The sequence below is a fragment of the Janthinobacterium sp. GMG2 genome, assembly GCF_033949445.1.
Lineage (GTDB): Bacteria > Pseudomonadota > Gammaproteobacteria > Burkholderiales > Burkholderiaceae_D > Janthinobacterium > Janthinobacterium aestuarii.
Genome location: NZ_JAXAWA010000001.1, coordinates 574,235 through 629,902, shown reverse-complemented (window position 1 = coordinate 629,902; position 55,668 = coordinate 574,235). Strand labels below are relative to the sequence as shown.

Annotated in this window: 54 protein-coding genes and 2 tRNA genes (2 of these 56 only partly in view); 26 read left to right on the top strand and 30 right to left on the bottom strand. The window is 64.4% G+C overall.

Annotated features, from left to right (window positions below; translation table 11 throughout):
- The 4 genes from SKZ59_RS02840 to SKZ59_RS02825 all read left to right on the top strand — a co-directional run.
- On the top strand, positions 1-917 hold the 3' portion of the coding sequence (locus tag SKZ59_RS02840; protein ID WP_319990766.1) for an efflux RND transporter periplasmic adaptor subunit. 322 nt of this gene lie to the left of the window's left edge; 917 of the gene's 1,239 nt are visible here — the last part of the coding sequence; the start codon falls outside the window, past its left edge; the stop codon is at positions 915-917.
- 3 nt (positions 918-920) lie between these two features.
- Positions 921-4,037, top strand: a complete 3,117-nt coding sequence (locus SKZ59_RS02835; protein ID WP_319990765.1) for an efflux RND transporter permease subunit — start codon at positions 921-923, stop codon at positions 4,035-4,037.
- Between the two features lie 357 nt (positions 4,038-4,394).
- Positions 4,395-5,117, top strand: coding sequence for an MgtC/SapB family protein (locus SKZ59_RS02830; RefSeq protein ID WP_034779974.1), 723 nt, complete (start codon positions 4,395-4,397; stop codon positions 5,115-5,117).
- The gene (locus SKZ59_RS02825; protein WP_319990764.1) at positions 5,117-5,425 is read left to right on the top strand and encodes a hypothetical protein; all 309 of its coding nucleotides are present in this window, start codon (positions 5,117-5,119) and stop codon (positions 5,423-5,425) included. The genes SKZ59_RS02830 and SKZ59_RS02825 overlap by 1 nt, the downstream gene beginning before the upstream one ends.
- Here SKZ59_RS02825 and SKZ59_RS02820 read toward each other — a convergent pair.
- The gene (locus tag SKZ59_RS02820) at positions 5,417-6,814 is read right to left on the bottom strand and encodes a sensor histidine kinase (protein WP_319990763.1); all 1,398 of its coding nucleotides are present in this window, start codon (positions 6,812-6,814) and stop codon (positions 5,417-5,419) included. The genes SKZ59_RS02825 and SKZ59_RS02820 overlap by 9 nt on opposite strands.
- Positions 6,807-7,487: a response regulator transcription factor gene (locus SKZ59_RS02815; protein WP_035821962.1), complete on the bottom strand. Its 681-nt coding sequence runs from the start codon at positions 7,485-7,487 to the stop codon at positions 6,807-6,809. Before SKZ59_RS02815 ends, SKZ59_RS02820 begins: the two co-directional genes overlap by 8 nt.
- A gap of 234 nt (positions 7,488-7,721) precedes the next feature.
- Here SKZ59_RS02815 and SKZ59_RS02810 point away from each other — a divergent pair, with 234 nt between their 5' ends.
- From SKZ59_RS02810 to SKZ59_RS02800, 3 genes are read left to right on the top strand one after another with little or no spacing between them, the layout of a single operon-like run.
- Positions 7,722-8,846: an efflux RND transporter periplasmic adaptor subunit gene (locus SKZ59_RS02810; RefSeq protein ID WP_319990762.1), complete on the top strand. Its 1,125-nt coding sequence runs from the start codon at positions 7,722-7,724 to the stop codon at positions 8,844-8,846.
- Positions 8,839-11,943, top strand: a complete 3,105-nt coding sequence (locus SKZ59_RS02805) for a CusA/CzcA family heavy metal efflux RND transporter (protein ID WP_319990761.1) — start codon at positions 8,839-8,841, stop codon at positions 11,941-11,943. The genes SKZ59_RS02810 and SKZ59_RS02805 overlap by 8 nt, the downstream gene beginning before the upstream one ends.
- Complete coding sequence (locus SKZ59_RS02800; protein WP_319990760.1) at positions 11,930-13,207, top strand: TolC family protein; 1,278 nt, start codon at positions 11,930-11,932, stop codon at positions 13,205-13,207. The genes SKZ59_RS02805 and SKZ59_RS02800 overlap by 14 nt, the downstream gene beginning before the upstream one ends.
- A 69-nt stretch (positions 13,208-13,276) precedes the next feature.
- On the opposite strand, the gene SKZ59_RS02795 is transcribed toward SKZ59_RS02800, so the two are convergent.
- From SKZ59_RS02795 to SKZ59_RS02770, 6 genes are all read right to left on the bottom strand, one after another.
- Positions 13,277-13,474, bottom strand: coding sequence for a hypothetical protein (locus SKZ59_RS02795; RefSeq protein WP_034746874.1), 198 nt, complete (start codon positions 13,472-13,474; stop codon positions 13,277-13,279).
- 80 nt (positions 13,475-13,554) lie between these two features.
- Positions 13,555-14,472 carry a site-specific tyrosine recombinase XerD gene (gene xerD / locus SKZ59_RS02790; protein ID WP_225242529.1) on the bottom strand — a complete coding sequence of 306 codons (918 nt, stop codon included), beginning with the start codon at positions 14,470-14,472 and terminating at the stop codon, positions 13,555-13,557.
- Positions 14,469-14,981, bottom strand: coding sequence for a methylated-DNA--[protein]-cysteine S-methyltransferase (locus SKZ59_RS02785; RefSeq protein ID WP_319990759.1), 513 nt, complete (start codon positions 14,979-14,981; stop codon positions 14,469-14,471). Before SKZ59_RS02785 ends, xerD begins: the two co-directional genes overlap by 4 nt.
- Before the next feature lie 425 nt (positions 14,982-15,406).
- Positions 15,407-16,687, bottom strand: coding sequence for a TRAP transporter large permease (locus SKZ59_RS02780; protein ID WP_034746868.1), 1,281 nt, complete (start codon positions 16,685-16,687; stop codon positions 15,407-15,409).
- The gene (locus SKZ59_RS02775) at positions 16,684-17,256 is read right to left on the bottom strand and encodes a TRAP transporter small permease (protein ID WP_034746865.1); all 573 of its coding nucleotides are present in this window, start codon (positions 17,254-17,256) and stop codon (positions 16,684-16,686) included. The genes SKZ59_RS02780 and SKZ59_RS02775 overlap by 4 nt, the downstream gene beginning before the upstream one ends.
- Positions 17,257-17,372: 116 nt before the next feature.
- Positions 17,373-18,365, bottom strand: coding sequence for a TRAP transporter substrate-binding protein (locus SKZ59_RS02770; RefSeq protein WP_413774532.1), 993 nt, complete (start codon positions 18,363-18,365; stop codon positions 17,373-17,375).
- Between the two features lie 135 nt (positions 18,366-18,500).
- Between SKZ59_RS02770 and SKZ59_RS02765 the strand changes: the two genes are divergently transcribed.
- On the top strand, positions 18,501-20,513 hold the full coding sequence (locus SKZ59_RS02765) for a PAS domain S-box protein (RefSeq protein ID WP_072455110.1): 2,013 nt from the start codon (positions 18,501-18,503) through the stop codon (positions 20,511-20,513).
- Between the two features lie 39 nt (positions 20,514-20,552).
- Entirely contained in the window at positions 20,553-21,137 is a 585-nt protein-coding gene (locus SKZ59_RS02760; protein ID WP_070301256.1) for a response regulator transcription factor, read from the top strand.
- A gap of 167 nt (positions 21,138-21,304) precedes the next feature.
- Here the strand turns inward: SKZ59_RS02760 and SKZ59_RS02755 are convergent, their stop codons facing one another.
- The 3 genes from SKZ59_RS02755 to SKZ59_RS02745 form a co-directional block, all read right to left on the bottom strand.
- Positions 21,305-21,811: a carboxypeptidase-like regulatory domain-containing protein gene (locus tag SKZ59_RS02755; RefSeq protein WP_319990757.1), complete on the bottom strand. Its 507-nt coding sequence runs from the start codon at positions 21,809-21,811 to the stop codon at positions 21,305-21,307.
- 157 nt (positions 21,812-21,968) lie between these two features.
- Positions 21,969-22,796: a siderophore-interacting protein gene (locus SKZ59_RS02750; protein ID WP_051990799.1), complete on the bottom strand. Its 828-nt coding sequence runs from the start codon at positions 22,794-22,796 to the stop codon at positions 21,969-21,971.
- A gap of 22 nt (positions 22,797-22,818) precedes the next feature.
- A complete protein-coding gene (locus tag SKZ59_RS02745; protein ID WP_034746852.1) occupies positions 22,819-23,367 on the bottom strand; it encodes a PadR family transcriptional regulator in 549 nt (182 codons plus the stop codon).
- Positions 23,368-23,585: 218 nt separating this feature from the next.
- On the opposite strand from SKZ59_RS02745, the gene SKZ59_RS02740 reads away from it, so the two are divergent.
- Positions 23,586-23,963, top strand: a complete 378-nt coding sequence (locus tag SKZ59_RS02740; RefSeq protein WP_319990756.1) for a DUF3052 family protein — start codon at positions 23,586-23,588, stop codon at positions 23,961-23,963.
- A 7-nt stretch (positions 23,964-23,970) separates the two neighbouring features.
- Here SKZ59_RS02740 and queG read toward each other — a convergent pair whose 3' ends face one another.
- Positions 23,971-25,062 (bottom strand): tRNA epoxyqueuosine(34) reductase QueG, encoded by a 1,092-nt coding sequence (gene queG, locus SKZ59_RS02735; protein ID WP_070301251.1) that lies wholly within the window; start codon positions 25,060-25,062, stop codon positions 23,971-23,973.
- 78 nt (positions 25,063-25,140) lie between these two features.
- Between queG and tsaE the strand changes: the two genes are divergently transcribed.
- From tsaE to SKZ59_RS02720, 3 genes are read left to right on the top strand one after another with little or no spacing between them, the layout of a single operon-like run.
- On the top strand, positions 25,141-25,629 hold the full coding sequence (tsaE, locus tag SKZ59_RS02730) for a tRNA (adenosine(37)-N6)-threonylcarbamoyltransferase complex ATPase subunit type 1 TsaE (protein WP_034746843.1): 489 nt from the start codon (positions 25,141-25,143) through the stop codon (positions 25,627-25,629).
- Positions 25,593-26,990 carry an N-acetylmuramoyl-L-alanine amidase gene (locus tag SKZ59_RS02725; protein WP_034746839.1) on the top strand — a complete coding sequence of 466 codons (1,398 nt, stop codon included), beginning with the start codon at positions 25,593-25,595 and terminating at the stop codon, positions 26,988-26,990. The genes tsaE and SKZ59_RS02725 overlap by 37 nt, the downstream gene beginning before the upstream one ends.
- 14 nt (positions 26,991-27,004) lie before the next feature.
- Entirely contained in the window at positions 27,005-27,841 is an 837-nt protein-coding gene (locus SKZ59_RS02720) for a D-hexose-6-phosphate mutarotase (RefSeq protein WP_319990755.1), read from the top strand.
- On the opposite strand, the gene SKZ59_RS02715 is transcribed toward SKZ59_RS02720, so the two are convergent.
- Complete coding sequence (locus tag SKZ59_RS02715; protein WP_319990754.1) at positions 27,838-28,869, bottom strand: carbonic anhydrase family protein; 1,032 nt, start codon at positions 28,867-28,869, stop codon at positions 27,838-27,840. The two genes, SKZ59_RS02720 and SKZ59_RS02715, sit on opposite strands and share 4 nt — an antisense overlap.
- A 157-nt stretch (positions 28,870-29,026) precedes the next feature.
- A complete protein-coding gene (locus SKZ59_RS02710) occupies positions 29,027-29,677 on the bottom strand; it encodes a VTT domain-containing protein (protein WP_139091208.1) in 651 nt (216 codons plus the stop codon).
- A gap of 248 nt (positions 29,678-29,925) precedes the next feature.
- On the opposite strand from SKZ59_RS02710, the gene SKZ59_RS02705 reads away from it, so the two are divergent.
- From SKZ59_RS02705 to SKZ59_RS02665, 9 genes are all read left to right on the top strand, one after another.
- The gene (locus tag SKZ59_RS02705; protein WP_319990753.1) at positions 29,926-30,864 is read left to right on the top strand and encodes a peptidylprolyl isomerase; all 939 of its coding nucleotides are present in this window, start codon (positions 29,926-29,928) and stop codon (positions 30,862-30,864) included.
- A 69-nt stretch (positions 30,865-30,933) separates the two neighbouring features.
- A complete protein-coding gene (gene mutL, locus SKZ59_RS02700) occupies positions 30,934-32,841 on the top strand; it encodes a DNA mismatch repair endonuclease MutL (RefSeq protein ID WP_319990752.1) in 1,908 nt (635 codons plus the stop codon).
- A gap of 98 nt (positions 32,842-32,939) precedes the next feature.
- Positions 32,940-33,887, top strand: a complete 948-nt coding sequence (miaA, locus tag SKZ59_RS02695; protein ID WP_319990751.1) for a tRNA (adenosine(37)-N6)-dimethylallyltransferase MiaA — start codon at positions 32,940-32,942, stop codon at positions 33,885-33,887.
- Between the two features lie 228 nt (positions 33,888-34,115).
- Positions 34,116-34,192, top strand: a tRNA-Met gene (locus SKZ59_RS02690).
- A 59-nt stretch (positions 34,193-34,251) separates the two neighbouring features.
- Positions 34,252-34,328 (top strand) — tRNA-Met (locus SKZ59_RS02685).
- A gap of 182 nt (positions 34,329-34,510) precedes the next feature.
- Complete coding sequence (locus SKZ59_RS02680; protein ID WP_319990750.1) at positions 34,511-35,038, top strand: sigma-70 family RNA polymerase sigma factor; 528 nt, start codon at positions 34,511-34,513, stop codon at positions 35,036-35,038.
- Positions 35,035-36,021, top strand: a complete 987-nt coding sequence (locus SKZ59_RS02675) for a FecR family protein (protein ID WP_319990749.1) — start codon at positions 35,035-35,037, stop codon at positions 36,019-36,021. The genes SKZ59_RS02680 and SKZ59_RS02675 overlap by 4 nt, the downstream gene beginning before the upstream one ends.
- Before the next feature lie 79 nt (positions 36,022-36,100).
- Positions 36,101-38,581, top strand: a complete 2,481-nt coding sequence (locus SKZ59_RS02670; protein WP_319990748.1) for a TonB-dependent siderophore receptor — start codon at positions 36,101-36,103, stop codon at positions 38,579-38,581.
- 119 nt (positions 38,582-38,700) lie between these two features.
- Complete coding sequence (locus SKZ59_RS02665; RefSeq protein WP_319990747.1) at positions 38,701-40,269, top strand: histidine-type phosphatase; 1,569 nt, start codon at positions 38,701-38,703, stop codon at positions 40,267-40,269.
- 60 nt (positions 40,270-40,329) lie between these two features.
- Here the strand turns inward: SKZ59_RS02665 and SKZ59_RS02660 are convergent, their stop codons facing one another.
- The 7 genes from SKZ59_RS02660 to SKZ59_RS02630 all read right to left on the bottom strand — a co-directional run bounded on the left by SKZ59_RS02660 (position 40,330) and on the right by SKZ59_RS02630 (position 47,309).
- Positions 40,330-41,616, bottom strand: a complete 1,287-nt coding sequence (locus tag SKZ59_RS02660; protein WP_070301241.1) for an MFS transporter — start codon at positions 41,614-41,616, stop codon at positions 40,330-40,332.
- Between the two features lie 550 nt (positions 41,617-42,166).
- Positions 42,167-42,490, bottom strand: a complete 324-nt coding sequence (locus tag SKZ59_RS02655; protein WP_319990746.1) for a thioredoxin family protein — start codon at positions 42,488-42,490, stop codon at positions 42,167-42,169.
- An 18-nt stretch (positions 42,491-42,508) separates the two neighbouring features.
- Positions 42,509-43,204 carry a fumarylacetoacetate hydrolase family protein gene (locus SKZ59_RS02650; RefSeq protein WP_072455094.1) on the bottom strand — a complete coding sequence of 232 codons (696 nt, stop codon included), beginning with the start codon at positions 43,202-43,204 and terminating at the stop codon, positions 42,509-42,511.
- A gap of 76 nt (positions 43,205-43,280) precedes the next feature.
- A complete protein-coding gene (locus SKZ59_RS02645; RefSeq protein WP_034747838.1) occupies positions 43,281-44,576 on the bottom strand; it encodes an MFS family transporter in 1,296 nt (431 codons plus the stop codon).
- Between the two features lie 153 nt (positions 44,577-44,729).
- Positions 44,730-45,932, bottom strand: a complete 1,203-nt coding sequence (pcaF, locus tag SKZ59_RS02640; RefSeq protein ID WP_319990745.1) for a 3-oxoadipyl-CoA thiolase — start codon at positions 45,930-45,932, stop codon at positions 44,730-44,732.
- 26 nt (positions 45,933-45,958) lie between these two features.
- Positions 45,959-46,600 (bottom strand): 3-oxoacid CoA-transferase subunit B, encoded by a 642-nt coding sequence (locus SKZ59_RS02635; protein ID WP_319990744.1) that lies wholly within the window; start codon positions 46,598-46,600, stop codon positions 45,959-45,961.
- A gap of 10 nt (positions 46,601-46,610) precedes the next feature.
- Positions 46,611-47,309, bottom strand: coding sequence for a 3-oxoacid CoA-transferase subunit A (locus SKZ59_RS02630; protein ID WP_034746807.1), 699 nt, complete (start codon positions 47,307-47,309; stop codon positions 46,611-46,613).
- A 165-nt stretch (positions 47,310-47,474) separates the two neighbouring features.
- Between SKZ59_RS02630 and SKZ59_RS02625 the strand changes: the two genes are divergently transcribed.
- Positions 47,475-48,302: an IclR family transcriptional regulator C-terminal domain-containing protein gene (locus SKZ59_RS02625; protein WP_080698413.1), complete on the top strand. Its 828-nt coding sequence runs from the start codon at positions 47,475-47,477 to the stop codon at positions 48,300-48,302.
- A gap of 3 nt (positions 48,303-48,305) precedes the next feature.
- Here SKZ59_RS02625 and SKZ59_RS02620 read toward each other — a convergent pair whose 3' ends face one another.
- From SKZ59_RS02620 to SKZ59_RS02605, 4 genes are read right to left on the bottom strand one after another with little or no spacing between them, the layout of a single operon-like run.
- Complete coding sequence (locus SKZ59_RS02620) at positions 48,306-49,163, bottom strand: ChaN family lipoprotein (protein ID WP_319990743.1); 858 nt, start codon at positions 49,161-49,163, stop codon at positions 48,306-48,308.
- A 42-nt stretch (positions 49,164-49,205) separates the two neighbouring features.
- Positions 49,206-49,637 carry a YeeE/YedE family protein gene (locus tag SKZ59_RS02615; protein WP_319990742.1) on the bottom strand — a complete coding sequence of 144 codons (432 nt, stop codon included), beginning with the start codon at positions 49,635-49,637 and terminating at the stop codon, positions 49,206-49,208.
- Positions 49,634-50,059 carry a YeeE/YedE family protein gene (locus tag SKZ59_RS02610; protein ID WP_319990741.1) on the bottom strand — a complete coding sequence of 142 codons (426 nt, stop codon included), beginning with the start codon at positions 50,057-50,059 and terminating at the stop codon, positions 49,634-49,636. Before SKZ59_RS02610 ends, SKZ59_RS02615 begins: the two co-directional genes overlap by 4 nt.
- A gap of 7 nt (positions 50,060-50,066) precedes the next feature.
- Entirely contained in the window at positions 50,067-50,420 is a 354-nt protein-coding gene (locus tag SKZ59_RS02605) for an ArsR/SmtB family transcription factor (protein WP_034746789.1), read from the bottom strand.
- Positions 50,421-50,754: 334 nt separating this feature from the next.
- On the opposite strand from SKZ59_RS02605, the gene SKZ59_RS02600 reads away from it, so the two are divergent.
- Positions 50,755-51,162 carry a PEP-CTERM sorting domain-containing protein gene (locus SKZ59_RS02600; protein WP_319990740.1) on the top strand — a complete coding sequence of 136 codons (408 nt, stop codon included), beginning with the start codon at positions 50,755-50,757 and terminating at the stop codon, positions 51,160-51,162.
- A 70-nt stretch (positions 51,163-51,232) separates the two neighbouring features.
- Here SKZ59_RS02600 and SKZ59_RS02595 read toward each other — a convergent pair whose 3' ends face one another.
- Genes SKZ59_RS02595 through SKZ59_RS02580 form a run of 4 tightly spaced genes read right to left on the bottom strand, consistent with a single transcriptional unit; the run spans position 51,233 to position 53,976 of the window.
- Positions 51,233-51,412: a hypothetical protein gene (locus SKZ59_RS02595; RefSeq protein ID WP_034746783.1), complete on the bottom strand. Its 180-nt coding sequence runs from the start codon at positions 51,410-51,412 to the stop codon at positions 51,233-51,235.
- Positions 51,409-51,810: a DUF3224 domain-containing protein gene (locus tag SKZ59_RS02590; protein WP_219327893.1), complete on the bottom strand. Its 402-nt coding sequence runs from the start codon at positions 51,808-51,810 to the stop codon at positions 51,409-51,411. The genes SKZ59_RS02595 and SKZ59_RS02590 overlap by 4 nt, the downstream gene beginning before the upstream one ends.
- Entirely contained in the window at positions 51,810-52,397 is a 588-nt protein-coding gene (locus SKZ59_RS02585) for a DUF1697 domain-containing protein (protein WP_319990738.1), read from the bottom strand. The genes SKZ59_RS02590 and SKZ59_RS02585 overlap by 1 nt, the downstream gene beginning before the upstream one ends.
- A 13-nt stretch (positions 52,398-52,410) precedes the next feature.
- Positions 52,411-53,976, bottom strand: coding sequence for a HAMP domain-containing sensor histidine kinase (locus tag SKZ59_RS02580; RefSeq protein ID WP_319990737.1), 1,566 nt, complete (start codon positions 53,974-53,976; stop codon positions 52,411-52,413).
- A gap of 207 nt (positions 53,977-54,183) precedes the next feature.
- On the opposite strand from SKZ59_RS02580, the gene SKZ59_RS02575 reads away from it, so the two are divergent.
- Complete coding sequence (locus SKZ59_RS02575; RefSeq protein WP_257620210.1) at positions 54,184-54,522, top strand: hypothetical protein; 339 nt, start codon at positions 54,184-54,186, stop codon at positions 54,520-54,522.
- Positions 54,519-55,364, top strand: coding sequence for an HDOD domain-containing protein (locus tag SKZ59_RS02570; protein WP_070301229.1), 846 nt, complete (start codon positions 54,519-54,521; stop codon positions 55,362-55,364). The genes SKZ59_RS02575 and SKZ59_RS02570 overlap by 4 nt, the downstream gene beginning before the upstream one ends.
- Positions 55,365-55,516: 152 nt before the next feature.
- On the opposite strand, the gene SKZ59_RS02565 is transcribed toward SKZ59_RS02570, so the two are convergent.
- On the bottom strand, positions 55,517-55,668 hold the final stretch of the coding sequence (locus SKZ59_RS02565) for a hypothetical protein (protein WP_034746769.1). Its footprint extends 175 nt past the window's final position; only the last 152 of its 327 coding nucleotides appear in the window; the start codon falls outside the window, past its right edge — the gene reads right to left on this strand; its stop codon occupies positions 55,517-55,519.

Sequence of the window (55,668 nt, the reverse complement as noted above, 5' to 3'; positions counted from 1 at the left end):
AGGCAACGACCTTGCAGGAAGGCCAGCAAGTAGCCAATGGGCAAATCCTCGTGCGCCTGGACGCGGCCGACCAGCGCGCCCGCCTGACGCAGCAGCAAGCCATGCTCGACGAAGCGCAGGCGCGCCTGTCGATGGCGAGCAAGAATGAAGCGAACAGCCAGGCGCTGCTCAAGCAAAAATACATTTCGCAGACGGCTTACGACACGACGCAAAACTCCGTCGACCTGGCGCGCGCCAACGTCAAGTCCGCCGCCGCCATGGTCGACATCGCCCGCATCGCGCTGGCCGACACGGTAATCCGCGCACCGATGGCCGGCATCGTCAGCAAGCGCCACCTGCAGGCCGGCGAAAAAGTCTCGCCCGACATGCCCGTCTACACCATCGTCAACCTGGCGCAGCTGACCCTGGAAGCGCCCGTGCCCAGCGCGGAAATCCCCCGCATCAAGCTGGGCCAGGATGTGCACTTCAAGGTCGACGGCTTCGGCGCGCGCGACTTCGCCGGCAAGGTCACGCGCATCAATCCCACCACCGAGAGCGGCTCGCGCGCCATGCTCGTCTACATCGCCGTCGACAATGGCGATGGCGCGCTGCGCGGCGGCATGTTCGCCAAGGGCAGCATCGTCACCGAGCGCTCGCCCGTGGCGCCGCTGGTGCCCCTGACGGCCGTGCGCAATGAAAAACAGGGCCCCGTCGTGTATGCGCTGGTCAACAACAAGGTCGTCGCCCAGCCCGTCACCCTGGGCTTGCGCAACGAGGATGAAGGCTATGCGGAAGTGACGTCCGGCCTAGTGCCGGGCGCGAAAGTCATCGTCGCCAAGCTCGATGGCGTGAAACCTGGCCACGGCGTGACCTTCGCCGCGCCCGCCGCCGCTCCCGCTCCCGCCGCGCCGGCAGCCGTGCTGGCACGGAAGGACTGAGCCATGTGGATGACCAAAGTCAGTATTCAAAATCCCGTCTTCGCCACCATGGTCATGGTGGCGCTGGTAGTACTGGGCATCTTCTCCTACCGTGGCCTGGGCGTGGAGAGCATGCCCAGCGTGCAGTTCCCGTTCGCCGCCATTGAAGTGAACTACCCGGGCGCCTCGCCCGAAGCCGTGGAAAACGACATCACGCGCCCCATCGAGGACGCCGTGAACACCGTCAGCGGCATCAAGACCATCCGTGCCAACTCGTGGGAAGGACGCGCCGGCGTCTACCTGGAATTCGAGCTGTCGACGAATATGGACAAGGCCATGCAGGATTTGCGCGACAAGGTGGCCCTGGTGCGCCCGCGCTTCCCGAAAGAAGCCAAGGACCCGTTCATCGCCCGCGCCGAAGGCGACAACGAGCGCCCCATCGCCACCATCGTGCTGACCTCCACCGGACATGACCTGCGCGCGCTGTCGACCATGACGGAGCAGATCATCAGCAAGCGCTTCCAGGGCGTGGCCGGCGTGGGGCAAGTCAAGCTGCGCGGCTTGCGCGCGCGCCAGATCCTCATCAGCATGAAGCCGATCGAGCTCAATGCCCAGGGCATCGGCGTCGATGAAGTGATCCGCGCCATCCAGGCCACGAATACCAATTTGCCGGCCGGCTCCATCAGCCATGGCGCGGCCGAGCAATTGGTGCGCGTGGAAGGCAAGATCAAGGATGCGCGCGAATTCGGCAAGATCATCGTCGCGCGCCGCGCCGTCGGCCCCGTCTACCTGGACCAGGTAGCCACCGTCGTCGATGGCGAACAGGAAGAACTGTCGATCTCGCGCATGAACGGCCAGCAGGCCGTGACGATGGAAATCACCAAGGTGCAGGATGCCAACGTGGTGGAAGTGGGCACCGGCATCCTGAAAGTGGCGGCCGACCTGCAAAAGACCCTGCCGCCCGATATCACTCTGCGGGTGCTCGACGACGAATCGGAACGCGTGCAAAGCCAGCTCAATAACGTCAAGCGCACCATCATCGAAGGCGCCGTGCTGACCATGGTGATCGTCTTCCTGTTCCTGCATTCGTGGCGCTCGACCATCATCACGGGCTTGACCCTGCCGATCTCCGTGCTGGCCAGCTTCATCGCCATGAAAGCGTTTGGTTTTACCCTGAACTTTTTGACCCTGATGGCGCTGTCCCTGTGCATCGGCCTGTTGATCGATGACGCCATCGTCGTGCGCGAAAACATCGTGCGCCACCTGGGCATGGGCAAGAACCACTACAAGGCGGCCAACGACGGCACCAATGAAATCGGCCTGGCCGTGATGGCCACCACATTCGCCATCGTCGCCGTATTCGTGCCCGTCGCCTTCATGGACGGCATCATCGGCCGCTTCTTCCTGCAGTTCGGCATCACCGTGGCCGTCGCCGTGCTCGTGTCGCTGTTCGTCAGCTTCACGCTCGACCCCATGCTGTCGTCCGTCTGGCGCGACCCCGTCAAGGACCGCTTCAAATACGTGCCGTGGCTGGGCCGCTTCATGGCCTGGATCGAGACGGGCATCGACCGTCTGCACGTCTGGTATGGCAAGGTGCTGGCCCTGGCCCTGCGCTGGCGCAAGACGACACTGGCCACGGCCGTGGCCCTGTTCACGGGCAGCCTGATGCTCGTGCCCATGATCGGCGGCGAGATGTTCCCCGAGACGGACCAGGGCTGGGTCAACCTGCGCTTCAAGACGCCCGTCGGCTCCAGCCTCGAATATACGGATAGCAAAGTGCGCCAGATCGAAACGGCCCTGAAGGAATTCCCCGAGATCGACAGCCTGGTGGCCAATATCGGCACGCCCGATGGACGCAATGCGGCCGAGGTGAACCTGAAGCTGACGGACATCAAGACGCACAAGCGCCGCTCGCAGCAGGAACTGGAAAAACTGATCCGCGAGCGCCTGGCGCCGATTGCCGGCATCACCCTGTCCGTCGGCCAGCGTCCCATCTTCATCGCCATCCTCGGCACGGACGAAGGCAAGCTCGATGCGGTGGCGCACACCTTGATGGACAAGATGCGCAACATCAAGGGCCTGGCCGACATGGAATACAGCCAGGAAGGCGCCAATCCGTCGACCACCGTGAAGATCAATAACGAACTGGCCAGCGACCTGGGATTGTCGGTGCAGCAGATCGGCAATGCCCTGCGCCCGTTTGTCGCCGGCGACACGGTCAGCCACTGGCTGGCGTCCGACGGGCAGAACTACGACGTCAACGTGCAGCTGCCCAAGTCGGGCCGGCAAAAGGTGGCCGACCTGGCCGACCTGTCGCTGGCGTCCAGCAAGCTTGACGCGAACGGCAAGCCCGTCATGATTCCGCTGCGCCAGGTGGTCGACTTCGTGCCGTCATCGAGCCCGCAAGTGCTCAAACGCCAGGCCTTGCAGCGCCGCGTCGCCATCTATGCGGGCACGCAGGGCCGTCCCGCCGGCGACGTCGACGCCGACGTGCAAAAGGCGATGCAATCGATCGACCTGCCGCCCGGTGTGCGCTTCGACGTGGCCGGCAATGCGCAGCAGATGGCCGAAACCATGGGCGGCGCGATGATGGCGCTGGGGATTGCCGTGATCTTCATCTACCTGGTGCTGGCCTCGCAGTTCGGCAGCTTCCTGCAGCCGATCGCCATCATGGTGTCCCTGCCGCTCTCCTTGATCGGCGTGCTGGCTGCATTGCTCATTACGGGCAGCACCTTGAACATCTTCTCCGTGATCGGCTTCATCATGCTCATGGGCCTCGTCACCAAGAATGCGATTCTGCTGGTCGACTTCACCAACCAGCGCCAGCGCGAAGGCCTGGGGCAGTTCGAGGCGCTGATGGAAGCGGGGCAAGTGCGGCTGCGCCCCATCCTGATGACGACCCTGGCGATGGTCTTCGGCATGCTGCCGATGGCCATCGGCATGGGTGACGGCGGCGAATCGCAGGCGCCGATGGGCCGCGCCGTCATCGGCGGCGTGATCACCTCGACCTTGCTGACCCTGGTGGTGGTGCCCGTCGCCTACACCTACCTCGATAGCCTGGGCAAGCGCGCCGCGCGCTTCTTTGGCGGCGGCGAGCATGCCCACGCCGATGCCGACGACGCCAAGGCACACGCCCACTGATCCACCGGTCGCCTTCACCGTCCCCGCATTGGCGGGGACGACGCGGCGGCTTCCTGAAGAGAGCTTCAGTTGACCAAAGCGGCCCCACTGGCTAGACTGTCCCCGTTATCAATGATATGGAGTGACTCGTGGGTGCTTGTTCCAGTGACAGTAGTCGATTGACCATCGGCGATCGGCCTTAGGCAAGACGCGCGCATTCCGCCCGCCTTGCCTAAGGCAAGGTGCGGTTTTACCAGCGGCAGTATTCTCTCGCCGCCACTTCCCCCTCTTCGTTCCACCGTTGTCGTCTGCTGCCCCAATCCGGGCGGATAGTCTTCGCCTTTGCACTCGCCTGTTCCTCCCCAGCCGGGAGAAATAATGGTGGTATTTGACTTTGCGCTGCGCGTTGCCGCAGCATTGACCCTGGGCGCCATGATCGGCGCCGAACGCCAGCTGCGCCAGCGCATGGCGGGCCTGCGCACGAACGCGCTGGTGTCCGTCGGCGCCTCGCTGTTCGTGATGGTTTCCGTGCTCGAAGGCGATGCCTCTGGCCACATGCGCATCGCCGCGCAGGTGGTGTCGGGCATCGGCTTTCTGGGCGCCGGCGTCATCATGCGCGAAGGCATGACGGTGCGGGGATTGAACACGGCCGCCACCCTGTGGTGCTCGGCCGCCATCGGCATCCTGTGCGGCCTGGGGTTTGCGCTGGAAGCGGCGATCGGCACGGGCTTCGTGCTGATCGCCAACCTCGTGCTGCGCCACCTGGCGCAGCGCATCAACGCGCACGGCAGCGAAGCGGGCATCGAGACGGAAAGCATCTACCGCGTGACGGCCGTATGCGAGGCGGAGCAGGAAGTCCAGGTGCGCAAGCTGATGCTGCGCTTGATCAGCGGCATGCCGGCCCTGATGCTGCAATCCTTGCACAGCGAGGATGCCGCGCACGCGGGACGCATCGAAGTGCGGGCCGACTTGCTCACGCCCTTGTCCAGCCTGGGATTGCTGGAGCAGATCGTCAGCCAGGTGAGCCTGGAAGGCAGCGTCTCGGCCGTGCGCTGGGCGCTCGTGAACAACGCGGAATTTGTCGCTGAGCGAGGTGTGTGATGAAAAAGTTCTTCCTTTGGTTTGCCAAACGTGGGCCGGCTGTCGCCACCTACCGCCTGACCGTCACCTGCCCCGCGGCGCAAGCCGACCATGTCGTGCGCCTGCTGCTGGCCGAACTGAAAGGCGCGGGCCTGGCGCCGTCGCAAATGCTGCGCAGCTGGGACGAAGCCAGGCAGGTGGTGCAGCTGATCGCCACGGTGCTGTGCCAGGCCGTGCAGCGCGCCGTGCTGGTGCGCTTCGTCAACCGCGCCGGCGCCTGGCCGCAAGTGCGGCAAGTGCGCTGGGAAGGTGTCGCGTCCTCAATCTGACGCCGGCAGGCGCATGAGGAACAGCGCGCCGCCTTGCGGGCGGTTCTGCGCCTCGATGCTGCCGCCGTACGCGTGCACGATGGCTTGCGACAGGGCCAGGCCCAGGCCGAAACCGGGCGCCTCGCCCGCGCGCGCCTGGGCGCCACGGTAAAAACGCTCGAACAGATGCGGCAAGTCTTCCACGCCGATGCCCGGTCCCGCGTCCGCCACGCCGACGACTGCATGCGCGCCATCGCGCGCCACGTGCACGGCGATGACGCTGTCGGGCGGCGAAAACTTCACGGCGTTATCGAGCAGGTTGGCCAGCACCAAGTCCACGGGACCGGCCGCCACCCGCGCCTGCACGGCCACACTGTCATCGAAGACGATGCGGATGCCGCGCTGCGCCGCCGCCTTTTCCAGGCGCTGCGCGGCCGCCCGCACGAGGGGATTGAGCGCGATGGTTTCCACGGCATTGCGTTCCTGGCCCACGTCCAGGCGCGTGAGCATCAACAACTCTTCCACGAGGGTCGTCAGGCGTTGCACCTCATCGAGGCAGGACGCCAGCGCATCGACATACTCGGGCGCTTCGCGCGGGCGGCGCAGGGTGATTTCGATTTCCGTGCGCAGGCGCGACAGGGGTGAACGCAATTCGTGCGAGGCGTCGGCCGTGAAACGGCGCTGCGCATCGTAGCCGTCCTCCAGGCGGTCCAGCATCGCGTTCAGGGTGTCGACCAGGCGGCCGATCTCGTCCTGCGTGCCGGGATGGGGCAGGCGCTGGTGCAGGCTGGCTTCGCCGATCGAATGCGCCTGGTCCACCACGTCATCGATGGCGCCCAGCACGCGGCGCGTGAGCATTTCGCCAGCCAGCCCCACGGCCGCCAGCAAGGCCAGCGCCATGGCGCCAAACAGCACGGTGGCCGCGGCCAGCACGTGGTTGGTGTCGTCGAGCGAGCCAGCCACCTGCACAGCCAGGCCCGCGCCGGACGAGGGCACGGGGATCGACACCATGCGCAGCGGCTCTTCGCCGAACTTGGGCAGGGTCTCGAAGACGGTCTCGCCGGCCGCCAGGCGCGTGAGCAGGGCGGACGTCGCCGGCAGCTGCGCCGCCTCCAGGTTGCGGCTGCGCGCCAGCACGCGGCCTTCGCCATCGATGATCTGCACCAGGCGATCGAGCCGTGTCAACGACGGCGGCGCCAGTCCCGGCGCCACCTCGTGCACCTGCACGGGCTGGCGCGGCGCGGCCGGCAGCATGGCCATTTCCGTTTCGCCCAGCGCCAGCAGGGCTGCATCGAGCTGGCCGTGCACGGCGCGCGACAGGCCCCAGTAACCGGCCAGCGCCGTGCAGGCGACGATGGCGAGGATCACGGCCAGGTGCACCAGCAGCAATCGTTTGCGAAAGCTAGCCACCGTTGTTTTCCGCCAGACGGAAACCGCGCCCGCGCACCGTGTGGATCAAAGGCGGCAAACCCGGCGCATCGACTTTTCCCCGCAGGTTGCGCACGTGGACGTCGATCAGGTTATCGATGCCGATCAGGTCCGCCTGCCATATCTGCTCGGCCAGGCGCGCGCGGCTGACCACCTCGCCCGCCTGGCGCAGCAGGATCAATAGAATCGCGTATTCCTTGGGAGTGAGCACCAGAGGCGCGCCGGCCCGCGTCGCCTGGTGGCTGACGGGATCAAGTGTCAAATCGGCCAGCGCCAGCACCAGCGGGCGGCTGATGTCGGAGCGGCGCAGCAAGGCGCGGATGCGCGCCAGCAGCTCCTCGAATTCGAACGGCTTGGTCAGGTAATCGTCGGCGCCCGTGTTCAGGCCCGCCACCCGGTCGGCCGTGGCGTCGCGCGCCGTGAGCATCAGCACGGGCGTCTGGATGCCGCGCGCGCGCAAGTCGCGGCAAAAATCGATGCCCTGCTTGCCCGGCAACATCCAGTCCAGCACGATCGCATCGTAGTCGACGGCGTAGCTTTCATCCTCGCCCTCTTCCGCGCTGTGCGCCACATCGACGACAAAACCTTCTTCCTGCAAGCCGCGGGCCAGCAGACGCGCCGCCTTGCGGTCGTCTTCCACCAGGAGGATTCTCATGCCTGCCTTTCGCGTCGCACCTTGTTTTCCATGCTGGCATTTTACCGCGCCGCAGCGTGCGCACACGGAACCTGAAGAATGATTCAGGCGTTCTTGGGCGCTTCTTCAGGAGCACATTGCTATGCTTTCCCGGCGCTGTAGTGACGCTGCCTGCGCCACCTGCGCCCCTCTCTTGCCCGCCTGGGCACGGCATCCACGCATGCCCCATCACCATCAATAACAAGGAAACACGGGATGAACACGACCACCCGCAACGCCCTGGGCGCCAGCTGCGCCCTCGCTCTCGCCTGTTCGGCCCTGGCCGGCTGCGCCAAGCCGACAGCGGCAGCCACGCCGCCCGCCCAATCGATACACCTGGACGACGGCAGCATCGCCGTCGACAAGATGTCGCCGCTGCGCCAGCGCCTGCAGATCGCCGCCGTGCAGGAACAGGACATCGCCACGCAGACGCAGGCGCCGGGCAGCATCGAAGCGATGCCGGAAAAACTGGTGAAAATCACGTCGCCGCTGGCCGGGCGCATCACGCGCTTGCAGCGTTCACTGGGCGACAGCGTGAAGGCGGGCGACCCGCTATTCACGCTCGACTCGGCGGAACTGAGCACCGCCTACGCGGACGACAGCAAGGCCAAGTCCATCCTGCTGCAGGCGCGCCAGGAACTCGAGCGCCAGAAGACCCTGTTCGAGGCGGAAATCGCCGCGCGCAAGGAGTACGAAGCGGCCCAGGCAGCCTACGACCAGGCCGGCAGCGACGCCCGGGCCAGCGCCGACAAGCTGGCCCAGTACGGCGCCGGCGCGCGCGGCACCCGCCGCGACTATGTGCTGCGTTCACCGATCGCCGGCACCGTGATCGCCATGGAAGGCGCCCAGGGCGGCTACTGGAACGATATCAACGCCCCCGTCATGACGGTGGCAGACCTGTCCACCGTGTGGCTGTCGGCCAATGTGGCCGAGCGGGACCTGGCGCAGGTGGCCGTGGGACAAACGGCCAGCATCACCGTCGATGCCTGGCAAGGCAAGGCTTTCGAGGGCAAGGTCGCCTATGTCGGCGCCGTGCTCGATCCCGAGACGCGCACGGTGAAGGTGCGCGTGGCCATCGACAACCGCGCCGGCGCCTTCAAGCCGGGCATGTTCGCCCACGCGGGATTTGCCGGCGCTTCCCGCCGCGCCCTCCTCGTGCCGGCCGCCGCCGTGCTGCAAAGCGGACCATCAACGCGCGTGATGGTCGAGCGCAGCCCGCTGCGCTTCGAACCGCGCACGGTGCAGGTGGGCGCCAGCCATGGCGAGCAAGTGGAAATCGTCTCGGGCCTGAAGGCCGGGGAACGCATCGTCGTCAAGGAAGGAGTGCTGCTCAATGATTGACCGTTTCATCGCCACCTGCTGCCAGCGGCGCGGCATCGTCTGGCTCGTGCTGCTGTTCGTCGCCGCCTACGGCGTCTATTGCTGGAAGCAGCTGCCCATCGAAGCGTATCCAGATATCGCCGACGTCACCTCGCAAATCGTCACGCAGGTGCCGGGGCTGGGCGCCGAGGAAATCGAGCAGCAGATCACAATTCCCCTCGAACGCGCGCTGCTGGGCACACCGGGCATGCACGTGCTGCGCACGCGCAGCCTGTTCGCGCTGTCCTTGATCACCGTGGTGTTCGAAGATGGCAGCGACGGCTACTTCACGCGCGAGCGGCTGCAGGAGCGCCTGGCCAGCGTGAACCTGCCCTACGATGCCAAGCCGGGGCTCGATCCCTATACCTCGCCCACGGGCGAGATCTACCGCTATACGCTGGAGTCGACAACACGCTCGCTGCGCGAACTGTCCGAGCTGCAGTTCTGGACCGTGATCCCGCGCCTGCAGCAGGTGCGCGGCGTGGCGGACGTCAGCAATTTCGGCGGCCTGACAACGCAGTTCATGCTGGAACTCGATCCCGCAAAACTCGACAGCTACGGCTTCTCGCTGGCGCAGGTCAAGGACGCCATCAACGCCAACAACATCAGCGGCGGCGGCAGCGTGATCGACCGCGGCCAGCAATCGTACGTGGTGCGCGGCGTGGGCTTGCTGCATACGCTAGACGATATGGGCAACGTCGTCGTCAGCAGCAAGGATGGCGTGCCCGTGCTGGTGAAGGACCTGGGCAAGCTCGCTTACGGCAACGTGGAGCGGCGCGGCATCCTCGGCAAGGACGACAACCCCGACACCATCGAAGGCATCACCCTGCTGCTCAAGGATTTCAATCCATCCGAAGCGCTGGCCGGCATCCATGCGGCCGTGGACGACTTGAACGCCAACGTGCTGCCGAAGGACGTCAAGATCGTGCCCTACCTGGACCGCAGCTCGCTGATCGACGCCACCCTGCACACTGTGGGATTTACCTTGGGCGAAGGCATGCTGCTCGTCGCCCTCGTGCTGCTGCTGTACCTGGGCAGCCCGCGCGCGGCCGCCATCGTCGCGCTGACGATCCCGCTGGCCCTGCTGATCGCCTTTATCTTCATGCACCATTTTAAGATTCCCGCCAATTTGCTGTCCTTAGGGGCGATCGACTTCGGCATCCTCGTCGACGGTTCCGTAGTGGTGCTGGAAAACATGCTGCGCCGCCGCGAACGGGATCAGGAGCGGCCCCTGACCCTGCAGGACGCCATCGACGCGACCCTGCAAGTGGCGCGCCCCATCATGTTCGGCATGGCCGTCATCATCGCCGCCTATCTGCCCCTGTTCGCTTTCCAGCGCATCGAGTACAAGCTGTTTTCGCCGATGGCGTATGCGGTCGGCGCCGCGCTCGTGGGCGCGCTCGTGGTGGCGCTGGTGCTGATCCCGGGCCTGGCCTGGCTGGCCTTGCGCAAGCCGCGCCGCACCTTCCACAACCGCGCGCTGGACACGCTGGCGGGCGCGTATGGCCGCTTCCTCGAACGCATGGTGGGCAGCAAGCGCTGGGTGGCGATGGTGTGCGCAGGATCGCTCGCAGTGCTTGCCATCCTGGGCGGCAGCATCGGGCGCGACTTTTTACCGTACCTCGATGAGGGTTCCTTGTGGCTGCAGGTACAGATGCCACCCGGGATTACCCTGGACAAGGCGTCCGAGATGGCCAGCGAACTGCGGCGCGCCGCGCTGGAATTCCCCGAAGTGTCGACCATCGTCACACAGACGGGGCGCAACGACGACGGCACCGATTACTGGACGCCGTCGCACATCGAGGCGAGCGTGGGGCTGCATCCGTACAAAAGCTGGAAGTCCGGCATGAGCAAGCAGCAGCTGATCGCGAAAATGAATGCACGCTTCGCCCGCATGCCGGGCATCACCGTGGCCTTCATGCAGCCGATGATCGATGGCGTGCAGGATAAATTGTCGGGCGCGCACAGCGATCTGACGGTGAAAATGTTCGGTAACGATCTCGATGAAGTGCGCGCCATCGCCGGCAAGGTGGCCAATGTCCTCAAAACCGTCCACGGCGCCTCTGACGTGGCCGTGGACGTCGAGCCGCCCTTGCCCAACCTGAAGGTGGAGCTGGACCGCGCCAAGGCGGCGCGCTACGGCATCAACGCGGCCGACGTGGCCGACCTGATTGCCACCGGCATCGGCGGCGCGCCCATCGGCCAGGTCTACGTGGGAGAGAAAAGCTATGACATCGCCGTGCGCTTCCCGCCCGCCACGCGTTCCAGCCCGGACGCCATCGCCAGCCTGAAGCTCACGGCCGCCAACGGCGCGAAGATCCCGCTGGCGCAGGTGGCCACCATCAGCACCACCTCGGGCGAGAGCGTGATCGTGCGCGAAATGGGGCGGCGCCACATCATCGTGCGCCTCAACGCCCGCGGGCGCGACCTGGCCGGCTTCCTGGCCGAGGCGCGCCCGCTGGTGGCGCAAGCCGTGGCAGGCGAGCACCAGCGCATCAGCGTGGAATGGGGCGGGCAGTTCGAAAACCTGCAGCGCGCGCAAAGCCGTTTGACGCTGATCCTGCCGATGACCCTGGGCGCCATGTTCCTGCTGCTGTTTGGCCAGTTCCGCAACCTGCGCCAGCCCGCGCTGGTCTTGCTGGCCGTGCCGCTGGCCATGCTGGGCGGCCTGGCCGCGCTGCATTTGCGCGGCATGACCTTGAATGTATCGAGCGCCGTCGGCTTCATCGCCCTGTTCGGCGTGGCCGTCCTGAATGCCGTGCTGATGCTGGCGCAGATCAACCGCTTGCGCAGTGAGGAGGGCAAGAGCTTGCGCGACGCCGTGCTCGAAGGCGCGCGCGACCGCATGCGCCCCGTGCTGATGACGGCCACCGTGGCCGCCCTGGGCCTGACGCCGGCCATGCTGGCGACGGGCCTGGGCAGCGATGTGCAGCGCCCGCTGGCCACCGTCGTCGTGGGCGGCCTGGTGACGGCCACCGCCCTCACCCTGCTGCTGTTGCCGGCCCTGTATTACCTGATCGAGGCGCACCTGCAAAAACGCCAGACGCATACCGAAGGAGAGACCCATGACACGTTTTAATGTACTGGTGGCGGCCTGGCTGATCGCGCCCGGCGCCTTTGCCACGCCCTTGAGCTTTGACACTTACCTGTCCGCCGTGGAAAACCACAGCCTGGAACTGCGGGCGCAGCAGGAAGGCATCGTCTCGGCCAAGGCCGGCATCGGCATCGCCGGCCTGCGTCCCGATCCCGAGTTCACTCTGGGTGCCACGCGCGAAACCGTGCGCAGCGCCGAACACCGTCCCGTCACGTGGAACCCGGCCATCAGCATGGCCATCGAGACGGGCGGCAAGCGCGCCGCGCGGTTAAAAGCGGCGCACAGCAGTGTCGCGCTGGCCGAGGAAACGGTGGCCGGCTTCAAGAGCGAGCTGTATCACACGGCCGCCACCGCGTTCACGGAAGCGTGCCGCACGCGCGACGTCGCAGCGCGCAAGGAGCAGACCATGGCGGCCTTGTCGAAAGTGGTCGAGGCGAACGCCGTGCGGCGCAAGGCGGGCGACGTGGGCGGCATCGAGCTGCTGCAGTCGCGCGTGGAACGCGACCAGTTCCAGGCCGAGCTGGCGCAGGCGCGCAGCGAGGCGGACAGCGCCATGCTGAATTTGTCGCCGCCCTTGGGCCGCCAGTTCGATGCGCTGTTTCCGGACGCGCAGCTGGCCTGCGACTTCGCCGCGCATGCCGACAAGGATGCAAAGGTGCTGGTGCCGCAGGCGCTCGAGGCCCGCAGCGACGTGCGCATCGCCCGCGCCACCGTCGACAATCTGCGCGACGGCGCGGCCCTCGTGCGCGCCAACCGCGCCGTCGATCCGACCGTCACCGTGGGCCTTGCCGCCGCGCGCGGCTACCATGACGGCATCGATGGCAGCGGCAATCCCGTCGAAGGCGCGGCCCGCTCGCGCGCCCTGTCCATCTCGCTGGCCATTCCCATCCCCCTGTCGCGGCGCGACACGGGCGACATCGTGCAGGCGGAAGCAAGTGTCACGCAGGCGATGCTGGCTTTGCGCCAGGCCGAACTGACGGTGGAAACGCAGGTGCGCACGGCGCAGCGGCAATTGCGTTCGGCGCAGGACAGGCTGGCGCGCTACCGCGACGGCGTGCTGGTCGATGCGCAAAAGGTGGTCGATGGCATGCGCCTGTCTTACGTCAAAGGCAATGCGTCGCTGCTGGAATGGCTGGCGGCGCAGCGTTCGGCCGATGAAGCCTACCAGGGCTATGTGCAGGCGCGCGCCGATGCGGCCATCGCCAGCACGCAGCTGCAACTGGCGATCGGCCAGCGGCCGAGCTTGTAGCGGGGAGAAAGTAGAACGAGGAGTTACCGGCGCGGCGATGGTGCCGCACCGGTCGTCAAGCATGGGGAATTACTGGGGCTGGGCAGGCGCGTCGGTAGCGTCGTCCGCATCGTCCGCTTCGGGCTCTTCACCCTCGGCACCCTCTTCACCGTCGGCCGGCTTCGGATTGTTCTTCGCTTCCAGCTTGCGCCTGGCTTTTTCCTCGGCTTTCTTCTTCTTTTCCAGCTCTTTTTGCCGTTTTTCGTATTGGAAATTTGTCTTGGCCATTTACTACCTCTTTAGTTTTTAGATGTTACAGATAAGCATATAAGGCACATTATGACGTAGTTGGAGCAAACACCAAATGTTTAGCCGCGCGGATGATGCTGCGCATGCAGCAGTTTCAGCCGTTCGCGGGCCACATGCGTGTAAATCTGCGTGGTGGAAATATCGGAGTGTCCCAGTAACAATTGCACAACACGCAAGTCCGCCCCATGGTTGAGCAAATGCGTGGCGAACGCGTGACGCAAGGTGTGCGGCGACAGCGGCGCCGTGATGCCGGCGCTCAGCGCATGTTTCTTGATGATGACCCAGAACATTTGCCGCGTCATGGCGCCCCCGCGCCGCGTGACGAACAGCGCGTCGTCCATTTGCCCGTCGAGGATGATGCCGCGCGCCTCCTTCAGGTAGCGCTCGATCCACAGCCGCGCCTGTTCACCGAACGGCACCAGCCGCGTCTTGCTGCCCTTGCCCGTGATACGCAGCACGCCATCGTTGAGGCTCAGTTCCACGGATTTCAAGTCCACCAGTTCCGACACGCGCAAGCCGCTCGCATACATGAGTTCGAGCATGGTGCGTTCGCGCAGGCCCAGCGGCGTGCTCACGTCGGGCGCCGCCAGCAGCGCTTCCACCTGCGCTTCGCTCAGAGTATGCACGAAGCGCGCGGGCTGCTTGGCCGAGACCATCTTCAGGCACGGGTCCGCGGCGATATGCTTGTGCCGCAGGGCCAGCTGGTAAAACCGCTTGAGCACGGACAGGCGCCGGTTCGACGACGTCGCCTTGCTCTCGTCGTGGCGGGCAGCGAAATACGCTTCGATGTCGGCCGTGGAGACTTCGTACAGGCCTTCGCGCCCGGGCCGCGCCACTTCCAGCCAGCGCGCAAACAGCCGCATGTCGCGCCGGTAGGCGTCGAGCGAGTTTTTCGACAGGCCGTCTTCCAGCCACAGGCTGTCGCAGAATTCATCGATCAGGGTAGCGTTGTCGGGCGCCAGCAGGCTGTTCATCATCGTGTTGACCACCCCATGCCCGCCACGCCTTCATGCGCCAGCAGCCAGCGCTTGACGCCCAGGTGGAAACCCGTCGCATCGTCGTGATGGGCAAAGCCGCCCAGGCCGCCAGCGGCCGTGACCCGGTGGCAAGGGATCACCACGGGAAACCAGTTGGCGCCGCAAGCCTGGCCCACGGCGCGCGGCGCCGAGCCGATCAGGCGCGCCACGTCGCCATACGTGCGCACCTGGCCGCGCGCAATGCCGCTGATCGCCGCCCACACCCGTTGCTGATAGGCGCTGCCCGAAGCGGCCAGCGGCAGGTCGAAGACGTAATCGGGATCGCGGAAATAGCGCGCCAGTTGCTGGCAGGCCCGCTCGGAGACGGCATCCTGCGCGTCTTTCTCGTCAAAGTGCGGCGGCAGATAGACCAGTTCGCATACTTGGCCATCCTGCGCGCGCACGCCCATGGCGCCGAATGGCGCGGCCACGATGGCGCTGAACAGTTCACTACCCTGTTGTTTTTTCATCTGCTGATCATTATTCAAGTGTGGCATATATGCAACCTGCCGGCGCGGGAAACGGCGCCACGGGAATTATGCACCGACTTTGGGCGTGCCGGCGGACGTTTCCTGCGCACGAAAAAAAAGCGCACCAGTCGGTGCGCTTCAAATATTGCTTCACGTTCCCGGTCGTTTGGGTCCGCCGGTGCCGGCTTGTGGCCGCAGACAGCTATGACTCAACAACTTCTGTGAAACGTGTGTCTCCTCAATATATCCCCGGTATCAATACCGTTTTTATAGACCACTCCCCCACTAACCTTGTTGCCAATTCTGTATTTCAGCCTTGCTACCGGGGCGCATATGCATATACGTGTTTCCCCTTAAGGCTGCCCATCATAGCGCATTTATTCGGCCGGATCGACTTTTTTTGCACCATGACGGGGACAACTGTTTTAGTTGTAAATTAAATTTGGCAGCCACAGCGAGATTTGTGGTACGTAGGTGATCAGGCCCAGGAAGGCCAGCATCGTCAGCAGCCATGGCATCACGGCCACGGTCAGCTCCGAAATGCCCATCTTCGTGATGCCTGACGCCACATAGAGGTTCAAGCCCACGGGCGGATGGCACATGCCCACTTCCATGTTGACCACGATCAGGATGCCGAAATGCACGGGATCGATGCCCAGCTTCATGGCGACAGGGAACAGAATCGGCGCCATGATCAGCACGATGGACGACGGTTCCATGACGTTACCAGCCAACAACAGCAGCACGTTGACCACCAGCAGGAAGCTGATCACGCCCAGGCCCTTGCCCGTGATCCATTCGGCCATCGCTTGCGGGATGTTTTCACTGGTCATCAGGAACGAGAACAGCACGGCATTTGTGATGATGTACAACAGCATCGCCGACATGGCGGCCGAATCGAGCAAGACCTTGCCCACTTGCTTGATCTTCAAGTCCTTGTAGACGAAGACGGCGATGATGAAGGCGTACACGGCAGCCATGGCGGCCGCTTCCGTCGGCGTGAAGGCGCCCGAATAGATGCCGCCCATGACGATGACGATCAGCAGCAGGCCCCAGGCGCTCTTCTTGAACGTGACGAAGCGCTCGCCCCAGCTGGCCTTTTTCATGCGCGGATAGTTGTGCTTGCGCGCCAAAAACCACGTCGTCAGGCCCAGCAGCATGGCCAGCATCATGCCGGGAATCACGCCGGCCATGAACAGCTTGCCCACCGAGGTATTCGTGCTGACGGAATACATCACCATCACGATCGACGGTGGAATCAAAATGCCCAGCGCGCCCGAGGTGGTGATGACGCCGGCGCCGAAACCGCGCGGATAGCCCTGCTTGACCATGGCCGGCAGGATGATGGAGCCGATCGCCACCACGGTGGCGGGGCTGGAACCGGACACGGCCGCAAACAGCGCGCACGCCATCACGCCGGCCAGCGCCAGGCCGCCATGCCAGTGGCCGACCATGGAGCTGGCGAAGTTGATCATGCGCCGCGCCACCCCGCCATGCGTGAGGAAGTTACCGGCCAAAATGAAGAACGGGATGGCCATGATCTCGAATTTCTCGATGCCCGTGAAAATCTTCAGGGCCACCGATTCGATGGGCACGCTGGTCATGGTAAACAGGAACGTCAGTACCGTCAGGCCCAGCGAAATGGAAATCGGCATGCCGGTCAGCATCAGCGCCAGCAGCAACACAAAAATGATCAGCGCGTTCATGCCTTGGCTCCTTTTTCTTCAGCCGTCAGTTCGTCTTCCAGGCCCTCGACGTGCGAGTGGTCGTGTTTCGGCAAGGCGCCCGTCTTGATGAAATGCACCATCACTTGCAGGAAGCGGAAGCACATCAGGTAGGAACCGAGCGGCACGGCCAGGTACACCAGCCACATGGGGATTTCCATGTCGGCCGACGTCTGGTCCGTGTGGCCGATCGACCACACGAAGCTGGCACCCAGGGTCCCCACGATGCCCGTAAACAGGGCGCCGGCACCGAGGCCGAAGACGATGAAGCGGTCGCGCCAGCGCGGGTTCATGCGGTTGATCAGCACATCGACGCCCACGTGGATGCCCGTGCGCACGCCATATGCGGCGCCGAACTTGGCCATCCAGACGAACATGTAGATACACAGTTCCTGGGCCCAGCTGGTATTGATTTGAATCAGGAAGTCTTGCAGGCCCGGTATCGGCAGGCCCGCCAGGTAGCGGTGCACGACCGCAACGAAGATGATGAAGGTGGCCGCGCCCATCAGGGTCGCGATCAGCCACTCTTCCAGGTGATCCAGAAATTTCATGGTGGACTTTCAAAGAATGCGGGTACGCCGGCACCCGCGCAGGACGCGCAGGTGCCGTTGCTGCAGAAAGACAGGAATATCCCTGACAGCCGCGCCGGGTGGCGCGGCCAGCGCGCTTACTTCGCGCTTTCCTTGTTGATGGCCGAGATCAGATCCTTGCCGATGCGCGCTTCCATGGCCTTTTGCACGGGCGCCAGCGCCTTGCGCCACTCGGCCTGTTCCTGCACCGTCAGCGTATAGATCTGCGTCTTGCCCGCTTTCTTGATGGCGTCGAGGGCCTGGTCGTTGTCGCGCTGGGCGATGGCTTTTTCAAACGTGGTCGCCTCGCGCATGGCTTTTTCCAGCTGGCCGCGTATATCGGGCGGCAAGCCATCCCAGAATTTCTTGTTGACGATGACGGCATAGCCCAGGTAGCCGTGGTTCGACACGGTCACGTGCTTTTGCACTTCATGCATCTTTTGCGTGTACATATTCGATGGCGGATTTTCCGTGCCGTCGACCACCCCCGTCTGCAGCGCCTGATACACTTCCGAGAAGGCCAGCACTTGCGGATTGGCGCCCAGCGCGCGCATTTGCGCGTCGAGTACCTTCGACGACTGGATGCGCATTTTCAGGCCCTTGAAGTCGGCCGGCATGTGCAGCGGCTTGTTGGCCGACATCACCTTGAAGCCGTTGTCCCAGTAGGCCAGGCCCGTGATACCCTTGGGTTCCAGTTTTTTCAGCAGGCTCTTGCCGATTTCGCCTTCGGTGACGTTGTACAGCGCCGTCTTGGTGGGGAAGATATAGGGCAGGTCGAATGCTTCGAATTCCTTCACGCCCAGCGGGCCGAACTTGGCCAGCGACGGCGCCAGCATCTGCACGGCGCCCAGCTGCAACGCTTCGAGTTCTTCCTTGTCCTTGTACAGCTGGCTGTTCGGGTACAGTTCGATCTTGACCTTGCCGTTCGTGGCTTTTTCGGCCAGCTGCTTGAAGCGCTCGGCGGCCTGGCCTTTCGGCGTGTCGGTGGCCACGACGTGGCTGAACTTGATGACGATGGGGGCTTGCGCGTAAGCGTGGACGCCGACGGTGGCGCCGATGGCCGCGCACAGCGCGACGAACATGGTTTTCATCTGCATTTTTGTCTCCTGAGTGGTTTTTGAAAAACTTTATTATTTGTCTACTTGAATATTGTGCCAAAGAAACTGCTTCGGCTATTGTGGTTAACCACAATAGCCGGTTCCCGATAAGCCGCTACCCTGCCAGCCATGCCGACTCCCCCCACCCTTGCGCGCCGCTTCAAGCTATCGAGCCCGATGCGCTGGCTGCTGCCCGTCATCCTGCTGCTGCTGTTCCTGTCCATCCTGTTCTGGCTGCCCTGGCAGGCGCGCCAGATGGAGAGCAACGAACGCCAGGAGCAGCTGATCGCCGACACGCTGTGGGTGGAGCAGACCATCCGCTTCCAGCTGGCGCGCAACGAGGAAAGCCTGTTCAATCTTGGCGTGGACATCGCCAGCGGCTCGCTGGGCGCGGAAAAAGTGCACGAACGGCTGCAGCAGATGTTGCGCAATGGCCGCGAATTGCAGCGCGTGCTGTGGCTCGACACCAGCGGCAAGGTGCTGGCCACCAGCGACAACAGCCTGCCGCACGCGCTGTCGTTTTCGCCGGCCTCGCTGACGGCTGCCGACAATGCGCGCCGTTTGCACCGGGGCCAGTATGCCCAACCTTCGCAGCAGACGGGCTTTCCCGACGCGCCGCCGGGCGCCATGCTGATGGATTACCACCAGCCCCTGTTCGATGGCCAGCGCTATGTGGGCAGCCTGGTGGCCACCTACCAGATCAGCAGCCTGCTCGATGAAATGGTGCCGTGGTGGTTTGCGCAGGATAACCAGATTTCGCTGATCGACCGCGACGACAAGGTGCTGGCGCGGCGCGCCGCCGCCGGCCCCGGTCACGGCGTGTACACGCACAAGCGCGCGCTCGACGTGCCCGGCGCCAGCATCACCCTGTTTACCGACAGCGTGAAAAGCCAGCCCAAGCTGCTGCCCAATCTGCTGGTCGGCTCCGTCATCGCCCTGTCGCTGGGTTTGCTGTGGAGCTTGCTTGCCCTGTGGCGGCATATTTCGCGCCGCCTGGTGGCCGAAGGCGCGCTGCGCCAGCAGATGCTGTTTCGCACGGCGATGGAAAACTCGCTGGTGACGGGCATGCGCGCGCGCGACCTGGAAGGCAGGGTCACGTATGTGAATCCCGCGTTTTGCCAGATCGTCGGCTATCCGCCCGAGGAAATCCTCGGACGCCTGCCGCCCATGCCCTACTGGGTGCCCGAAGCGCTGGAGGAATACCAGCAGCGCTTCGTCAAGGCCCTGGCCGGCAATCCCACGCCGCAGTTCGAAACCTATTTCCAGCGCCCGGACGGCACGCGCGTGCCCGTGCTGATCTTCGAGGCGCCCTTGGTGGACAAGAACGGCCAGCAGACGGGCTGGATGGGGTCCGTGCTCGATATCTCGGACCGCAAGCGGGTCGAGGAACTCAATCGCCAGCAGCAGGAAAAGCTGCAAACGAGTTCGCGCCTGGCCACCATGGGCGAGCTGGCGTCGATGCTGGCGCACGAATTGAACCAGCCGCTGGCGGCCATTTCCAGCTACACGACGGGCGCCTTGAATTTGATCCGCCGCGCCATCGACCATGACGCCCCCGTCGATCCGGGTACATTGAAGCCGGCACTGGAACAGGCCAGCGCGCAGGCGCAGCGGGCCGGCCAGATCATCCGCAGCGTGCACGATTTCGTGCGCAAGAGCGAGCCGCAGCGCCAGGATATCGCCATCCGCACCCTGATCGACGGCATCCGCGCGCTGATCGACCTGCAGGCGCGCAAATACTATGTCACCATCCAGGAAGAGCTGCCGCCGGACCTGCCGCTGCTGCGCGCCGATCCCGTGATGATCGAACAAGTGCTGCTGAACCTGACGCGCAACGCCATCGAGGCCATGCAGGATGCGGCGCCGGGACGGCGTATCATGCGCCTGCGGGCCAGCCACGACGCGCAGCAGGGCATGGTGACGGTGGACGTGATCGACCATGGCCATGGCATTCCCCAGGACGTGGCCGAACGGCTGTTTTCGCCGTTTTTCTCGACCAAGTCCGAAGGCATGGGCATGGGCCTGAATATCTGCCGCACCGCCATCGAATTTCACGGCGGCGCGCTGACCTTCGGCGCCAACCCCGCTGGCGGAACGATCTTTACCTTCAGCGTGCCGGCCGCGCCAAGCGCGCCGCACTAACGAATAACTAATAACGCATAACGACAAGCCGGAGACCCCATGCTACACATCATCGACGACGAAGAGGTCGTACGCGACTCCCTGTCCTGGCTGGCCGCCTCGCGCAGCATCGAGGCGCGCAGCTACGCCAGTGCCCAGCAATTTCTCGATAGCCTGGACGGCAACTTCGACGCCGCCGGCGACTGCGTGCTGCTCGACGTGCGCATGCCCGACATGAACGGCATCGCCATGTTCGACCAGCTGGTCAAGCGCGACCTGACGGCGCGCCTGCCCGTGATCTTCCTCACCGGCCACGGCGACGTGCCGATGGCCGTCGACAGCCTGAAACGGGGCGCCTTCGATTTCTTTGAAAAGCCGTTCAACGACAACGACCTGATGGACCGCGTACAGCAAGGCCTGGCCAACTCGCGCCAGGCCGGCGAACTGGCCGCCGTGCACGCGCGCCTGGCCACGCTGTCGACGCGCGAACGCGAAGTGCTGGACCTGATTTTGGCGGGCAAGATGAACAAGGTGGTGGCCGACAAGCTGGGCATCAGCATGCGCACCGTGGAAGTCCACCGCGCGCATATCTTCGACAAGATGCAGGTCAAGACGGCGGTGGAGCTGGCTGGGTTGTTGAAGTAATAGACGCTGATGTTGGATTACGCGGCGCTGGCGCGCCGCTAATCCAACCTACACCACTTGCAAAGCAGGCCGGCGTAGGTCCGCTTAGCGCTCCGCGCGTAAGCCGACACCACCACTCAAGACGAAGGTAAAGCTGGCGCGGTTGTTGACGACAACGGAAACGGGGCTTACCGCGTCAGCATGACCGTCGAGACCTTGCCATCCGCCACCGTCACTTCGGAGGTCAGCGTGCCGCCCTGCTTGCTTTCGACGGGCGTGAAGGCGCCCGGATAGAACACCGACCACGTCACGTTGGTGGTGACGTAATAGGTGCCATCGGGGACTTCCGTGAATTCGAACCGGCCGTCGCTGTCGGCCATGGTCGTGCGGTCATAGTCGCGGATCTTCGGGCTGACGGTGCCGACCACCTGACGCTTGTACAGCGAGGCAGGCAGCATGGCCAGCTTGCGGGCATACTCCGTCTTCGGTCGCAAAGTGACCTTCTCGCCACCGGCCTTCTTGAATTCGCCGCCCTTGGTCTTCATGAAGGCCTGGCCCTTGACACCGCCAGTACCGTTTTTTTGCAAGGCGTCATATTCCGCCTGCTGGAATTCCGGCATGACAACGGGTGGACGCGGCGTCGAGCATCCCATCAGCACTGCGGCCAGCACGCTCAAAGACAGTAATTTCAACATTTTCCCCTTGAATATTATTTCTATAAAAAAATATTATATGCAATTGGAAAGTTAAAAACCAGGCAATCGTCTCATGCGCGAAGCGGGCCTCCGGCTGGCGCGGCACATCAGGCGTAGGTCGGCTTAGCGCTCCGCGCGTAAGCCGACACCACCACCATCACTCATCGTGATGTTCATGATGCTCGGCCGCCCCATGCTTCCAGTAACTGGCCACATGCAGATGCTGCTTCGGCACCCCGCCTTCAATAAAGTGCCCGCGCAAGCCCTGCACCTGCGCATGCTCGCACGCCACCCACACATAGCCGTCGCCTTCTGACGGCAGCGTGACCTGACGCAGCGCGTCCAGCAGCAGCGGCCCCTTGCGGCCATTGCGCGCGACCCAGCGCACCTCCAGCTGCGCCGCGCAATCGAGCGCGATCTGCTCGCCGTCTTCGACGATCTCGATCACGGCAATGGCCCGTGCCGTGGCCGGCAGCTGCTCCAGGCGGCGGGCGATGGCCGGCAAGGCCGTCTGGTCGCCCACCAGCACATACCAGTCGAAGTCGAGTGGCACCAGCATCGAGCCGCGCGGGCCGCCCACGCCCAGGGTCTGGCCCGGTGCGGCTTGCGCCGCCCAGCTGGCCGCTGGGCCATCGCCATGCAGCACGAAGTCGATTTCCAGCTCGCGCCGCGCGGCATCGTAGCGGCGTGGCGTGTAGTTGCGGGCGATGGGACGCGCGCCTTCCGCGTACTGGATGGGATTCGGGCCATTGCCCAGCACGGGGAACACGGGAGTAGTCTGCCCCGGGGCGGGGAAGAACAGTTTCACGTGGTCGTCGTGCGCCGGCGAGACAAAGCCATCGAGGTCGTCGCCCGCCAGCGTGATGCGGCGCATGTGCGGCGTGATCTGTTCGGTGCGCACGACGGTGAGCACGCGCAGTTTCAAGTCATGCCGCACGCGTTCGATGGCGTGCGGGCGTGGCGTTGCAGTTGATACAGTAGTCATTGGGTATCCTTGTAAAGTGGGCTCAGTGGCCGTCAACGATGGCGTTGGCCGCCTGTTCCAGCACGGCGGAGACGCGCTCGGCTTCCGCGTCGCTCCAATTGGTCTTGTTCAGCAGTAGCGCATGCTTCAAGGTGTGCATGGCCTGGTGCACGCGCTCGGGCAAGGCCTTGCGCGCCTGGACGCGGGCAAACATGTCGAGGCGGGCCAGGATGCCGTCGACCTGGGCGCGGTTCTCGTCGAGATATGCGCGGCCCAGGTCCGTGATCGTGTAGAGCTTCTTGCCGCTGGCGCTTTCGGACGACGTCACGTGGTCCTGCTCTTCCAGCAGGGTCAAGGTGGGATAGACGGCGCCCGGGCTGGGGGCGTACGCGCCGCCGCAACGCTCTTCGATGGCCTTGATGATTTCATAGCCGTGGCGGGGGCTGATTTCGATCAGCGCCAGCACGATCAGCGGCAAGTCGCCGCGGCCGAAGACGCGCTCGGCCCGCTCGCCGCGTCCACCGCGCCCGCCAGGACCACCGCCCATGCCGTCACCGCGCTCGTCGAAGCCGCGCGGGCCGCGGCCATGCATGGAGTATTCGTGGCGATGCTCGCCATGATGGTGGTGATGCTGGCCACAATGGCCGTGATGATGATGACCGCCGTGGCCGTGTTCTGTATGGTGTGAGTTTCTCATGTTTTCTCTTTAAAGATATATCGTTAGTAGGTATCGCTATTTTATAACGATATATCGATAAGTCAAGGAGAAATTTGTTATGCTCGTCTTTCCCCACTCCACACGCCGATGCCATGTCCGAAAAAACCTTTGCTGAAAAAATGTATGTGAAAAATGCCACGGCCCTGGCCGTGCTCAATGACGGCGGCGAGCATGAGGCATTGCTGGCGCAGTTGCCGGCCGAGCGGGTGGTACGGGAAGGTGAAAATGCGGACTGGATACTGCTGTTCGCGCGCAGCCGCGCGGAACTGGAGCAATTCCTGCCAGCGGCGCAGGCGCGCCTGGCGCCCGGTGGCGCACTGTGGGTGGCGTACCGCAAGGGTGGAATCAAAGCGGGCAGCGATATCCACCGCGACGATATCCGCGACTTTGCGCAAACCGTGGGGCTCGACAGCGTGGCGATGGTCGCCATCGACGCGGACTGGTCGGCGCTGCGCCTGAAGCAGGTGTAAGGACGGTCTAGGCGATGCCGTGCAGCGCCAGCGCCCATTCCACATGTTCGCGCACGATGGCCGACGGGTGCTCGCGGCGCGACAGCAGGGCCGCGACGATGTCGGCCTGGCCCTTGGCCTTGGCGGCCGCGTTGCCCATGCCGACGGCCAGGTTGCGCAGCCAGCGTTCGTGGCCGATGCGGCGGATCGCGCTGCCTTCCATGCGGCGGTTGAATTCCTCTTCCGTCCAGGCGAACAGCTCCACCATGCCGGCGCTGCCCAGGCTGTGGCGCTCGTCGAAGTCCGGCACGACGGCGCGCTGGGCGAACTTGTTCCACGGGCAAACGGTCTGGCAATCGTCGCAGCCGTACACCTTGTTGCCGATCAAGGGGCGCATTTCGACGGGAATGGCGCCTTTCAATTCGATGGTCAAGTAGGAGATGCAGCGGCGCGCGTCGAGCTGGTACGGCCCCAGGATGGCTTGTGTCGGGCACACCGTGATGCATGCCGAGCACTGGCCGCAGCGCGGCGTTTCCGGCGGGTCGACGGGCAGCGGCACGTCGATGAGGATCTCGCCGAGAAAAAAGAAGGAGCCGCCCTGGCGGTTGATGAGCAAGGTGTGCTTGCCGCGCCAGCCCAATCCCCCTTTTTGCGCCAGCTCGACTTCCATCACGGGCGCCGAATCGCTGAAGACGCGGTAGCCGAAGTCGCCGATCTCGCCCTTGATGCGGTCGGCCAGCTGCTGCAGGCGCGAACGCATCACCTTGTGATAATCGCGGCCGCGCGCGTACACGGAGATCACGGCCGCTTCAGGGTCGGCGTCGCGCGCCGCCTCGCGTTCGCGCCAGTCCGGTCCCAGCGCCGGCGGCAGATAATTCATGCGGGCGCTGATGGCGCGCACCGTGCCCGGCACCAGTTCGGCCGGGCGCGCGCGCTTCATGCCGTGGCTGGCCATGTAATCCATTTCGCCGTGATACCCTGCATCGAGCCAGGCTTGCAAGGGCGCTTCCATGTGCGACAGGTCGACGTCGGCGATGCGCACCTCGGCAAAACCCAGCTCGCGCCCCCATTCCTTGATGGTGCGCGCCAGGACGGCGAGATCGGTGACGGTGGCGGACATAAGGGACTTTACGGAAAACGGCAGGCGCGCGGGCGGTTACAATGACAGCAGCCTCCATTTTATGCGATACCGAAGATAATGACCGAACACTTCAAAGCCCACCTCCACGACGAAGCCGGCACCGCCGCGCTGGGCGCCGCGCTGGCGCGCGCGCTGGCGCCGGGCCTGGCGATCTACCTGCACGGCGACCTCGGTGCCGGCAAGACGGCCCTCACGCGCGCCCTGCTGCACGCGGCCGGCCATGCGGGCCACGTGAAAAGCCCCACCTACACCTTGTCCGAACCGTACACGGTGCAGCTCGATGGCCAGCGCGTCAACGTCATCCACTTCGACCTGTACCGCATGGGCAGCGCCGAGGAATTCCTCGATGCAGGCTTTCGCGAAGACTTCGACGGCCGCAATATCTGCATCGTCGAATGGCCGGAGAAAGCCGAACCGGTACTGCCGCCGGCCGACCTGAATATTTATTTGAACGTTGCGGGTACAGGACGTGATGTAGAATTGCAAGCGTCTTCTGAATTGGGTCTGTCATGCCTTCACCGTCTCAAATTCGCCCCGAACCTTTGATCTCCTCGCCCATCACCCGGCGCACGGTCCTCAAGGCCGGCGGCACCCTGCTGTTGTCCGTGTTCGCGCCCATGTCGGCGATGGCGGCGCAAATTCTCGCCGTGCGCGTCTGGCCGGCCGAGGACTACACGCGTGTCACCCTGGAAAACGACAGCATCCTCAAGGCGACCCACTTCATCGTCAAGGATCCGGAACGGCTGGTGGTCGACATCGAGGGGCTGGAACTCAATCCCACCTTGAAGGGCCTGGTGGCGAAGATCCAGTCGAACGACCCGTACATCAAGCAGGTGCGCGTGGGCCAGAACCGGCCCAACGTCGTGCGCCTGGTGTTCGACCTGAAAGAGGAAGTCACGCCGCAGCTGTTTACCCTGCCGCCGGCCGGCTCCTATAACCACCGCTTGATCTTCGACCTGTATCCCGTGCGCGAACCGGACCTGATCGCGCAGATGATCGAAAAGGGCGACTGGTCGAGCGACCCGGCCAAGCCACCGATGGCCGACACGCACACACCGCCGCCCGCGCTGCCTCTGCCCGAGAGCGGCAAGCCGCCCGTGGCCGCCGTCACACCGGCAACACCGATCGTGCCGCCCGTGCCCGACGTACGTCCGGAACAGCGCCCCGAAGCGCGCCCCCAGCCTGGCCAGAAAGTGATGCGCATGATTACCATCGCGCTCGATCCCGGCCACGGCGGCGAAGACCCGGGCGCCATGGGCAGCCGGGGCAGCCGCGAAAAAGACGTGGTGCTGGCCATCGCCAAGCGCCTCAAGACCAAGCTGGAACTGCAGCCGAACATGCGCGTCATGCTCACACGCGACGCCGACTTCTTCGTCCCGCTGGGCATGCGCGTGGAAAAAGCGCGCAAGGTGCAGGCCGACCTGTTCGTCTCCATCCACGCCGACGCCTTCATCCAGCCGACGGCGCGCGGCTCGTCCGTGTTCGTGCTGTCCGAAAAGGGCGCCACCTCGACGGCCGCGCGCTGGCTGGCCAACAAGGAAAACCAGGCCGACCTGATCGGCGGCGTGAACGTGAAGAACCACGACAAGCAGCTGGCCAGCGTGCTGCTCGACCTGTCGACGACGGCGCAGATCAATGACAGCATGAAGCTGGGCAAGGCCGTGCTGCGCGAAATCGGCGGCATCAACCGCCTGCACAAGGGCTCCGTCGAGCAGGCCGGCTTCGCCGTGCTGAAAGCGCCCGACATCCCTTCCATCCTGATCGAGACGGCTTTTATTTCGAATCCGGAAGAAGAAGCCAAGCTGACCGACAACGGCTACCAGGACCAGATGGCCGACGCCATCGTCACGGGCATCAAGAATTATTTTGCGAAGAATCCGCCGCTGGCGAAAAGCCGCCTGACCTGACATGAAAGCCTAGCATGAGCGAGAGTATCTTTGGCGAGCTGCCGGCCGTGACCATCCGCGCGGCCGATGGTGCGCAGGCGACCGTCACCCTGTACGGCGGCCACCTGGTCTCGTGGCAGACCAGCGATGGCCAGGAGCGCCTGTTCTGCAGCCGCGATTCGGCCCTCGACGGCAGCCGCGCCATCCGCGGTGGCGTACCCGTGATCTTTCCCCAGTTCGGCGCGCGCGGTACGGGCATGCGCCACGGCTTTGCGCGCGTGGCAACGTGGCAGCTGGAATCGAGCGGCGACAGCGATGGCGCCGCATGGGCGCAGTTTATCCTGACCCAGGCCGACTTGCCCGAAGCGATCGCCGCCAGCTGGCCCTGCGCCTTCACCTTGTGCCTGCGCGTGGCCGTCAAGGCGCAGGCGCTGGAACTGGACCTGTCCGTGCACAACACGGGCGAGCAGGCGTTTCCGTTTTCGGCCGCCCTGCATACGTATTTTTCGATTGATGATTTGAGCGAAGCGCGCATCAAAGGCTTGCAGCGCGTGCGCTATTCGGACGAGACGCCGCAAGATGCCCTGCAGGCGGAAGAAGTGCTGCAATTTTCGGACAAGCTGGACCGCATCTACTACCAGCTGCCGGGCGCCTTGAGCCTGCAGTCTGGCCGCCACACCCTGCGCCTGGAGCAGCAGGGCTTTACGGACGCCGTCGTGTGGAACCCGGGCGCGCAAGACGCGGCCGCCCTGCCCGACCTGGCCGACGACGAGCAGCCGCGCTTCATCTGCATCGAACCAGCGCTGATCCAGCCCGATACGCTCGCTGCCGGCGCCGAATGGACCGGGCGCCAGCGCCTCGCATTCGTTTAATTCGATTCCTTGATGATGCGGCCATTGGTCGGCTGAACCGGGCGCGCATTCAAGGGATACAGGCGGCTGAACAGCGCCATCTGCGCCGGCGACGCCTGCACCGGTTGCTTCATTACCATCCACAGCACGCCTTCGCTGCAAGGCGGCTCCGTCATCGATCCCATGTACGTGTAGTAGTCGCGCCGCGCCGGCAGCATTTCGGCCGGGTCGAGCAGGATGGTCGGCTGCATGGTCTCGAATTTTTCCAGCGGCAGGTTGTTCCACACGGTCTGGATGGTCGCTTGCGGCGCACCGCGTTCGAGCAGCAGCGCCAGCACGGCTTGCCGGCCTTCCGCGTCTCGGTGCACCAGGTGTACCACCATCTCGAAGGCCTTGCCATTGATACGCTCTTCGGACGGGCGGTGGAAATGGAATTGCTGCAGCTCGAACATGCGGTTCTGCACCGTGATGTAATTGCCGCCGCTCACGCCCACCTGCACCGTGTGGCCATTGTCGATCACGTTGAACGACGACGGGCGGTAGTCAAAGCTGATCTGCTCGAGCTCCACCTTCATGCCGTCGCGGATATCGATCGGCGACTGGCGGCTGCCATTGCCGCACTTGCCCCAGTCGACATTGATCTTGCTCCAGTTGGCCGGACCGCTGTCGCCCTCGTACGACCAGTGCGTGCCGCGCGGCACGGGTGGCGGTGGCGGCGGCGCGGCCTTCACCACGGCGGCGCGCTTGGCGCGGGCGGCGGCGCGGGCAGCTTGGGTGGCGCGCATTTCCGCCAGGCGCGCAGCGATGCGTTCGGACAGGTCGACTTCGGCCGCTTCCTCCTTTTCGCGCGCCGTGGGCGCGACGACGACAGGCGCCTTGGCCTCCTTGCCCTTCACCGATTCGGTCAGGGTTTTCATGGCGGCCGCGCGCGCCGACGCCGACATGGGCGCGGATGCGGTGGCGCTCGCCGGGGCGGGGGCATCTTTGGCGCTTGCCATGGCCGTCATCACGGCAAGGCTGCAAGCTAACAGGGCGCTCAAATGTCGCATGGAAATCCAGAAAGTGAGAATACCTTCTGGTTTACGGCTGTGAAGCAACAAAACTTGAATCAGGGCAGGAGCAAAACAGAAGTACCGAAGAGAAAACGGGATCCAGGGCCAGCTGCGGACGGCGCCGCAGCATGCTTGCCCTGGATCTTTGCAGCAATTACGCCGACTTGCCGACCATGCGCTTGTAGAGTTTCCACATGCCGCCCAGTACCACCGGCACGACGGCGGCGCCGACACCGATCAGCACGATCAAGGTCAGATGGTCGCGGATCCACGGGATATTGCCGAAGAAGTAACCCGCCGTGACCAGACCGACCACCCACAACAGGGCGCCCGTGATGTTGTACATCTGGAAGCGCGCATGCGTCATATCGGAAATGCCGGCCACGAACGGGGCGAAGGTACGCACCACCGGCACGAAACGGGCCAGGATGATGGTCTTGCCACCGTGCTTTTCAAAGAATTCATGCGTGCGGCGCATGGCGTCCTTGTTGATCCAGCGGTAATCGTGGGTAAACACCCTCTGCCCGATGGCCTCGCCTATCCAGTAATTGAGCGTATTGCCCGTGATGGCCGCCGTGACGAGCAGGAAGATCAGCAAGCCCAGGTGCATCTGTCCCGTCGCGCAAAACGCGCCGGCGATAAACAGCAAGGTATCTCCAGGGAAGAAAAACAGCACCACGAGGCCTGTCTCGCAAAAAATAATGGCGAACAGCACCGCATACACGAGGGTGCCGTACTGCTCGATCAAGATACCCAACGTCTTGTCGACATGCACGATCATGTCGAGGAATTGCACAAAATCCATATATTTTTCCCTAAAGGTAGCGGCGGAATCATACACCACCCGGCCCGCGCAACGGCAGTCCCCGGGCCGATATTTCTGGATTAATTATGCGGCGCCCTTGCGCGTGTGGCAATTTAAGTAAAGGTTAAGGAAACACCATATCGGCAGGCAACTCTCAGGATTACGGTATGCAATGTTTTTACGACGAAATATTGCCATTCCGGTATACACTTTCTGCACGGCGCAACCCGCGCCGACCAGGAGAAAACATGTATCGACACCCACTGAGCGGCCTGACCATGGCCACCGTACTGGGCCTTGCACAGCTGGCCGCCCACGCGGCGCCCGTCCAGATCAAGGCGTCCGCCGAACTGCCCGCCAAGGCGACCTTGGCCGACGTGATCAAGGCCTCGAAGCCGTCCGACTGGCGTCCGCTGGACCCGGACAACACCCTGTACCTGGACATTCCCGCCGGCCGCGTGGTGATCGAATTGGCGCCCGACTTCGCGCCGAAACACGTGGCCAACATCAAGGCCCTGGTGGCGGAACAGTATTACGACGGCCTGGCCATCACGCGCGCTCAGGACAACTGGGTGGCGCAGTGGGGCGATCCGAACGAGAAGAATCCCAAGCCGATACAGCATGCGCAGCGCACCCTGCCCGGCGAATTCACGGTACCGCTGAAAAATATCAAGAGCTTCACGCGCCTGCCGGACGCCGATGGCTATGCGCCGCAAGTGGGCCATTCAAACGGTTTCCCATCGGCGCGCGATCCGAAAACCGGCACAGCCTGGCTCACGCATTGCTATGCCACCGTCGGCGTGGGCCGCGACAGCGCCAGCGACAGCGGCGGCGGCACGGAGCTGTACACCGTCATCGGCCAGTCGCCGCGCCACCTGGACCGCGACATCACCGTCGTCGGCAGGGTCGTCTCCGGCATGCCATTGCTGTCCACCCTGCCGCGCGGCACGGGGCCCATGGGCTTTTATGACAGCCCCGAGAAAAACGTGCCGATCAAGGCCATCCGCCTGGCCGCCAGCGTGCCGCCCGAGCAGCGCAGCAAGCTGGAAGTGATGCGCACCGACAGCGCCGCCTACCAGGCCGTGCTGGAAGCCCAGCGCCACCGCGGCGGCCCGTGGAGCAAGGTCACGGCCGGCCACGTCGACGTGTGCAATGCGCCGATACCGGTGCGCGAGGTGGGGAAGTAGGCCAACTTTTAGCCCAAGAGCAAGGGCTGGGGTCAGACCCGACGGGTCTGACCCCGGTATAATTGACGCATGAACGCTCCCATTACGCCCCACCGCCCGATCCAGGCCTTGCCTGACCAGTTGATTTCGCAAATCGCCGCCGGCGAGGTGGTCGAGCGGCCATCGGCCGTCGTCAAGGAACTGCTGGAAAACGCGCTCGACTCGGGCGCCACGCAGATCACGGTGCGGCTGGAAGAAGGGGGCGTGAAACGCATCGCCATTACCGATAACGGCCGCGGCATCGACAAGGATCAGCTACCGCTGGCCCTGGCGCGCCACGCCACGTCGAAGATCGCCTCGCTGCACGACCTGGAAAACGTGGGCACCCTGGGCTTTCGCGGCGAGGCGTTGGCCTCGATCGCCTCGGTGGCCGCCGTCACCGTGACCTCGCGCACGATGGATGCGGCCCATGCGTGGGAAATCGTCGGCTCGCACAATGGCAGCGTCTCGCCATCATCGGGCGCGCACGGCACCACGGTCGACGTGCAGGACCTGTATTTCAACACGCCCGCGCGGCGCAAATTCCTCAAATCCGAGCAGACGGAATACGGCCACTGCGCCGAAGTCGTGCGCCGCATCGCGCTGGCGCGGCCGGACGTATCGTTCTCGCTGTCGCACAACGGGCGCACCATCGACCAGTGGAATATCAGCGAACTGGCCAAGCGCAGCGCGCACATCCTTGGCAACGACTTCGCCGAAGCGCGCCTGGCACTGGACGAGTCGGCCGGCAGCCTGCGCATACACGGTTTTGCCGGCTTGCCGACGGCATCGAAGGCGCGCGCCGATGGACAGTTCTTTTATGTCAACGGGCGCTTCGTGCGCGACAAGCTGCTGGTGCACGCCGTGCGCATGGCCTACCAGGACGTGCTGCATGGCGACCGTTTTCCATCGTACGTGCTGGCGCTCGACCTCGACCCGGCCCTGGTCGACGTCAACGTGCACCCGTCGAAGATCGAAGTGCGCTTCCGCGACAGCCGTTCCGTGCACCAGTTCGTCTTCCACGCCGTGCAGCGCGCGCTGGCGCAGACGTCGGCCACGGCCTTTGGCAGCGTACCGGCGCCCCTGCCGGCCGCTTCCAGCCTGGGCGGCGATACCGCCAGCGCGGGTTTGGGTGGCCCCGGCATCTGGCGCCGCGAGCAGACGCAAACGTCGTTCGGCGCGCAATTTACGAATACCTTCGCGCCCGCCTCGCCCGGCGCGAACCGTCCCTTCTTTGCCGACGCGCCGGGCGTGGCCCAGGACACGGCGGCCTATGGCGCCCTGTTCGGCGGCGGTGCTGCATCCTCGCCGATCACGCAGGTGGAGCCGTACATCGCCTCGCCCGAAGCGATGGCGCGCGAAGAGTATCCGCTGGGCTTTGCCCTGGCCCAGCTGCATGGCATCTACATCCTGGCACAGAACACCAAGGGCCTGGTGCTGGTCGACATGCATGCGGCGCACGAGCGCATCCTGTACGAGCAGCTGAAAAACGCGCTGCAGGCGCAGGTCTCCGGCCAGGACATGCAGGTGCAATCCTTGCTGATCCCCGTCACCTTCTATGCGGACGCCATCGAAGTATCGACGGCGAATGAAAACCAGGACACGTTGAAAGCGCTGGGCTTCGATATCGCCGCCCTGTCGCCCACCACTCTGGCCGTGCGCAGCGTGCCGACCCTGCTGAAAAACGCGGACGCGCAAACCCTGGCGCGCGACGTGCTGCGCGACGTGCGCGAATACGGCGGCTCGCGCGTGCTGATCGAGCGCCAGAACGAATTGCTGGGCACCCTGGCCTGCCACACGGCCGTGCGCGCGAACCGGATCTTGTCGGTGCAGGAAATGAACGCCCTGCTGCGCCAGATGGAGAGCACGGAACGCGCCGACCAGTGCAACCATGGCCGGCCGACGTGGGTGCAGGTCGAGATCAACGCGCTCGATAAATTATTCCTGCGCGGCCAGTAGGTCGGATTAGCGCAGCGTAATCCGACACTGCAGCGGCGGCATCACGTCGGATTACGCTTGCGCTAATCCGACCTACGCATCACCTTACACGAGTCAACATGCAAAACATCTCCTCCCTCCCCCTGGCCGTTGCCATCATGGGCCCCACGGCCAGCGGCAAGACGGCCAGTGCGCTGGCCATCGCGCAAGCGATTCCGTCCGAGATCATCTCCGTCGATTCTGCCCTCGTCTACCGCGGCATGGATATCGGCACGGCCAAGCCGTCGAAGGAAGAACTGGCCGCCGTACCGCATCATCTGATCGACATCATCGACCCGCTGGACGCCTATTCCGTGGCGCAGTTCCGCAACGATACCCTGCGCCTGGTAAGCGAAATTTCCGCGCGCGGTAAGCTGCCGCTGCTCGTCGGCGGCACCATGTTGTACTTCAAGGGCCTGGCCGATGGCCTCGACGATCTGCCCGGCGCCGATCCTGTGCTGCGCGCCCAGCTGGAAGAGGACGCGGCCGCCATCGGCTGGCCCGCCATGCATGCGCGTCTGGCGCAGCAAGATCCCGTCACGGCAGCGCGCCTGGCGCCGCAGGACGCGCAGCGCATCGGCCGCGCGCTGGAAATCATCGCCCTGTCCGGCCAGCCCATGTCGGCCCTGCTGGACCGCCGCGAAAAGACCGTGCTGCCGTTTCAATTGCAATCGTTCGCGCTCGAACCGTCGGACCGCGCCGTGCTGCACGCGCGCATTGCCGCGCGTTTCGACCTGATGCTGAAAAACGACGCCCTGCTCGATGAAGTGGATGGGTTGCGCCGGCGCGGCGACCTGCACCCGGGCCTGCCGTCGATGCGCTGCGTGGGATACCGCCAGGCCTGGGACTACCTCGATGGCCGCATCGACCGCGCCGCCCTGCGCGAGACGGGCATCATCGCCACGCGCCAGCTGGCCAAGCGCCAGCTGACCTGGTTACGCTCGATGCCGGAACGCATCGTCATCGATTGCCTGGGCGCTGATCCGGCCTCGTCCATGCTGGCGCAAATTGTCCCTTTGCTGAAATAAGCATCGCCACACAACAACTGGCCAAGCGCTAGGCTCGACTTAGGCTACGCTCAATGTCGGAACGCATCGTCATCGATTGCTTGGGCCCTGATCCGGCCTCGGCCATGCTGGCGCAGATCCAGCCGTTATTGAAATAATCATGCCTGCGCCGGCGCGTGAAAAAACCGCACATTTTTTTGCGCCGGCATTGACAAGGAAATGGGAAGACTGGATAATGCTCGGCTGTTGGGTGATATAGCTCAGTTGGTTAGAGCACAGCATTCATAATGCTGGGGTCGGTGGTTCAAGTCCACCTATCACCACCAAAGAACATCGATCAGGTTTCCTCTGGTCAAAACGAGCATCCGGTCTGACCGGTCTGTTTGGTGATATAGCTCAGTTGGTTAGAGCACAGCATTCATAATGCTGGGGTCGGTGGTTCAAGTCCACCTATCACCACCAAGAATTTGCAGTATGAAGAACCCGCCCCTGCCCCGTGCAGCGGCGGGTTTTTTCATTTCCGGCAGCACCGCGCATGCGGCCTGCGCGCAACAACTGTCCCATCCACATGCAATCGGGGATTGTGACAAGTCGCCTCTGCCGCTTACAATGAGAATAATTCTCATTTATATTATTCATCCCCCATGTCCGCCATCCAGCCCAGCCTGCAACAGCAAGTGCACACGCTCTACAGCGAGCATCACGGCTGGCTGGTGGGCTGGCTGCGCAAGAAACTCAGCTGCCCGCATGGCGCGGCCGACGTGGCGCAAGACACTTTTTTACGCATCATCGCCTCGCGCGACGCCCTGTTCGGCATGCGCGAGCCGCGTGCCTATCTGTCGACGACGGCCAAGCGCTTGCTGCTCGACCGCGCGCGCCGGCAAGTACTCGAGCGCAGCTACCTGGCGGAACTGGCCCTGCTGGCCGACAGCCTGCCCGGTGCGCCCTCGCCGGACGAGATCCTGATGGCCGTACAGGCGCTCGGGCAGATCGCCACGGCGCTGGACGGAATATCCGCCAAGGCGCGCGAGGCCTTTTTGCTGCACTACCTAGAAGAACAGCCGCAGGCTGCCGTCGCCGCGCAGCTGAACGTCTCCACGCGCATGGTGCAAAAATACCTGGTGCAAGCCTTGCTGGCCTGCCGCCACGCCTGCCCGGCCATGGCGGCATGAGCGGCACGCGCACCGATATCGCCGCCGAGCAGGCCGCCCGCTGGATCGTGCGGTTGAGCGCCGACGACCCGGCCGAGCGCGACACGGCGCGGGCCGGTTTCGCCGCGTGGAAGGCGGCCGATCCGCTGCACGCGACAGTAGCCGTCGGCATGGAAAACCTGCTGCGCCAATTGAATGCCGTGCGCGAGCCGGCCGGCGGCGACCATCGCCCCGCGCGCGCCGCCCTGGCCGCCATCGCGCCCAAGCGCCAGCGTCTGCGCCAGCTGGCCGCCGCCAGCGCCGTGGCCGTGCTGGTGCTGACCGGCGCGCTGGTCCTCGGCGAGCGCCCCGCCTACCTGCTGGCCGACCTGCGCAGCCCCACGGGACAATGGCAGACGCACACCCTGGCCGACGGCAGCCGCCTGACCCTGGCCGGCGGCAGCGCCGTCAACGTACGCTTCAATGCGGGCGAACGGCATGTGGAGCTGGTGCAGGGCGACATCCTCGTCGACGTGGCCAAGGATGCGCAACGCCCCTTCATCGTCGACAGCAAGCAGGCGGCGATCCGTGCGCTGGGCACGCGCTTTGCCGTGCGCAGGGAAGACGACGCCACCATCCTCAGCATGCTCGAATCGACAGTATCGGCGCAGGTGCCGCAGCATCGGGCCGTCGTGGTGCAGGCAGGCCAGCGCACGCGCATCACCGACGATGGCGTCGGGCCACTGACCAGCATCGATGCGGCCAGCGTGCAGCAAGCGTGGCGCGCGCACCAGCTGGTGGTCGACGACTTGCCGCTGGCCGACGTGCTCGACGAGCTGGCCCGCCACCGTCACGGCCAGCTGCATTACGACCGCACACAGATCGCCGGCATCCGCGTGGCGGCCGTGCTGCCGCTGGACGACACGGACAAGGCGCTGCAGCTGCTGATCGACAATTTCCCGCAGCTGCGCATCCGCATGCTGACGCGCTACCTGGTGATGGTGGACGCCCCCGCCAAAAAGTAAATATTTTTTGCATTCGCGGTTCCACTTTGCGCATCTCGTGCGTCAAGGCAGCTGAGATCAATCAAAAAAGGCTGTCACCATGTCCGCTCGTATCCTTACCGTTTCCTCGCCGCGCGCGCTGCGCACGCGGCTCCATCCCCTGGCCCTGGCCGCCCTGCTGCTCGCTGGCGCCGGCATGCACGTCCAGGCAGCCGCCCAGGCACAGGCCAGCCTTGCCACCGCCAGCTACGCCATTCCCGCCGGCCCGCTGGCCGGCGCCCTGAACCGCTATGCGCAGCAGGCGGGCGTGTCCATCGTCATCGACGCGTCCAAGGTGCAGGGACTGCAGACGGCCGGCCTGCAGGGCAGCTACGCCATCGACGACGGCTTTGCCGTGCTGCTGCGCGGCAGCGGCTATGCCATCGGCAAGACGGCAACCGGCTATGTGCTGGTGGCCGCGCCGGCATCCGCCCCCACGGCAGCGGCAAGCGCCGCCTCGGCGGCCGAGCGCACCATGCCCTCGATTACCATCGTCGGCCAGGCCGAGCAAGGCGCCACCACGGAAGGCAGCGGCTCCTACACGGCGCGCAAGATCACCCTCGGCAAGGGTGAGCAGTCGATGAAGGACATGCCGCAATCGGTCAGCGTGCTGACGCGCCAGCGCCTGGACGACCAGGGCATCACGGACTTGCGCGAAGCCGTCAACAACGTCACCGGCGTGGTCGGCGTGCATGGCGTGGGCGCGGGCGTGGTGATCACCTCGCGCGGCTTCCAGATCGACCAGTGGCAGTACGACGGCGTGCCGATCGACCGCAACACCTATGCGCTGGGTAACTGGGGCCAGGAAAACATGGTCATCTACGATCGCCTGGAAGTGCTGCGCGGCGCATCGAGCCTGCTCGAAGGCACGGGCAGCCCGGGCGGCTCCGTCAACCTGGTGCGCAAGCGCCCGCTGGCCACGCGCCAGGTCGCGCTCACGGGCCGCGCCGGTTCGTGGGACCATTACGGCGCGCAGCTCGACGTCAGCACGCCGCTGAATGCGGAAGGCACTTTGCGTGGACGCGCCATCATCGATGAAGACGACAGCCACTCCTTCATCGACCAGGTCTGGAGCAAGAACCGCACCGTGTATGCGGCGCTCGACTACGACCTCGGTCCCGCCACCACCGTGGGCCTGGCCGTGAGCAACGTCAATGGGCGCGGCCGCCCGATGTTCATCGGCCTGGCGCGCTACGCCGACGGCAGCGAACTGGGATTGCACCGCTCGACCTATACGGGCGCCGACTGGAACCGCAGCAAGGTGGAACAGACCACCGTCAACCTGGACCTCGAGCACCACTTCAACAGCCGGTGGACCTTCAAGACGGCCGCGCTGGGCGTCAATGAACGCACCAATTCGACCCACCAGCGCATGGCCGGCACCATCAAGGCCGATGGCAGCGGTTCCATGTACGGCGACTTCTCCACCGATTTCAAGAACCAGAAGCGCGGCATCGACGCCTTCGTGCGCGGCAAATTCGATGGCCTGGGCATCGCGCAGGAAGTCGTCATGGGCGCCAGCTATGTGAAATTCCACTCCGACGACCGCTATGCGCGCGCCTGGACGCAAGGCGCGCAGATCTTCAATATCAACCACCACCGTCCATGGCAGGACTTCGACACCATCGCCGCGCGCGGCGTGAGCTCCAGCAGCACCTACGACATGCGCCAGAAAGGCCTGTACGGCACCTGGAACGGCCAGTTGACCAGCAACCTGAAAGCGCTGCTGGGCGGGCGTTTCAGCTGGTATGACTTCGAGTATGCCCCCAAGGGCGGCACGGCGGACAGCACCAGGGTCACGGCCAAGTTCACGCCATCGGCGGCCCTGATGTATGCGCTGACGCCGCAATGGTCCACTTACGCCAGCTATGCGGGCGTGTTCCAGCCGCAGACGAACCGCAACGCGGCGGGCCAGGTCCTGAAACCGGTCACGGGCGACAGCTATGAAGCCGGTGTCAAGGGCGAGCTGCTGGACGGCAAAGTCAACACCTCGCTGGCCGTCTTCCGCTACGAGCACAAGGACCGCGCCGTCAACGACTACGCCGCCGGTTTCGCCTGCGACGGCTGGTACTGCTCGCGCGCCTCGGGCAAGGTGCGCAGCCAGGGCCTGGAAGCGGAAGTGTCCGGCGAAGTGGCGCGCGGACTGCAACTGTCGGCCGGCTATGCCTACACGACGACGACCTACCTCGACGACCCGGACAACAAGGGCGAGGTCTTCTCGACGTGGACGCCGAAGCACATGCTGCGCCTGTGGTCCGGCTATACCCTGCCAGGCGAGTGGAACAAGTTCAGCGTCGGCGCCGGCGTGAACATGCAAAGCCACACGCTGGACTTCGGCCGCTCGTTCGACGTGGCCGGCTTCTCGCTGTGGAACGCGCGCCTGGCCTGGCAAGCCACGCCGCAGCTGTCGCTGGCCGTCAACGTCAACAACCTGTTCGACAAGCGCTACGTGATCCCGTCGTACAACGACACGGGCGGCAATAACCACTTCGGCGACCCGCGCAACGTGCAGCTGACCCTGAAGTACACGCCGAAGTGGTAGGCTGACGCGCTGCGCTGACAGCACAGGCGGGCCGGCATTCAGCCGTGCCCGCCTTTTTTTCCGCTTTTTTTCGTTCAGTGCTAGGCTGGCGTACGAGAAATATTCACCACGAAAAAACCATGCCCTTACTGCTACCCCTGTCCAGCATTGCGCTGGCCCTTGCCCTGTACGCCAGTCCCGTCCTGGCCGTGGAAGGCCATTACCAGACCAAGACGCCATATGCGCCGCAGCAGGACCCGGCCACCTATGCCGCGCCACCGGCCGGCTTCCAGCCCATCTACACGCAACTGGTGGCGCGCCACGGGTCGCGCGGATTGACCGGCATGAAGAGCGATGCGGCCCTGTATGCGATGTGGCAGCAGGCCGCCGCGCAGGATGCGCTCACGCCGTTGGGGCGCGAACTGGGTCCCGACATCCTGGCCCTGATGAAGGCCAACGCGCTGCTTGGTTATGGCGTGGCCGGCATCGAGAAACCCGGCTACGGCAATCTGTCGCAGACGGGCATCGAGGAACACCGGCAGCTGGCCGTGCGCATGCTGGCGCGCCTGCCCGCCCTGTTCGCGCAAGTGGGCCAGGACGCAGCGACGGCGCCGCGCCAGCTCGTCACCATCGATTCCGGCGTGGACCGCGCGCGCGACAGCGCCCGCTTTTTCACGCAGTCGCTGCTCGAGCACGCGCCCGCGCTGGCGCCCTTGCTCTACCTGCCGCCCGCGCCGGCGCCGTACCCGCAGGGACGCAAGGCGGTACCGCAAGCGGATGGCGTCAACCGCTTCCTGCTGTACGCGCACAAGCTGGCGCCGCGGACGGATCTTGTCGCCGATCGCGCCAACCCGTATTACGCCACCTATGCCGCCAGCCAGGCCTACCAGTACTACGAAAGAACCAAGCAGCTGCATGCGCTGATGGATGCCCCCGCCAGGCTGCCTGCGGCGGCCGCGCATGCGCGCCACGTGCTCGAACGGCTGTTCGCACCCGCCTTCCTCGACCAGCTCGAGCGCGACGCCGCCAGCTATGCGGACACGGGCAGCTACACCTTCACCAGCGCGGACGGCCAGCTCACGCGCACCATGACGGGCAGCGGCAAGACCGCCATCCGCAGCCTGAATGCGGCCGCGACAAAACTATATGAACTGTATGCGATCGCCGCCGGCATGCGCCATGAAGTGCCGGCCGATTTCAGCCGCTACATGCCCGCCGAGGATGCGCGCTACTATGCCGATATCGCCGACCACGAGGATTTTTACCAGAAAGGACCGGGCAGCACGACCAGCGCAGGCGTGACCTGGCGCTTCGCGCTGGCCTTGCGCGACGATTTTTTCAAGGAAGTCGATGCGCTGGCCAGCGGCGATGTGCGCCACGCGGCCAAGCTGCGCTTCACGCACGCCGAGATGATCATCCCGCTCGCTTCGGCCTTGGGCTTGAAAGAGGCGCTGGCACCGCTGCCGGCACCGGCCAGCGACAGCCATGACGGCCCTCGATGGCGCGGCCAGAGTATCTCGCCGCTGGCAGCCAACATGCAGTGGGATGTGTACCGCAACGGTACAGGACAGCTGATCGTGCGCCTGCTGTACAACGAAAAGGAAACCGATTTCCAGGCCGCTTGCGACGGCGCGCGCATCGCGCCCGGCAGCGTCTTCTACGACTATGCGGGACTGAAAGCCTGCTACGGCCACGTGGCAACGCCGTAGGCACAAAAAAAGCCGCCAGCTTATGCAACTGGCGGCTTTCGACCATCGTGTAGCAAGCAGTTACTGCCAGGCTTCCTTGCCCTCGCGCGGCTTGCCCACCATCAGCAGCGCGCCCAGGGTCAGCACGGCCGCCAGCGACAGGTAATAGCCCACGTATTGCAAACCGTAGTTGGTGGCCAGCCAGGTGGCGATGTACGGCGCCAGCGAGGCACCGAGGATGCCGGCCAGGTTGAACGTCAGCGAAGCGCCCGTATAGCGCACTTCGGGCGGGAACAGCTCGGACAACATCGTGCCCAGCGGTCCGTAGGTCATGCCCATCAGGCCCAGGCCGACGGCCATGAAGACGGTCACTTCCCAGGTCACGCCCGAGCCGAACATCGGCGCGAGCACCAGGCCGAAGATGGCGATGGCGACGGAGACCCAGATCAGGGTGGCACGGCGGCCACGGCGGTCGGCCAGCACGGCCGAGAATGGAATCGTCAGGGCGAAGAACAGCACGGCAAACAGCTGCACGATGAGGAATTCCTTGCGCGTGAAGCCCAGCTTGGTCGTGCCCCAGCTCAGTGCGAACACCGTCATCAGGTAGAACAGCACGAAGGTGGCCAGGGCGATGATGGTGCCCAGGAACAGCATGCGACCATGCTGGCGGAACACGGTGGCGACTGGCAGTTTGACGACTTCGTTCTTGTCGATGACTTTCTGGAAGTCCGGCGTTTCCGTGATCTTCAGACGCACGTACAGGCCGACGATGACCAGCAGCGCGCTGGCCAGGAACGGGATGCGCCAGCCGTAGCTGAAGAACTGTTCATCGGTCATGGTTTCGCTCAGCAGCAGGAAGATACCGCCCGACAGGAAGAAGCCGATCGGCGCACCCAGCTGCGGGAACATGCCGTACCAGGCGCGTTTGCCCGGTGGCGCGTTTTCCGTGGCCAGCAGCACCGCGCCGCCCCACTCGCCGCCCAGGCCCAGGCCCTGGCCGAAACGGCACAGCGCCAGCAGCAGCGGCGCCAGGGTGCCGATGGCGGCATACGTCGGCAGCAAGCCGATGATGACGGTCGAGATACCCATGGTCAGCAAGGCCGCCACGAGAGTGGCCTTGCGGCCGATGCGGTCGCCGAAGTGGCCGAACACGGCCGAACCGATGGGGCGGGCGAAGAAGGCGATGGCGAACGTGGCCAGCGACTGCAGCACGGCGGCCGACGGGTCGCCGGCGGGGAAGAACAGTTTCGGGAACACCAGCACGGCGGCGGTGGCGTAGATATAAAAGTCGAAGAACTCGATGGTGGTGCCGATCAGGCTGGCGAACAGCACCGTGCCGGGGGAATTTTTCTTGGGGGGGGTGCTCATTTACTGCGCTCCTTGGGGAGGGTGTCTAAAGGCCATTCTCTGGATGTTTTTTCAGGCAGCAGCACAGCACGTTGTCTAGGCGCGCGGTTCACATATCATAGCTGTGCTCGGGCGTAATTGCTGCGAATTTGCTATTAAATTCGCAAACAAATTCCACACCGCAACACGCCGTTGTTAACGGCAGACAACGGTGTACCAACGCGCGCTATCGCGCCGCGATCAGTGCTGATTTAGAGAAACAACGGTCGTGCGCCATCCGGTTACCCGGGGCACGGCAGGAAAGGCGTCAGGGGGTGGGCGACGTGTATCAGGCCCGGCGTATCGCCAGGCATTCCGTACCAGACCCGCGCGTCGGCATCGCGGCATCGGTCATTTGTGGTGAGTCCTTGCCTGCGGCCCCTCCGGGTGGAGCGGGCCGGCGATCATCGCGCTGCATCACTCAGGATGCGGTTGATCTTGCTGTAAGCGGCTTATGATACGCGCAGTGGTGCGGTGCGGCAAGAAGTTGTGGACAACTGCCGGGGTCAGACCCGGCGGGTCTGACCCCAAGTTATGCCGCAATCAGGGCAAACGCCCTGGAGATGTCCGCACTGTCGAGCGGGCGCACGAGGCGGGCCACTTCCTGGCCATCCTTGAGGAAAATCAAGGTCGGCCACAGCTTCACCTTGAACGAACGCCCCAGGACGCGGCCGGGGCCGTCTTCCACGCGGATATGCGGCACGCCAGGGTGCTGCGCAAACGCGGCGGCCAGCGGCGCCTGGGTGGCGCGGCAGTGACCGCACCAGCCCGTGCCGAATTCCAGCAGGGCCGGCCCGGTCAAGGCGTCGATCTCGGCGCGCGTGGGTTGTGTTACGGAATACGTGTCGTTCATCATGTGCGTCTCCTTGAGAACTTAGACCACTTTCACGCGCAAGGTGCCCAGGCCATCGATGGCGCCCACCAGCTCGTCGCCGCGCTGCACGGCCGCCACGCCGGCCGGCGTACCCGTGTAGATCAGGTCGCCCGGCTGCAAAGTGAAATAGGTCGACAGGTCGGCGATGGTTTCAGCCACGTTCCAGATCAGCATGTCGATGGTGCTCGCCTGGCGCAGCTCGCCGTTCACGTGCAGGGTGATGGCGGCATGGCCAATGTCACCCGCCTGCGCGGCCGGGGTGATGGGGCCGATGGGCGCCGAGTGCTCGAAGGCCTTGCCCGTGTCCCATGGACGGCCCAGTTTTTTCGCGGCGCCCTGCACGTCGCGGCGCGTCATGTCCAGGCCGATCGCATAACCCCACACATGGCTCAGCGCATCGGCCACGCCGATGTCGCTGCCGCCCTTGCCGATGGCCACCACCAGTTCCATCTCGTGCTGGAAATCCTGCGTCTGCGCCGGATACGGCAGTTCGCCCGTCGTGCCGGCAGGCACGGGCAGCACGGCATCGTTTGGTTTCATGAAGAAAAACGGCGCCTCGCGGCCCGTGTGGCCCATTTCCTTGGCGTGGTCGACGTAGTTGCGGCCCACGCAATAGATGCGATGGACGGGAAAGCTGTCGGCGCTGCCCGTGACGGGAACGCTGGGCTGGATCGGTGCGGGAATGACATACGACATGAAAACTCCTGATCGGCACGATAAAAAAGCGGTGATGAAAAAGGGACACCGCAGTGTCCCCCATTTTACGACAAGCTTACTTCAGCAGTCCCGAGCGGCTCGGGTCCGGCATGCGGATGGCGACGATGAAGGAAATCAGGCACATGACGGTCACGTACCAATAGAAATACTCTTCCACGTGCCAGGCCTTGAACTGCAGCGCCACGTATTCGGCCGAACCGCCGAACATGGCGTTGGCGACCGCATACGACAGGCCCACGCCCAGCGCGCGCACTTCGACGGGGAACATTTCCGCCTTGATCAAGCCGCTGATCGACGTATAGAAGCTGATGATGGCCAAGGCGATGATGATCAGGCCAAACGCCGCGTACGGGCTGGTGATGTCTTTCAAGGCATGCATGATGGGCAGCACGCACAGGGTGGCCAGGCCGCCGAAGAACAGCATCGAGGTACGGCGGCCGATGCGGTCGGACAGGGCGCCGAATACCGGTTGCAGAATCATGTAGACGAGCAGAGCGCAGGTCATGACGGCGCTGGCCGTCTTGGTATCCATGCCGGCCGTGTTGACCAGGTATTTCTGCATGTAGGTGGTAAACGTGTAGAACACGAGCGAGCCGCCGGCCGTAAAGCCGAGCACCGTGATGAAGGCGCGCTTGTGCTTGAGCAAGCCGCGCAAGCTGCCCGCATCCTTGTCCTTGCGCTCGCTGGCGGTGGTCGTTTCCGTCAGGGATTTACGCAGGTTCAGCGACACGAGAGCCGCCAGGGCGCCGAAGACGAACGGGATGCGCCAGCCCCAGGCACGCAGCTCTTCCAGGGTCAACAGTTGCTGCAAGACCACCAGCACCAGCAAGGCCAGCAATTGGCCGCCGATCAGGGTCACGTACTGGAACGAGGCGAAGAAGCCGCGCTTGCCCGACTCCGACACTTCGCTCATGTAGGTGGCGCTGGTGCCGTATTCGCCGCCCACGGACAGGCCCTGGAACAGACGCGCCACGAGCAGCAGGAACGGCGCGAAGGCGCCGATGGTGTCATAGGTCGGCATGACGGCGATCATCAACGAGCCGCCGCACATCATCAGCACGGAAATCATCATCGACTGGCGGCGGCCGTATTTGTCGGCGATGCGGCCGAACAGCCAGCCGCCCACGGGACGCATGAGGAAGCCGGCGGCGAAGATGCCGGCCGTCTGCAGCAGCTGCGTCGTCGGGTTACCGGAGGGGAAGAAGGCGTGCGAGAAGTACAGCGCGCAGAACGAGTAAATGTAGAAGTCGAACCATTCGACCAGGTTACCGGAGGAAGCGCCAATGATGGCCTTGATGCGCTGCTGGGAAGTCAGCTGCGCAACGTCATGCGGAGTATCGTGGGATGTCATATCAGTCTTTTTGTTCGTGTGAAAAAGCCAACGCCAGCCCGGTTGCCCGGACTGGTTTTGCATCATACGCCCTTGATCAGAGTCAAAAAGCCGCCCGGCATACGGGTTAATACGTAGCGCCGGCAACTATTTTTCGCCTGCGGGCGTGTGGAATCAGACCCGTTCCAGCACCAGCGCAATACCTTGGCCCACGCCGATGCACATGGTGCAAAGCGCATAGCGGCCGCCCGTGCGGTGCAGCTGGTTGACGGCCGTCATGGCCAGGCGCGCGCCGGAGGCACCCAGCGGGTGGCCCAGGGCGATCGCGCCGCCGTTCGGATTGACGCGCGCGTCGTCGTCAGGCAAGCCCAGCTGGCGCAGCACGGCCAGGCCCTGCGCGGCAAACGCTTCGTTCAGTTCGATGACGTCGAAGTCGGCCAGGGTCAAACCCGTCATGGCCAGCACTTTCAGGGTGGCGGGCGCGGGACCGATGCCCATGATGCGCGGCGCCACGCCGGCCGTCGCCATGGCCACGACCCGGGCGCGCGGCGTCAGGCCAAAGCGGGCCGCGTTCGCCTCGTCGGCCAGCAGCAGGGCCGCCGCGCCATCGTTGACGCCGGACGCGTTGCCGGCCGTAATCGTGCCATCGGCGCGCACAACGGGTTTCAATTTGGCCAAGGTATCCAGGGTGGTGGCACGCGGATGCTCGTCGCGGCTGACAATGATGGGCTCGCCCTTCTTTTGCGCGATGCTGACGGGGCAGATTTCACTGTCGAACACGCCCGCCTGCTGCGCCGCCAGCGCCTTGACCTGGCTGGCCAGGGCGAACGCATCCTGGTCCGCGCGGCTGATGCCGAAGTCGCTGGCCACGTTTTCCGCCGTTTCCGGCATCGAATCGACGCCGTACCGCGCCTTCATCAAGGGGTTGATGAAGCGCCAGCCGATGGTCGTGTCTTCCATTTTCATGCCGCGCGAAAAAGCGCTGTCGGCCTTGCCCATGACGAATGGCGCGCGGCTCATGCTTTCCACGCCGCCGGCGATCATCAATCCCGCTTCGCCGCTCTTGATGAAGCGGGCGGCGCTGCCGATGGCGTCCAGGCCCGAGCCGCACAGGCGGTTCAGGGTGGCGCCCGGCACGCTGTCGGGCAATCCCGCCAGCAGGGCGGCCATGCGCGCCACGTTGCGGTTGTCCTCGCCCGCCTGGTTGGCGCAGCCGTACAGCACGTCGGTGACGGCAGTCCAGTCCACGTCCGGGTTACGGGCCATCAAGGCACGGATGGGCACGGCGCCCAGGTCGTCGGCGCGCACGCCGGACAGGCCACCGCCATAGCGGCCGAATGGCGTACGCTGGGCGTCACAGATAAAAGCGTGGTGCATGTTCTCTCCTCCAAGAAAGTGTTGAATTAACGTCCGTCCGTCAGCGACACGGCCGTCAACGCTTGCAGCTGTTCAAAACTCAAGCCATCGACCAGTTCGACGACCGTGGCGCCGGCGGACGACAAATCGAGCACGGCCAGGTCGCTGTAGATGCGGCTGACGCAGCCGATACCGGTGAGCGGATAGGTGCAGGCCTGCACCAGCTTGCTTTCACCGGTCTTGGTTAGCAATTCCATCATGACCCAGGTTTTTTTCGCGCCGATGGCCAGGTCCATGGCCCCGCCCACGGCGGGGATGGCGTCCGGCGCGCCCGTGTGCCAGTTGGCCAGATCGCCCGTGGCGGACACTTGAAACGCGCCCAGCACGCAGATGTCGAGGTGGCCGCCACGCATCATGGCGAAGCTGTCGGCATGGTGAAAATAGCTGCCACCGGGCAGCAGGGTGACGGGCTGCTTGCCCGCGTTGATCAGGTCGTAGTCTTCCTCGCCGGGCGCCGGTGCGGGGCCCATGCCAATCACGCCGTTTTCGCTGTGCAGGATGATGTCCGCGCCAGCCGGCAAGTGGTTCGCCACCAGGGTCGGCAAGCCGATACCGAGGTTGACGACACTGCCTTCATGGATGTCGGCCGCCACACGGGCCGCCATCTGGTCTCGATTCCATTTGTTCATTTGATACTCCTCAGGCTGCTTTGAAGCCGGCGGGGCCGGTGGCAGTGCGCGGCACTTGCACGATGCGCTGCACGAACAGGCCCGGCGTGATGACGTGCTCGGGGTCGATGCTGCCCAAGTCAAGCACCTCGTGCACGGAAGCAATGCTAACCTTGGCGGCCATGGCCATGATCGGGCCGAAGTTGCGCGCCGTCTTGCGGTAAGTCAGGTTGCCCCAGCGGTCGCCCTGCTCCGCCTTGATCAGCGCGAAATCGGCGTGGATCGGCGACTCGAACACATACATGCGGCCATCGATCTCGCGCGTTTCCTTGCCCTTGGCCAAGTCCGTGCCATAACCGGTAGGCGTGAAAAAGCCGCCGATGCCGGCGCCGGCGGCGCGGATGCGCTCGGCCAGGTTCCCCTGCGGCACCAGTTCCAGTTCCAGCTTGCCCGCGCGGTACAGCGCGTCGAACACGTGGGAATCGGCCTGGCGCGGGAACGAACAGATGATCTTGCGCACTTGCCCGTTTTTCAGCAGGGCCGCCAGGCCCGTGTCGCCATTGCCCGCATTGTTGTTGACGATGACGAGGTCGCGCGCGCCCTGGGCGATCAAGCCGTCGATCAGCTCGGCCGGCTGGCCCGCGCCGCCAAAGCCGCCAATCATGACGGTGGCGCCATCGTGGATATCGGCCAGCGCATCAAGCACGCTGGAACGCAGTTTGTCGATCATTGCGGTCTCCTCCCAATCAAACCCATCGGCCATTTGTTCGCATAACGAACAAATATTCGTATTTAGAACTTATTCGTGAGAATATGCCTGATCGGGGCGCTTGTCAATTTGGCGTTTTCGCCAGCGCCATGGCTATAATTGCCACCTTGACCAATTGGAATTGCCATGACCGCACGCAGCAGCACCTCCGTTCCCGCCGAAGAAATCCCTGATGCCGACGGCGCGCCCCGCCCCGGCGACAGCTATGTGCAATCGTTCGCGCGGGGCCTGGCCGTGCTGCGCAGCTTTGGCGCGGACGCGCCGCAGCAGACCTTGAGCGAAGTGGCGGAACGGGCGCAGCTGACGCGCGCCGGCGCGCGGCGCATCCTGCACACCTTGCTGCATCTCGGTTATGTGGAAGCGGATGGGCGGCTGTTCCGTTTGACGCCGAAGGTACTCGACCTCGGCTACGCCTACCTGTCGTCACTGCCCGTGTGGACGCAGGCGCAGCCGCTGCTGGAAGAATTGATGCAGACCTTGCGCCAGTCGTGCTCGGCCACAGTGCTCGACGGCGACGACATCGTGTATGTCGTGCGCCTGTCCGCGCATCGCACCATGTCGATCAACCTGGGCATCGGCAGCCGCCTGCCCGCCTACTGCACCTCGATGGGCAGAGTGTTGCTATCGGGCCTGACGCCGGACGTGCTGCGCGAACGGCTGTCGAAGATGGCGCTGCTGAAAATCACGCCGGCGACCAAGGTCGATATCGACGTCTTGATGGAAGAGATTGCGCAAGTGCGGCGCCAGGGCTGGTGCCTGGTACAGGAAGAGCTGGAACAGGGCTTGATCGCCCTGGCCGCGCCCGTGTTTGACCGGGCCGGCAAGGTGGTGGCGGCGATCAACGTGAGCGGCCAGACGGCGGGGCCGTCCGTGGCGCATCTGCTGGAACACAGCTTGCCGAAACTGCTCGATACGGCAAGCCGGGTCAGCGCTCTGGTGCGGGTGCAGCAGTAGCGTTTACTTTTTAAATTTGGCGCAAGGATCCGGGCGCGGCTGCGCCGGCATTGTTTGCGTCAGGTCGAACGTGCCCTTGTAGCCGGTGGTCCCCTGCTCCAGGTAGCCGATGCTGCGCACGTTCAGTTGCGGGTCGGCCAGCTTCAGCCAGCGGGGCACGCCGATATCCTTGCGCACATGTTCATTGCCGGCGATCAGCACCACGTCGCGCGGCGCCTGGTCGCGGATCAGCTTGGCCATCCAGATATCGCGCGCCACTTGCGCGTTGACGACGCCGCCCACCATCATGTCGGGCAGCATATTGCAGCGGGCCGCCTGGACTTCCTTCTTTTGCCCTTCCAGGATATCGGCCGGCACGGGCGCGGCCAGGTACGTGGCCACCATGGCGGGCGGCATCGACCACTGGATGCCGTCGCGCACGATGCGCGAGGCATCGGCCGGCGACAAATTGCCGGCAACCAGGGTCAGCTGGTAGCTGATGACGAGGTCCAGCACGGGCCGGTACACGCTCCAGTCCCAGCGTGGCTGTTCCATCACGCGGATGATGCAATCGGGGTCGGCGCATTCGCGCGCGGCGCGCGTCAGCAAGGCCTGGTTTTCGCGGTCGAACTGCTCCATGACGATCACGGGACGCCAGCCGGCCGCCAGACGGCGGCGCAATTCCTCGACCCGCAGGCGCTGGCCTTGCGCATTGTCAGGGACTTCACCAAGCAGCAGCACTTGCGGATTGGGTAAGGCGTCAGCCACAGGCATGGGAGCGGGCGGCGCTTCCTTCTTCAGCAGGCTGCCGCAGGCGGCCAGCGCCAGCACGCTGCACAGCAGGGCGGCGCGCGCGCCGGCACGGAAAATCACGGTGGTCATGTAAGCGGTATCCAAAGTGGCGATGCGCCAGATTGTACCGTCTCAGGCCGGCGCAGGCAGCTTGCGGCGCTCCAGCACTTCAAACACGGCCATGCCTGCCAGCATGGCGCCGGCAAACATCCACGCCTTCGGCTGGCCCGCCAGCAGCGACACGAGGGCGGGACCGGGACAGAAACCGGCGATGCCCCAGCCCGCGCCAAAGGCCAGGCTGCCCAGCAGCAAGCGCCGGTCGATGCGCCGCGATGTCGGCAACTGCATGGCTTCGCCCAGCAGCGACCTGGTGCGCCGCCGCGCCAGCCAGAAGGCGGGCAAGGCCACGCCGATGGCGCCGCCCATCACCAGCGCCAGCGACGGATCCCAGGCTCCGGCCAGGTCGAGGAAAGCGAGCACCTTGGCTGGATTGGACATGCCGGAGACGATCAGGCCCAGGCCAAAGACGAGGCCGCTTAACAGGGAAAGAATCAGTTTGTTCATAGGTGGCGCAACAGATAGACGGTGAGGAAGCCGGCCGCCATGAAAGCGCAAGTGGCCGCCAGCGAGCGCGGGGACAGGCGCGACAGGCCGCACACGCCGTGGCCGCTGGTGCAGCCGGCGCCATAGCGCACACCGACGCCCACCAGCAGGCCCGCCACGATCAGGGCCGGCGTGCCCGCGTCGATCTGTACGGGCGGCAAGGCTTGCCACAGCTGGTACAGCAAGGGCGTGCCGATCAGGCCGGCAAGAAAGGCGATACGCCAGCCCAGGTCGCCGCTGCGCGGGCGCAGCAAGCCGCCGACAATGCCGCTGATGCCGGCGATGCGGCCATTGAACAGGATCAATAGCGCAGCCGCCAGGCCGATCAGCATGCCGCCGGCCAGCGAGGCCCACGGCGTGAAGTGCTGCCAGGCTATGGTCATGGCGGGGTCAGTCCGCTTCGTCGTTGAACGGGGCGCGCGGCGCGCAAAATTGCGCGTACAGCACTTGCAGCACGGCCAGCACGGGCGCGCTGGCGACGCGGTAATAAATCTGCTTGCCATCGCGCCGCGTGGCCACCAGCATCTCTTCGCGCAGCACGCCCAGCTGCTGCGACAGGGTCGGCTGGCCGATGCCTACTTTTTGCTCGAGGTCACTGACGCAATGCTCGCCCTGCGACAGCTGGCACAGCAGCATCAACCGGTCGGCATTGCCCATGGCCTTGAGCAGCGAGCTGGCCTTGTAGGCCGAGCCACGCATGGCGTCGAGGTTGTATTCGGCGTGTTGTGTTGCGACTGTCTCCATCTTGCCCTCCCACAGGCGGTCATGTTGAATAGCGTGCGATAAACAATATACTAATCAATATATTGTTTTCGTGCTGACGATTCGCACAAAAAAACAACAGTGTTTTTTCGTCGATAGCGTGCTTATGCAAAGTGTGCGGCAGCGATCACGTTTACGCTATCAAAATGACAAATATTCGTAATAAAGAGGAAATAAGCGTATCAAAATTGTCACGATCTATGCTGTAATGGGAGAACAGCAGAAAAACCATGATACGCCCCCGTACAGGCGAATTGTCCGTCCATGCGCTAGCCGGTTTCGGCTGCGCCGCGCGGTGAACAACAGGGAGAGCACGATGAGAATCTATCAGTCGCTATGCATGGCCTTGCTGGCGCTGTCGGCCAGCACATGGAGCATGGCGGCAATCAGCGACACGACAGCTGGCAAGCTGCACGAAGCCGGCGAACGCGTGATGATCGATGAAAGCATCAGCTTGAATAATAATCCCGGCTGGGAAACGCCGGACTTGCCGTATGCACGCCTGCTGGCCAGCAGCAGCGCGACGGCGGCACCGCACTGGAGCACCAGTGGCGCGCGCCATGTGGCCCTGGCGCCACCGAGGCCCATGACGGCCGCACCCGCACAGCAAACCAACGTGCCGGCCCCCGTGCCTGAAGCGAGCATGTACTCGATGTTGCTGGTGGGATTGGGCCTGGTGGCCTTGAGCCTGCACGGCGAAAAACAGGAAAAATTCGATAACTGACGGCGCCTGCACTGGCAAGGCGCTGCTGAAGAACATTCCGCCTGGTGCGGAATGTTTTGTTATGGCGCCATCATTTGTCGAGCAGGCGGCAGACCCGTTCGATATTTCCCACGGGAATACCCGACTTCAGGGCGCGCGCGATGCAGCCCGCCTTGTCCGGGCCCGAGGCGGAAATGAGCACGAAGGCCGTCACCACCACGCTGATGGCGACGAGGACAATCAGGACACCCTTGACGATATCCCAGTTCATTGCGTCTCAACAATGTCATACGTGAAATCATAATAATGCTTGCCGTCCTCGATGCGGATGGCCAGGCTGCCCATGAGTCCTTGCAACTGCTCCGTCCCCGTATCGGGCACCACCGTCACCGACAAGGCGGGCGCGCCGCGCGTCATCGTGCCGCTGTGCTGCAAATAAAAACTGCCGCGGCGTCCGTCCAGAGTACCCTCCACCCGTTCCAGCGCCACATAGCCTGCCGAGCCGCTCACGCTGGCGCGCGCGCTCAGCATCTCGCCCTGCGCGCTGGCCTCGAGCGCGCCGTGGTAGCGCTTGTCGAGCGACAAGCGTCCCAGTCCCGATTGCGCGGCCGTGTCCGACAAGGTTTCCGGGGTGATGGTGACGTCGAAGGTACCGGTAATGGAAGGCATCAGTGCTCCTTGGAAAATGAAGATGTGGCTGGCGCATCGGGTTCGCTCAGCAGCGCATGCAGTTTTTGCATGGTGGCCCAGTTGCGCGAGGTGACGCCGTCGCCCAGCAGCACGCCCAGCGCCGCCACCACCTTGCTGGCCAGCACGCCATCGGGACACCACGCATATGCGGCCCAGCGCCCCAACGCCAGCGCTTCGGGCTGCCACGACTGCTGCACGAGCGGCGCCAGGCGCTGGACGTCGGCCGGATTGTTCAGCACCAGGGTCAGCAGACGGGCCGCATCGGCCGCCGGCGCCAGGGTGTTTTGTTCGACCAGTTCGGCAAACTGGCTGGCCGACAGCACCGTCACCCTGGCCGCCACGCCCAGTTTCAGCACCAGCGCTTCCTCGATGCGGGCAGCGGCCTCGGCCGGCGCTACCTTGCCCCCGTCATACACGACGTTTCCGCTGTTGAGCACGGTGCGCACCTGCGCAAAACCCAGGTCGCCCAGCAGCTTGCGCAGGTCGGCCATGGCCACGCGCTTGGCGCGGCCCACATTAATCCCGCGCAATAGCGCCACTTGCTGACTGTTTTCTATCTGTGCCATGCTGTCTCCTTGCCTATGCCTGGCTGTTGGTGCTTTCCGGCAACGGCGTCACCGTGGGCAGGCGCAGCAGGAACGTCGCACCCTGCCCCAAGGTGCTGCTGACCGTGATGGTGCCGCCAAACTGCTTGGCAATCAAGTTGAACACGATATTCAAGCCCAGTCCCGTACCGCCCTGCCCGCGCCGCGTGGTGACAAACGGATCGAACACGCGGTCGAGCATGTCGGGTGCGATGCCGCGGCCGTTGTCGCGCACCTGCATGGCGATCGCGTCGCCATCGCGGTGCACGCCGATATGGATGTTGCCGGCCGTGTCCGCATCAAACGCGTGCTCGACGCAGTTCAACACCAGGTTGGTCAGCACCTGCGCCAATGCGCCCGGATAGCTGTCGAGCATGATGTCGGGCGGGCAGTCGATATCGATGCTGATGCGCGTCTTTTTCAGGGTCGGCTGCAGGCTCGAGATCACCTCGCCGATATAGTCGCGCAATTCGAACAAACGGCGCGCCTCGCTGACCTGGTCGACGGCGATCTGCTTGAAGCTGTGGATCAGGTGCGCGGCGCGGTAGGCATTGTTCATGATCAGCCGCGCGCTTTCGCCGGCCGTTTCCAGGTAGCGCACGATGTCGGTCTTCTTCACGCTGCCGCCGGCCACGGCCGCGCTGATGTCATCGGTGGCTTCCTTCAGCACCGAGGCGCTGGTCAGCGCGATGCCGACCGGGGTGTTGATTTCATGCGCCACGCCGGCCACCAGGCTGCCCAGCGAAGCGAGGCGCTCCGATTGCAGCAACGATTCCTGCGTGCGGCGCAGCTCGTCCATGGCCTGCGCCGTTGCCTGCTGCGAACGGCGCGCCATGTCTTCCGCCTCGCGGCTGCCCTCGATGATGGACTTGAGCTTGCGCTGCACGGCATTGAAGCCGCGGATCACGTCGCCCAGTTCGTCGCGCCGGTTTTCCGGCAGCTCTTCGACCTCGTCGCTGCCGCGCGTGGCCAGGTCGAACAAGCCGTCGCGCAACTGTTTCAGTGGCTCGAAGACGATGCGCAGGCTCAGCGCCAGGGCGCCCACGAGGATGATGTCAAGCAGCAACACTTCCAGCACCTTGCGCCGCACTTCGGCATGCAGGGCCGCATCGATCTGCGCGCGGCTGAAATTGACGATGACCTTGCCGACGATCACCGGCTTGCCGCCCGTGGCCGCCGCCACGGCGTCGCGGAACACCAGCGGCGCCTCGACAGGCGTGCCGCCCATGGCCACGTCGGCGCTCAAAGGCACCAGGGTGCCGCCCGCGTCGCGCACTTCGCCCGCGAACAGGCCGACCGAGGCGTCGTAGACGCGGATGCCGACCAGTTCCGGCGGCAGCATTTCAGCCGCGACGATGCTGTCGACCTTGGATTTATCGAGGTCCCACAGGGCCGAAGGCAAGCTGGTCTGCAAGCGCGTCAGCACGCCGCTGCGCAGGCGCGCGCTGCCCGATTCGAGTTCTTGGCTCAGTGTATATTGGGTATAGCTGCCGGAAATGCCCAGCACCAAGGTGACGATCACGACAAAAAGCAGGGTCAGCCGGACTTGGATACTCGCCATCAATCAACACTCCCCGGGCCAGGCCTGCCGCCGGCCCGCGGCGCGGGCGCAGATACGTCGGCAATACAAGGGCCTGAATCAAATGTACGGTATGACATGCTTATTGGCAAGATTTACAGTATTTCCACTTTCGATAGGGGCTTTGATGCAGGTTGAGACATTGCGGCATGGCAATGGTAATATCCCGCAATCATCTAAGGAGTCGTCATGGCGGTCACGCATCAACATCTACCCCTGGAACAAGTTCGTCCCGGCATGATCTTGTCGGATGTCTTGCTCGATGCGCATGGACAAGTGCTGTTGCCGCAAGGCGCCGTATTGACGGAAAACATGCTGGCCCTGATGCCCCGCCACAACATCGACATGCTGCCGATCCAGGCGCCGCCCCCTACTCCGGAAGCCATCGCCGCGCAGCAGGCGGCCGACAGCGAACGGCTGGCCTACCTGTTCCGCAAGCATGATCCCGACGATCCCTTGGACGCGGCCACCACCTTGCTGCGCAGCTATGTCACGGCGTACCGCCTGGGCACGGGAGAGTCCGCATGAGCACGCAGCTGACGCTCGACGATATCGTCGCCCACCTCGATGACTTGCCATCCTTGCCCGCCGTCGTCATGGAGTTGCTCAACAGCATCGACCAGGAAGATGTCGATATTTCCGTGCTGGCCAAAAAAGTGTCGTACGACCAGGCATTGACGGCGAAAACCCTGCGCCTGGCCAACTCGTCCCACTATGGCTTGCAAGTGAAGGCCACCACCATCCAGCAGGCGATCACCTACCTGGGCTTCCAGACGACGCGCAGCCTGATCACGTCGGCCGCCATCACCGGTTGCTTTCCGGAAGGACGCTGCCCCGGTTTCGACGACAAGGCCTTCTGGCGTCATTCGGTGGCGACGGCCGCCTGCGCCAAGGTGCTGGCGCGACAGATCCGTTTCAACCAGGATTACGCGTTCACGGCCGGCTTGCTGCACAACATCGGCCGCCTGGTGCTGGTCAGCAGCTTTCCCGCGCACTACGCGCAAGCCATCGCGCACCAGGCCGCGCACGATTGCAGCCTGCTCGAAGCGGAGCAGGCCGTGCTCGGCGTGGACCACGTGCAGGCGGGCGTGGCCCTGGCCGAACACTGGAATTTTTCCGACACCATGCGCCTGGCGCTGGGCAACTACCTGCAGCCGGAAACGCCGGGGGCAGGCTTTCTCGCGTCGCTGATCCACGTGGCCAATGCGGTTGTTTGCGCGCTCGACCTGGCGCAGGCGGGCGACGACATGGTGCCGCGCGTCTCGCCGGTGGCCTGGGATGCGCTGGGCCTGGGCGAAGACGCGTATCTGCAGCTGTTCCGCGAAACGGAGCTGCGCTACGATGAAATCACCTCGGCACTGCTGAGCTAAGCAATGTCCTCACAACGCCGCAAACGCAAACGGCCCTCGCTGCGAAGCGAAAGCCGTTAGGGGTATGACGGTACGTCCATGCTGCCCGGTCCACGCCAGCCTGTTGCCGCCAGCAGCTACGCAAGCGGCACAGTCAGCGTACAACCGCCACATCAGTGCGCGTAATTCGATTCTTGCGCATCGCCGCGGTCTTCCGCTTTTGGACGGCCCTGGGCGTCGGACAGACGGTACTTGGTGCGGCGGTCGCCCATCAAGTCGCGCAGGTCGCGGATGCTCATGCCCGTTACTTCGTGCATGCGGATCA

Excerpts from the sequence above, each read along its gene's own strand:
- SKZ59_RS02775 (WP_034746865.1), bottom strand. The coding sequence starts at position 17,256 with ATGAAATTTCTGGATCACCTGGAAGAGTGGCTGATCGCGACCCTGATG.
- SKZ59_RS02750 (WP_051990799.1), bottom strand. The coding sequence starts at position 22,796 with ATGACTACTGTATCAACTGCAACGCCACGCCCGCACGCCATCGAACGC.
- SKZ59_RS02595 (WP_034746783.1), bottom strand. The coding sequence starts at position 51,412 with ATGAACTGGGATATCGTCAAGGGTGTCCTGATTGTCCTCGTCGCCATC.
- tsaE (WP_034746843.1), top strand. The coding sequence starts at position 25,141 with ATGACCGAACACTTCAAAGCCCACCTCCACGACGAAGCCGGCACCGCC.
- SKZ59_RS02760 (WP_070301256.1), top strand. The coding sequence starts at position 20,553 with ATGCTACACATCATCGACGACGAAGAGGTCGTACGCGACTCCCTGTCC.
- SKZ59_RS02720 (WP_319990755.1), top strand. The coding sequence starts at position 27,005 with ATGAGCGAGAGTATCTTTGGCGAGCTGCCGGCCGTGACCATCCGCGCG.
- SKZ59_RS02715 (WP_319990754.1), bottom strand. The coding sequence starts at position 28,869 with ATGCGACATTTGAGCGCCCTGTTAGCTTGCAGCCTTGCCGTGATGACG.
- SKZ59_RS02670 (WP_319990748.1), top strand. The coding sequence starts at position 36,101 with ATGTCCGCTCGTATCCTTACCGTTTCCTCGCCGCGCGCGCTGCGCACG.
- SKZ59_RS02585 (WP_319990738.1), bottom strand. The coding sequence starts at position 52,397 with ATGGCACAGATAGAAAACAGTCAGCAAGTGGCGCTATTGCGCGGGATT.
- pcaF (WP_319990745.1), bottom strand. The coding sequence starts at position 45,932 with ATGCACCACGCTTTTATCTGTGACGCCCAGCGTACGCCATTCGGCCGC.
- SKZ59_RS02785 (WP_319990759.1), bottom strand. The coding sequence starts at position 14,981 with ATGAAAAAACAACAGGGTAGTGAACTGTTCAGCGCCATCGTGGCCGCG.
- SKZ59_RS02780 (WP_034746868.1), bottom strand. The coding sequence starts at position 16,687 with ATGAACGCGCTGATCATTTTTGTGTTGCTGCTGGCGCTGATGCTGACC.
- SKZ59_RS02600 (WP_319990740.1), top strand. The coding sequence starts at position 50,755 with ATGAGAATCTATCAGTCGCTATGCATGGCCTTGCTGGCGCTGTCGGCC.
- SKZ59_RS02830 (WP_034779974.1), top strand. The coding sequence starts at position 4,395 with ATGGTGGTATTTGACTTTGCGCTGCGCGTTGCCGCAGCATTGACCCTG.
- SKZ59_RS02620 (WP_319990743.1), bottom strand. The coding sequence starts at position 49,163 with ATGACCACCGTGATTTTCCGTGCCGGCGCGCGCGCCGCCCTGCTGTGC.
- SKZ59_RS02650 (WP_072455094.1), bottom strand. The coding sequence starts at position 43,204 with ATGTCGTATGTCATTCCCGCACCGATCCAGCCCAGCGTTCCCGTCACG.
- SKZ59_RS02580 (WP_319990737.1), bottom strand. The coding sequence starts at position 53,976 with ATGGCGAGTATCCAAGTCCGGCTGACCCTGCTTTTTGTCGTGATCGTC.
- SKZ59_RS02570 (WP_070301229.1), top strand. The coding sequence starts at position 54,519 with ATGAGCACGCAGCTGACGCTCGACGATATCGTCGCCCACCTCGATGAC.
- SKZ59_RS02705 (WP_319990753.1), top strand. The coding sequence starts at position 29,926 with ATGTATCGACACCCACTGAGCGGCCTGACCATGGCCACCGTACTGGGC.
- SKZ59_RS02590 (WP_219327893.1), bottom strand. The coding sequence starts at position 51,810 with ATGCCTTCCATTACCGGTACCTTCGACGTCACCATCACCCCGGAAACC.
- SKZ59_RS02710 (WP_139091208.1), bottom strand. The coding sequence starts at position 29,677 with ATGGATTTTGTGCAATTCCTCGACATGATCGTGCATGTCGACAAGACG.
- SKZ59_RS02680 (WP_319990750.1), top strand. The coding sequence starts at position 34,511 with ATGTCCGCCATCCAGCCCAGCCTGCAACAGCAAGTGCACACGCTCTAC.
- SKZ59_RS02745 (WP_034746852.1), bottom strand. The coding sequence starts at position 23,367 with ATGCATGGCCGCGGCCCGCGCGGCTTCGACGAGCGCGGTGACGGCATG.
- SKZ59_RS02575 (WP_257620210.1), top strand. The coding sequence starts at position 54,184 with ATGGCGGTCACGCATCAACATCTACCCCTGGAACAAGTTCGTCCCGGC.
- queG (WP_070301251.1), bottom strand. The coding sequence starts at position 25,062 with ATGTCCGCCACCGTCACCGATCTCGCCGTCCTGGCGCGCACCATCAAG.
- SKZ59_RS02815 (WP_035821962.1), bottom strand. The coding sequence starts at position 7,487 with ATGAGAATCCTCCTGGTGGAAGACGACCGCAAGGCGGCGCGTCTGCTG.
- SKZ59_RS02755 (WP_319990757.1), bottom strand. The coding sequence starts at position 21,811 with ATGTTGAAATTACTGTCTTTGAGCGTGCTGGCCGCAGTGCTGATGGGA.
- miaA (WP_319990751.1), top strand. The coding sequence starts at position 32,940 with ATGCAAAACATCTCCTCCCTCCCCCTGGCCGTTGCCATCATGGGCCCC.
- xerD (WP_225242529.1), bottom strand. The coding sequence starts at position 14,472 with ATGATGAACAGCCTGCTGGCGCCCGACAACGCTACCCTGATCGATGAA.
- SKZ59_RS02655 (WP_319990746.1), bottom strand. The coding sequence starts at position 42,490 with ATGATGAACGACACGTATTCCGTAACACAACCCACGCGCGCCGAGATC.
- SKZ59_RS02605 (WP_034746789.1), bottom strand. The coding sequence starts at position 50,420 with ATGGAGACAGTCGCAACACAACACGCCGAATACAACCTCGACGCCATG.
- SKZ59_RS02825 (WP_319990764.1), top strand. The coding sequence starts at position 5,117 with ATGAAAAAGTTCTTCCTTTGGTTTGCCAAACGTGGGCCGGCTGTCGCC.
- SKZ59_RS02810 (WP_319990762.1), top strand. The coding sequence starts at position 7,722 with ATGAACACGACCACCCGCAACGCCCTGGGCGCCAGCTGCGCCCTCGCT.
- SKZ59_RS02635 (WP_319990744.1), bottom strand. The coding sequence starts at position 46,600 with ATGAACAAATGGAATCGAGACCAGATGGCGGCCCGTGTGGCGGCCGAC.
- SKZ59_RS02740 (WP_319990756.1), top strand. The coding sequence starts at position 23,586 with ATGTCCGAAAAAACCTTTGCTGAAAAAATGTATGTGAAAAATGCCACG.
- SKZ59_RS02615 (WP_319990742.1), bottom strand. The coding sequence starts at position 49,637 with ATGAACAAACTGATTCTTTCCCTGTTAAGCGGCCTCGTCTTTGGCCTG.
- SKZ59_RS02665 (WP_319990747.1), top strand. The coding sequence starts at position 38,701 with ATGCCCTTACTGCTACCCCTGTCCAGCATTGCGCTGGCCCTTGCCCTG.
- SKZ59_RS02835 (WP_319990765.1), top strand. The coding sequence starts at position 921 with ATGTGGATGACCAAAGTCAGTATTCAAAATCCCGTCTTCGCCACCATG.
- mutL (WP_319990752.1), top strand. The coding sequence starts at position 30,934 with ATGAACGCTCCCATTACGCCCCACCGCCCGATCCAGGCCTTGCCTGAC.
- SKZ59_RS02765 (WP_072455110.1), top strand. The coding sequence starts at position 18,501 with ATGCCGACTCCCCCCACCCTTGCGCGCCGCTTCAAGCTATCGAGCCCG.
- SKZ59_RS02645 (WP_034747838.1), bottom strand. The coding sequence starts at position 44,576 with ATGACATCCCACGATACTCCGCATGACGTTGCGCAGCTGACTTCCCAG.
- SKZ59_RS02610 (WP_319990741.1), bottom strand. The coding sequence starts at position 50,059 with ATGACCATAGCCTGGCAGCACTTCACGCCGTGGGCCTCGCTGGCCGGC.
- SKZ59_RS02675 (WP_319990749.1), top strand. The coding sequence starts at position 35,035 with ATGAGCGGCACGCGCACCGATATCGCCGCCGAGCAGGCCGCCCGCTGG.
- SKZ59_RS02770 (WP_413774532.1), bottom strand. The coding sequence starts at position 18,365 with ATGAAAACCATGTTCGTCGCGCTGTGCGCGGCCATCGGCGCCACCGTC.
- SKZ59_RS02795 (WP_034746874.1), bottom strand. The coding sequence starts at position 13,474 with ATGGCCAAGACAAATTTCCAATACGAAAAACGGCAAAAAGAGCTGGAA.
- SKZ59_RS02625 (WP_080698413.1), top strand. The coding sequence starts at position 47,475 with ATGACCGCACGCAGCAGCACCTCCGTTCCCGCCGAAGAAATCCCTGAT.
- SKZ59_RS02660 (WP_070301241.1), bottom strand. The coding sequence starts at position 41,616 with ATGAGCACCCCCCCCAAGAAAAATTCCCCCGGCACGGTGCTGTTCGCC.
- SKZ59_RS02630 (WP_034746807.1), bottom strand. The coding sequence starts at position 47,309 with ATGATCGACAAACTGCGTTCCAGCGTGCTTGATGCGCTGGCCGATATC.
- SKZ59_RS02725 (WP_034746839.1), top strand. The coding sequence starts at position 25,593 with ATGCCTTCACCGTCTCAAATTCGCCCCGAACCTTTGATCTCCTCGCCC.
- SKZ59_RS02805 (WP_319990761.1), top strand. The coding sequence starts at position 8,839 with ATGATTGACCGTTTCATCGCCACCTGCTGCCAGCGGCGCGGCATCGTC.
- SKZ59_RS02800 (WP_319990760.1), top strand. The coding sequence starts at position 11,930 with ATGACACGTTTTAATGTACTGGTGGCGGCCTGGCTGATCGCGCCCGGC.